Source organism: Herbiconiux dendrobii, assembly GCF_052048175.1.
In the GTDB taxonomy this organism is placed as follows: domain Bacteria; phylum Actinomycetota; class Actinomycetes; order Actinomycetales; family Microbacteriaceae; genus Herbiconiux.
This window is the reverse complement of record NZ_JBLZQV010000010.1, coordinates 1-53483: the sequence shown is the minus strand read 5'-3', so window position 1 is coordinate 53483 and position 53483 is coordinate 1. Positions and strand designations below refer to the sequence as shown.

General features: G+C 65.3%; 64 protein-coding genes and 2 pseudogenes (1 of these 66 running past the window's edge). 34 read left to right on the top strand and 32 right to left on the bottom strand.

Annotated elements, in window-relative coordinates:
- On the top strand, positions 1-926 hold the 3' portion of the coding sequence (lnt, locus tag ACN4JJ_RS20180) for an apolipoprotein N-acyltransferase (RefSeq protein WP_440711678.1). Its footprint begins 619 nt before the window's first position; 926 of the gene's 1545 nt are visible here — the last part of the coding sequence; its start codon lies off the left edge, out of view; it ends in the stop codon at positions 924-926.
- Here lnt and ACN4JJ_RS20175 read toward each other — a convergent pair.
- Positions 886-1206 (bottom strand): ArsR/SmtB family transcription factor, encoded by a 321-nt coding sequence (locus ACN4JJ_RS20175; protein ID WP_440711719.1) that lies wholly within the window; start codon positions 1204-1206, stop codon positions 886-888. The genes lnt and ACN4JJ_RS20175 overlap by 41 nt on opposite strands.
- A 72-nt stretch (positions 1207-1278) precedes the next feature.
- On the opposite strand from ACN4JJ_RS20175, the gene ACN4JJ_RS20170 reads away from it, so the two are divergent.
- Positions 1279-2202 (top strand): cation diffusion facilitator family transporter, encoded by a 924-nt coding sequence (locus ACN4JJ_RS20170; protein ID WP_440711677.1) that lies wholly within the window; start codon positions 1279-1281, stop codon positions 2200-2202.
- Between the two features lie 25 nt (positions 2203-2227).
- Here ACN4JJ_RS20170 and ACN4JJ_RS20165 read toward each other — a convergent pair whose 3' ends face one another.
- From ACN4JJ_RS20165 to ACN4JJ_RS20145, 5 genes are all read right to left on the bottom strand, one after another.
- Positions 2228-2956 (bottom strand): cytochrome c biogenesis CcdA family protein, encoded by a 729-nt coding sequence (locus ACN4JJ_RS20165; RefSeq protein ID WP_440711676.1) that lies wholly within the window; start codon positions 2954-2956, stop codon positions 2228-2230.
- Entirely contained in the window at positions 2953-3534 is a 582-nt protein-coding gene (locus tag ACN4JJ_RS20160; protein WP_440711675.1) for a TlpA family protein disulfide reductase, read from the bottom strand. The genes ACN4JJ_RS20165 and ACN4JJ_RS20160 overlap by 4 nt, the downstream gene beginning before the upstream one ends.
- Before the next feature lie 4 nt (positions 3535-3538).
- Entirely contained in the window at positions 3539-4270 is a 732-nt protein-coding gene (locus tag ACN4JJ_RS20155) for a DsbA family protein (protein WP_440711674.1), read from the bottom strand.
- Between the two features lie 18 nt (positions 4271-4288).
- On the bottom strand, positions 4289-5434 hold the full coding sequence (locus tag ACN4JJ_RS20150) for a M23 family metallopeptidase (RefSeq protein WP_440711673.1): 1146 nt from the start codon (positions 5432-5434) through the stop codon (positions 4289-4291).
- A gap of 156 nt (positions 5435-5590) precedes the next feature.
- Complete coding sequence (locus ACN4JJ_RS20145) at positions 5591-6031, bottom strand: hypothetical protein (RefSeq protein WP_440711672.1); 441 nt, start codon at positions 6029-6031, stop codon at positions 5591-5593.
- A 198-nt stretch (positions 6032-6229) separates the two neighbouring features.
- On the opposite strand from ACN4JJ_RS20145, the gene ACN4JJ_RS20140 reads away from it, so the two are divergent.
- Positions 6230-7039, top strand: a complete 810-nt coding sequence (locus ACN4JJ_RS20140; RefSeq protein ID WP_440711671.1) for a TerC family protein — start codon at positions 6230-6232, stop codon at positions 7037-7039.
- Positions 7040-7141: 102 nt separating this feature from the next.
- Here ACN4JJ_RS20140 and ACN4JJ_RS20135 read toward each other — a convergent pair whose 3' ends face one another.
- Positions 7142-8551: an amidase gene (locus ACN4JJ_RS20135; RefSeq protein ID WP_440711670.1), complete on the bottom strand. Its 1410-nt coding sequence runs from the start codon at positions 8549-8551 to the stop codon at positions 7142-7144.
- A 765-nt stretch (positions 8552-9316) separates the two neighbouring features.
- Here ACN4JJ_RS20135 and ACN4JJ_RS20130 point away from each other — a divergent pair.
- The 4 genes from ACN4JJ_RS20130 to ACN4JJ_RS20115 all read left to right on the top strand — a co-directional run bounded on the left by ACN4JJ_RS20130 (position 9317) and on the right by ACN4JJ_RS20115 (position 13483).
- Positions 9317-10258: a hypothetical protein gene (locus ACN4JJ_RS20130; protein WP_440711669.1), complete on the top strand. Its 942-nt coding sequence runs from the start codon at positions 9317-9319 to the stop codon at positions 10256-10258.
- Positions 10259-10591: 333 nt separating this feature from the next.
- Positions 10592-11710 carry a tyrosine-type recombinase/integrase gene (locus ACN4JJ_RS20125; RefSeq protein WP_233486705.1) on the top strand — a complete coding sequence of 373 codons (1119 nt, stop codon included), beginning with the start codon at positions 10592-10594 and terminating at the stop codon, positions 11708-11710.
- Positions 11700-12047 carry a helix-turn-helix domain-containing protein gene (locus ACN4JJ_RS20120; RefSeq protein ID WP_061015168.1) on the top strand — a complete coding sequence of 116 codons (348 nt, stop codon included), beginning with the start codon at positions 11700-11702 and terminating at the stop codon, positions 12045-12047. The genes ACN4JJ_RS20125 and ACN4JJ_RS20120 overlap by 11 nt, the downstream gene beginning before the upstream one ends.
- 170 nt (positions 12048-12217) lie before the next feature.
- Positions 12218-13483: a site-specific integrase gene (locus tag ACN4JJ_RS20115; protein ID WP_061015169.1), complete on the top strand. Its 1266-nt coding sequence runs from the start codon at positions 12218-12220 to the stop codon at positions 13481-13483.
- A gap of 3 nt (positions 13484-13486) precedes the next feature.
- On the opposite strand, the gene ACN4JJ_RS20110 is transcribed toward ACN4JJ_RS20115, so the two are convergent.
- Positions 13487-13846, bottom strand: a complete 360-nt coding sequence (locus ACN4JJ_RS20110; RefSeq protein ID WP_061015170.1) for an ArsR/SmtB family transcription factor — start codon at positions 13844-13846, stop codon at positions 13487-13489.
- Positions 13847-13929: 83 nt separating this feature from the next.
- On the opposite strand from ACN4JJ_RS20110, the gene ACN4JJ_RS20105 reads away from it, so the two are divergent.
- The 13 genes from ACN4JJ_RS20105 to ACN4JJ_RS20045 all read left to right on the top strand — a co-directional run bounded on the left by ACN4JJ_RS20105 (position 13930) and on the right by ACN4JJ_RS20045 (position 23707).
- Complete coding sequence (locus ACN4JJ_RS20105; RefSeq protein WP_101847476.1) at positions 13930-15231, top strand: NAD(P)-binding domain-containing protein; 1302 nt, start codon at positions 13930-13932, stop codon at positions 15229-15231.
- Positions 15232-15352: 121 nt separating this feature from the next.
- Positions 15353-16339, top strand: a complete 987-nt coding sequence (gene trxB, locus ACN4JJ_RS20100) for a thioredoxin-disulfide reductase (protein WP_016465422.1) — start codon at positions 15353-15355, stop codon at positions 16337-16339.
- Positions 16336-16662 carry a thioredoxin gene (trxA, locus tag ACN4JJ_RS20095; RefSeq protein ID WP_016465421.1) on the top strand — a complete coding sequence of 109 codons (327 nt, stop codon included), beginning with the start codon at positions 16336-16338 and terminating at the stop codon, positions 16660-16662. The genes trxB and trxA overlap by 4 nt, the downstream gene beginning before the upstream one ends.
- Entirely contained in the window at positions 16659-17756 is a 1098-nt protein-coding gene (arsB, locus tag ACN4JJ_RS20090; protein WP_016465420.1) for an ACR3 family arsenite efflux transporter, read from the top strand. The genes trxA and arsB overlap by 4 nt, the downstream gene beginning before the upstream one ends.
- Positions 17753-18751: a metalloregulator ArsR/SmtB family transcription factor gene (locus tag ACN4JJ_RS20085; RefSeq protein ID WP_016465419.1), complete on the top strand. Its 999-nt coding sequence runs from the start codon at positions 17753-17755 to the stop codon at positions 18749-18751. The genes arsB and ACN4JJ_RS20085 overlap by 4 nt, the downstream gene beginning before the upstream one ends.
- 22 nt (positions 18752-18773) lie before the next feature.
- Entirely contained in the window at positions 18774-19184 is a 411-nt protein-coding gene (locus ACN4JJ_RS20080) for an arsenate reductase ArsC (protein ID WP_016465418.1), read from the top strand.
- A gap of 95 nt (positions 19185-19279) precedes the next feature.
- Positions 19280-19639, top strand: coding sequence for a Cd(II)/Pb(II)-sensing metalloregulatory transcriptional regulator CmtR (gene cmtR, locus ACN4JJ_RS20075; protein ID WP_016465417.1), 360 nt, complete (start codon positions 19280-19282; stop codon positions 19637-19639).
- Positions 19636-21549, top strand: coding sequence for a heavy metal translocating P-type ATPase (locus tag ACN4JJ_RS20070; RefSeq protein ID WP_016465416.1), 1914 nt, complete (start codon positions 19636-19638; stop codon positions 21547-21549). The genes cmtR and ACN4JJ_RS20070 overlap by 4 nt, the downstream gene beginning before the upstream one ends.
- The gene (gene lspA / locus ACN4JJ_RS20065; RefSeq protein ID WP_016465415.1) at positions 21546-22106 is read left to right on the top strand and encodes a signal peptidase II; all 561 of its coding nucleotides are present in this window, start codon (positions 21546-21548) and stop codon (positions 22104-22106) included. The genes ACN4JJ_RS20070 and lspA overlap by 4 nt, the downstream gene beginning before the upstream one ends.
- The gene (locus ACN4JJ_RS20060) at positions 22103-22417 is read left to right on the top strand and encodes a hypothetical protein (RefSeq protein ID WP_016465414.1); all 315 of its coding nucleotides are present in this window, start codon (positions 22103-22105) and stop codon (positions 22415-22417) included. Before lspA ends, ACN4JJ_RS20060 begins: the two co-directional genes overlap by 4 nt.
- Before the next feature lie 91 nt (positions 22418-22508).
- Entirely contained in the window at positions 22509-23204 is a 696-nt protein-coding gene (locus ACN4JJ_RS20055) for an SOS response-associated peptidase (protein WP_440711668.1), read from the top strand.
- Positions 23205-23240: 36 nt separating this feature from the next.
- Positions 23241-23456, top strand: coding sequence for a hypothetical protein (locus ACN4JJ_RS20050; RefSeq protein WP_440711667.1), 216 nt, complete (start codon positions 23241-23243; stop codon positions 23454-23456).
- 71 nt (positions 23457-23527) lie between these two features.
- The gene (locus ACN4JJ_RS20045; RefSeq protein ID WP_440711666.1) at positions 23528-23707 is read left to right on the top strand and encodes a YegP family protein; all 180 of its coding nucleotides are present in this window, start codon (positions 23528-23530) and stop codon (positions 23705-23707) included.
- A 40-nt stretch (positions 23708-23747) separates the two neighbouring features.
- Here the strand turns inward: ACN4JJ_RS20045 and ACN4JJ_RS20040 are convergent, their stop codons facing one another.
- The 8 genes from ACN4JJ_RS20040 to ACN4JJ_RS20005 all read right to left on the bottom strand — a co-directional run bounded on the left by ACN4JJ_RS20040 (position 23748) and on the right by ACN4JJ_RS20005 (position 31703).
- Complete coding sequence (locus ACN4JJ_RS20040; RefSeq protein ID WP_440711665.1) at positions 23748-23948, bottom strand: hypothetical protein; 201 nt, start codon at positions 23946-23948, stop codon at positions 23748-23750.
- Positions 23949-23986: 38 nt separating this feature from the next.
- Positions 23987-25072, bottom strand: coding sequence for a hypothetical protein (locus ACN4JJ_RS20035; RefSeq protein WP_440711664.1), 1086 nt, complete (start codon positions 25070-25072; stop codon positions 23987-23989).
- A gap of 4 nt (positions 25073-25076) precedes the next feature.
- The gene (locus ACN4JJ_RS20030; protein ID WP_440711663.1) at positions 25077-26498 is read right to left on the bottom strand and encodes a putative type IV secretion/conjugal transfer ATPase; all 1422 of its coding nucleotides are present in this window, start codon (positions 26496-26498) and stop codon (positions 25077-25079) included.
- A gap of 56 nt (positions 26499-26554) precedes the next feature.
- The gene (locus tag ACN4JJ_RS20025) at positions 26555-28108 is read right to left on the bottom strand and encodes an SCO6880 family protein (protein ID WP_440711662.1); all 1554 of its coding nucleotides are present in this window, start codon (positions 28106-28108) and stop codon (positions 26555-26557) included.
- A 92-nt stretch (positions 28109-28200) separates the two neighbouring features.
- Positions 28201-29607, bottom strand: coding sequence for a hypothetical protein (locus ACN4JJ_RS20020; RefSeq protein ID WP_440711661.1), 1407 nt, complete (start codon positions 29605-29607; stop codon positions 28201-28203).
- Entirely contained in the window at positions 29607-30293 is a 687-nt protein-coding gene (locus ACN4JJ_RS20015; RefSeq protein WP_440711660.1) for a hypothetical protein, read from the bottom strand. The genes ACN4JJ_RS20020 and ACN4JJ_RS20015 overlap by 1 nt, the downstream gene beginning before the upstream one ends.
- Positions 30294-30296: 3 nt before the next feature.
- Positions 30297-30608 carry a hypothetical protein gene (locus ACN4JJ_RS20010; RefSeq protein ID WP_440711659.1) on the bottom strand — a complete coding sequence of 104 codons (312 nt, stop codon included), beginning with the start codon at positions 30606-30608 and terminating at the stop codon, positions 30297-30299.
- An 18-nt stretch (positions 30609-30626) separates the two neighbouring features.
- Positions 30627-31703 (bottom strand): MinD/ParA family ATP-binding protein, encoded by a 1077-nt coding sequence (locus ACN4JJ_RS20005; RefSeq protein WP_440711658.1) that lies wholly within the window; start codon positions 31701-31703, stop codon positions 30627-30629.
- Positions 31704-32182: 479 nt separating this feature from the next.
- Here ACN4JJ_RS20005 and ACN4JJ_RS20000 point away from each other — a divergent pair, with 479 nt between their 5' ends.
- From ACN4JJ_RS20000 to ACN4JJ_RS19975, 6 genes are all read left to right on the top strand, one after another.
- A complete protein-coding gene (locus ACN4JJ_RS20000) occupies positions 32183-32494 on the top strand; it encodes a winged helix-turn-helix domain-containing protein (RefSeq protein ID WP_368499899.1) in 312 nt (103 codons plus the stop codon).
- A gap of 239 nt (positions 32495-32733) precedes the next feature.
- Complete coding sequence (locus tag ACN4JJ_RS19995) at positions 32734-32967, top strand: glutaredoxin domain-containing protein (protein ID WP_440711657.1); 234 nt, start codon at positions 32734-32736, stop codon at positions 32965-32967.
- 117 nt (positions 32968-33084) lie between these two features.
- On the top strand, positions 33085-33963 hold the full coding sequence (locus ACN4JJ_RS19990; RefSeq protein ID WP_440711656.1) for a ParA family protein: 879 nt from the start codon (positions 33085-33087) through the stop codon (positions 33961-33963).
- Positions 33960-34394: a ParB family protein gene (locus tag ACN4JJ_RS19985; protein ID WP_440711655.1), complete on the top strand. Its 435-nt coding sequence runs from the start codon at positions 33960-33962 to the stop codon at positions 34392-34394. Before ACN4JJ_RS19990 ends, ACN4JJ_RS19985 begins: the two co-directional genes overlap by 4 nt.
- A 120-nt stretch (positions 34395-34514) precedes the next feature.
- Positions 34515-35603 (top strand): ImmA/IrrE family metallo-endopeptidase, encoded by a 1089-nt coding sequence (locus ACN4JJ_RS19980; protein ID WP_440711654.1) that lies wholly within the window; start codon positions 34515-34517, stop codon positions 35601-35603.
- Positions 35600-36085, top strand: a complete 486-nt coding sequence (locus tag ACN4JJ_RS19975; protein WP_440711653.1) for a DUF4411 family protein — start codon at positions 35600-35602, stop codon at positions 36083-36085. The genes ACN4JJ_RS19980 and ACN4JJ_RS19975 overlap by 4 nt, the downstream gene beginning before the upstream one ends.
- A gap of 35 nt (positions 36086-36120) precedes the next feature.
- Here ACN4JJ_RS19975 and ACN4JJ_RS19970 read toward each other — a convergent pair whose 3' ends face one another.
- The 7 genes from ACN4JJ_RS19970 to ACN4JJ_RS19940 all read right to left on the bottom strand — a co-directional run bounded on the left by ACN4JJ_RS19970 (position 36121) and on the right by ACN4JJ_RS19940 (position 38826).
- Complete coding sequence (locus ACN4JJ_RS19970; RefSeq protein WP_440711652.1) at positions 36121-36528, bottom strand: hypothetical protein; 408 nt, start codon at positions 36526-36528, stop codon at positions 36121-36123.
- Positions 36529-36544: 16 nt separating this feature from the next.
- A complete protein-coding gene (locus ACN4JJ_RS19965) occupies positions 36545-36754 on the bottom strand; it encodes a type II toxin-antitoxin system HicA family toxin (RefSeq protein ID WP_440711651.1) in 210 nt (69 codons plus the stop codon).
- Between the two features lie 52 nt (positions 36755-36806).
- On the bottom strand, positions 36807-37013 hold the full coding sequence (locus tag ACN4JJ_RS19960; protein WP_440711650.1) for a hypothetical protein: 207 nt from the start codon (positions 37011-37013) through the stop codon (positions 36807-36809).
- Positions 37014-37016: 3 nt separating this feature from the next.
- A complete protein-coding gene (locus tag ACN4JJ_RS19955) occupies positions 37017-37628 on the bottom strand; it encodes a hypothetical protein (protein WP_440711649.1) in 612 nt (203 codons plus the stop codon).
- On the bottom strand, positions 37625-38059 hold the full coding sequence (locus tag ACN4JJ_RS19950; RefSeq protein ID WP_440711648.1) for a hypothetical protein: 435 nt from the start codon (positions 38057-38059) through the stop codon (positions 37625-37627). The genes ACN4JJ_RS19955 and ACN4JJ_RS19950 overlap by 4 nt, the downstream gene beginning before the upstream one ends.
- Positions 38060-38072: 13 nt before the next feature.
- Positions 38073-38315, bottom strand: coding sequence for a glutaredoxin-like protein NrdH (gene nrdH / locus ACN4JJ_RS19945; RefSeq protein ID WP_440711647.1), 243 nt, complete (start codon positions 38313-38315; stop codon positions 38073-38075).
- A gap of 217 nt (positions 38316-38532) precedes the next feature.
- A complete protein-coding gene (locus ACN4JJ_RS19940; protein WP_440711646.1) occupies positions 38533-38826 on the bottom strand; it encodes a hypothetical protein in 294 nt (97 codons plus the stop codon).
- 126 nt (positions 38827-38952) lie between these two features.
- Here ACN4JJ_RS19940 and ACN4JJ_RS19935 point away from each other — a divergent pair, with 126 nt between their 5' ends.
- The 3 genes and pseudogenes from ACN4JJ_RS19935 to ACN4JJ_RS19925 all read left to right on the top strand — a co-directional run.
- A complete protein-coding gene (locus ACN4JJ_RS19935; protein ID WP_440711645.1) occupies positions 38953-39774 on the top strand; it encodes a hypothetical protein in 822 nt (273 codons plus the stop codon).
- A gap of 56 nt (positions 39775-39830) precedes the next feature.
- A pseudogene (locus ACN4JJ_RS19930) lies at positions 39831-40439 on the top strand (transposase); the annotation flags it as partial.
- Positions 40437-40892, top strand: a pseudogene (locus ACN4JJ_RS19925) (ATP-binding protein); the annotation flags it as partial. The pseudogenes ACN4JJ_RS19930 and ACN4JJ_RS19925, both read left to right, overlap by 3 nt.
- Positions 40893-40906: 14 nt before the next feature.
- Here ACN4JJ_RS19925 and ACN4JJ_RS19920 read toward each other — a convergent pair.
- Positions 40907-41296: a heavy metal-responsive transcriptional regulator gene (locus ACN4JJ_RS19920; protein WP_054682943.1), complete on the bottom strand. Its 390-nt coding sequence runs from the start codon at positions 41294-41296 to the stop codon at positions 40907-40909.
- A 99-nt stretch (positions 41297-41395) separates the two neighbouring features.
- Here ACN4JJ_RS19920 and merA point away from each other — a divergent pair, with 99 nt between their 5' ends.
- Positions 41396-42772, top strand: a complete 1377-nt coding sequence (gene merA / locus ACN4JJ_RS19915) for a mercury(II) reductase (protein ID WP_071044826.1) — start codon at positions 41396-41398, stop codon at positions 42770-42772.
- A gap of 133 nt (positions 42773-42905) precedes the next feature.
- On the opposite strand, the gene ACN4JJ_RS19910 is transcribed toward merA, so the two are convergent.
- From ACN4JJ_RS19910 to ACN4JJ_RS19895, 4 genes are all read right to left on the bottom strand, one after another.
- On the bottom strand, positions 42906-44783 hold the full coding sequence (locus tag ACN4JJ_RS19910) for a type IV secretory system conjugative DNA transfer family protein (RefSeq protein WP_440711644.1): 1878 nt from the start codon (positions 44781-44783) through the stop codon (positions 42906-42908).
- A gap of 53 nt (positions 44784-44836) precedes the next feature.
- Positions 44837-45541, bottom strand: a complete 705-nt coding sequence (locus tag ACN4JJ_RS19905) for a hypothetical protein (protein ID WP_440711643.1) — start codon at positions 45539-45541, stop codon at positions 44837-44839.
- Positions 45542-46208: 667 nt separating this feature from the next.
- Positions 46209-47354, bottom strand: a complete 1146-nt coding sequence (locus ACN4JJ_RS19900; RefSeq protein WP_440711642.1) for a hypothetical protein — start codon at positions 47352-47354, stop codon at positions 46209-46211.
- A gap of 178 nt (positions 47355-47532) precedes the next feature.
- Complete coding sequence (locus tag ACN4JJ_RS19895; protein WP_440711641.1) at positions 47533-47766, bottom strand: hypothetical protein; 234 nt, start codon at positions 47764-47766, stop codon at positions 47533-47535.
- Between the two features lie 148 nt (positions 47767-47914).
- Here ACN4JJ_RS19895 and ACN4JJ_RS19890 point away from each other — a divergent pair, with 148 nt between their 5' ends.
- Both ACN4JJ_RS19890 and ACN4JJ_RS19885 read left to right on the top strand, forming a co-directional pair.
- Positions 47915-48556, top strand: a complete 642-nt coding sequence (locus ACN4JJ_RS19890) for a hypothetical protein (RefSeq protein WP_440711640.1) — start codon at positions 47915-47917, stop codon at positions 48554-48556.
- 101 nt (positions 48557-48657) lie between these two features.
- Complete coding sequence (locus ACN4JJ_RS19885) at positions 48658-49131, top strand: hypothetical protein (RefSeq protein ID WP_440711639.1); 474 nt, start codon at positions 48658-48660, stop codon at positions 49129-49131.
- Between the two features lie 93 nt (positions 49132-49224).
- Here ACN4JJ_RS19885 and ACN4JJ_RS19880 read toward each other — a convergent pair whose 3' ends face one another.
- A complete protein-coding gene (locus tag ACN4JJ_RS19880; protein WP_440711638.1) occupies positions 49225-49431 on the bottom strand; it encodes a hypothetical protein in 207 nt (68 codons plus the stop codon).
- A 158-nt stretch (positions 49432-49589) separates the two neighbouring features.
- Here ACN4JJ_RS19880 and ACN4JJ_RS19875 point away from each other — a divergent pair, with 158 nt between their 5' ends.
- Positions 49590-49742 carry a hypothetical protein gene (locus ACN4JJ_RS19875; protein WP_440711637.1) on the top strand — a complete coding sequence of 51 codons (153 nt, stop codon included), beginning with the start codon at positions 49590-49592 and terminating at the stop codon, positions 49740-49742.
- A gap of 49 nt (positions 49743-49791) precedes the next feature.
- Here the strand turns inward: ACN4JJ_RS19875 and ACN4JJ_RS19870 are convergent, their stop codons facing one another.
- The 3 genes from ACN4JJ_RS19870 to ACN4JJ_RS19860 are packed head-to-tail and all read right to left on the bottom strand — an operon-like array spanning position 49792 to position 51533.
- The gene (locus ACN4JJ_RS19870; RefSeq protein WP_440711636.1) at positions 49792-50124 is read right to left on the bottom strand and encodes a hypothetical protein; all 333 of its coding nucleotides are present in this window, start codon (positions 50122-50124) and stop codon (positions 49792-49794) included.
- A 30-nt stretch (positions 50125-50154) separates the two neighbouring features.
- Entirely contained in the window at positions 50155-51171 is a 1017-nt protein-coding gene (locus ACN4JJ_RS19865; RefSeq protein WP_440711635.1) for a cation diffusion facilitator family transporter, read from the bottom strand.
- Entirely contained in the window at positions 51168-51533 is a 366-nt protein-coding gene (locus ACN4JJ_RS19860; protein ID WP_440711634.1) for an ArsR/SmtB family transcription factor, read from the bottom strand. Before ACN4JJ_RS19860 ends, ACN4JJ_RS19865 begins: the two co-directional genes overlap by 4 nt.
- Positions 51534-51937: 404 nt before the next feature.
- On the opposite strand from ACN4JJ_RS19860, the gene ACN4JJ_RS19855 reads away from it, so the two are divergent.
- Positions 51938-53483: polysaccharide deacetylase family protein (locus ACN4JJ_RS19855; protein WP_440711633.1), on the top strand; the 1546-nt coding region annotated here is incomplete at its 3' end.

The following is a 53483-nucleotide window of genomic DNA, read 5'->3' as shown; positions in this document are numbered from 1 at the left end:
TGCTGCTCGTTCCGGTGTTCCCGACCGAAAGCGCAGGGACGTTTCGTATCGGTGCAGTGCAGGGCAATGGGCCGGCCGGGTATTTTTCCGAGCGGTCCCGTGGCGACCTCCTCGCGGCTCAGCTGGAGGCGAGTGCGCCTCTGCGTGACGCGAAGGTTGATGCGGTGATCTGGCCGGAAAACGCGAGCGAGTTCGATCCGCTCTCCTCCGCCGAGGAAGCAGACCGCCTCACGGCCATTGCCGGCCGGTTCAACGCGCCACTCACCCTGGGTGTGATCACCGAACGGGACGGGTTGTTCTACAACTCGACGATCGCCGTAGACCCGGCTGGTGGGGTTGTCGACGTCTACGACAAGAAGCATCCCGTGCCGTTTGGAGAGTACGTGCCGGATCGGCCGTTCTGGGAGATGCTTGCCCCCGATCTGATCGGTCTGATCCAGCGAGAGTACGTGCCCGGGCAGCGTGACGGTGTGCTCCAACTGGGGGCGATGGTCGCCGGCTCCGCGATCTGCTTCGACATCACCGATGATCGCGTGATGCGATCACTCGTCGCCGACGGGGCAGAGATCATCTTGGCGCAATCGAACAACGCCGATTTCGGAGCGACCGACGAGAGCGTGCAGCAGTTGGCGATCGCTCGGCTGCGAGCGATCGAACTCGGCCGCACAGTGGTCAACATCTCGACCGTCGGCACCAGCGCCATCATCGCTCCGAATGGTGCGACGGTCGCTCAGCTCGAACCGTTCGCGCCAGGTGTGATGGTTGCGGACGTCGCCACATCACGGGGCGTCACACCGGCCACTCGGTGGGGAGATTCGGTCGCCCTGGCGGTCAGCGTATGGCCGTTGATGGTGTTGGTCGCTGCTGCCGCGGCGGGCGCAAATGTCAGGCGCTCTCGGGGCCTATCTCGTGCTCTGGGTCGGTGACCAGCACTACACCGAGGAGATCGCTGAGCGCGTGCGCCATTCGCTTGTCGGCGAGCTCATACCGCACCCGCCGGCCTTCGTGAGCGACGACGACAAGGCCGCAACCGCGCAGGCACGCGAGGTGGTTCGACATCCGTTGGCGGGTCACGTCCAGCATCTCGGAGAGCTCGGCGGGATACGCCGGACCCGAGGAGAGCTCCACCAGGATTCGTGAGCGGATCGGGTCGGAAAGGGCGTGACCGAAACGCGCGAGCGCGTCGACCGCGGTCAGAGTTTCCATACGGGAATGATATCCGTTCTCAATTGCTTGCAGGTCCATCCACAGTTCATCCAAATGTGTACCATTCAGGGTATGGGAACGAATCACTCGCATGGGCCGGCGACGCCCTCGAGAAGTCACGTCAAGCGGTTGGCGATTGCCTTGTCGATCACTGCGACAATTTTCGTCGCGGAGGTCTTTGGGTCGATCATTACCGGCAGCCTCGCCCTCCTCATCGATGCTGCACACATGCTCACCGACGTCCTGGGGCTCAGCGTTGCCCTGGTCGCCGCCCATCTGATGACCAGGCCGACCTCGGCCAAGCGCACCTGGGGCTTCGCGCGGGCCGAGGTTCTCGCCGCGTTGGGGCAGGCCGTCGTGCTGCTGGGTGTGGGCGTTTTCGTGTTCGTCGAAGGCATTCAACGGCTCTTCGCTCCTCCCGAGATCGCCTCCGGCGAACTCATCATCTTCGGCGTGATCGGTCTGGTCGCCAACATCGCCTCGATCATTGTTCTGCTCGGCGATCGTTCCGCGAACTTCAACCTGCGCGCCGCGTTCCTCGAGGTCGTGAACGACGCCCTCGGTTCGGTGGCGGTCATCGTGAGCGCGATCGTCATCGGTTTGACCGGCTTCTATCAGGCCGACGCCATCGTGGCGATGTTGATCGGCGTGCTGATCATTCCCCGCACCCTCAAGCTTCTTCGGGAGACGGTCAGCGTCTTGCTGGAAACCACTCCGGCCGGCCTGAATCTCGACGAGGTCCGGGCGCACATCCTTGAGCTGCCCCGGGTGATCGATGTGCACGACCTCCACGCCAGCCGGGTCGCCTCGGACCTGCCGGTGATCACCGCCCATGTCGTCGTCGAGGAGAGCTGCTTCCGTGATGGGAGCGCCCCGAAACTGCTCGACGATCTGCAGAGCTGTGTGGCAAGCCATTTCTCGGTGTCGATCGAGCACTCGACGTTCCAGCTCGAGCCCGCCGCTCATTCCGAGCACGAGGACGCGGTTCACCGGTGACTCTTCCGCGGAGCTGCCCGTTCCATCAGATCGGGGTCACAAATCCGCCGATCAGCCCTTGGAGCTGATAGATGATGGCGGTCCAGATGCCGCTGACCATGAGAGTACCCAGGATGATCAGCAGGATTCCACCGGCAATGTTCAGCGGCCGAATGAACCGGCGTAGGACCATGGTGGCTCGCATCGCGAAGGCGAAACCCCACGCCAGGAGCAGGAAGGGGATGCCGAGTCCGATGCAATAGGCGAATCCGAGCAGGGCGCCACGGCCGGCGGAGCCGCTTCCCAGACTCAGTGCCGAAATGGCCACCAGCGTGGGCCCGAAGCATGGCGTCCAGCCGAGCCCGAACACGATGCCCAGTAATGGCGCTCCGCCGAGCCCGACGGCGGGCTTAACGGACAATCTCGCCGTGCGCTGCAGCCCGGGGATGAAGCCGATGAATACGACACCCATCACGATCACGGCGACACCCAGGACGCGGGTGATGACGTCTTGCCACTGCACCAGCCACATCCCGAGGGCCCCGAACAGCACGCCGTAGGCGATGAAGACGATGGCGAATCCGAGCACGAAGAGCGCGGCGCCGAGGAGTACCCGGCTGCGTGATCGGGCGGTGTCGGCCGATCCGCCGACGTATGCAAGGTACCCGGGAACGAGCGGCAGCACGCACGGGGAGGCGAACGAGACAAGTCCGGCGAGCAGCGCGAACGGGACGGCGATCAGGAGTTGTCCGTTGAAGACGATCTCCGGGATCATGCCGGCTCCTCGAGCACCCGATCGATGAGCGCTTCGAGGATGGAGACCTCGGTGACTCGGCCCAGGATACGAGCGGCCACCCGACCTTGCCGGTCGAGTACCAGTGTGGTGGGGACGGCGTTCGGCGCGACCTGTCCGGCGAAGCTCAGCTGCACCCCAGCGTCCGTGTCGATGATCGACGGGTAGGTGACCCCGAAAGTTGCAGCGAACTCCTGCGCGGTCGCCGCCTGATCTCGAACGTTGACCCCGAGGAATCCCACGTTCTGCGGCAGGTATTGCTGGTAGGTCGCTTCCAGGTCGGGGGCTTCGAGGCGGCACGGGGCGCAGCCGGCGTACCAGAAGTTCACCACGAGCACCTCTCCGGCGTAGTCGGCTGAGGTGATCTGCTCACCGTTCTCACCGGCGCCGGCAAAGGCGACAGATGCTGCACGCTGGGCTGGGGATATCTCCAGCACCGATCCGTCGCCGGCAACGTAACCGCTATCCGTCACGCGGTCGGCCAGATCGTCGGACCCACCGGCGGCGCAGCCGGAGAGGACGAGAAGAAGGATGGCAGCGGTACCTGACACCGCTGCCATCCGGCTATTGGGCAATTGCCGCATCGAGTTGCGCCCGGAAGCTGTCCAGGCTGTCGATGGTCATCTTCTTGCCGTTCAGGAAGAAGGTCGGGGTGGAATCGACGCCGAGCGCGATGCCTTCGTTGTAGTCCTGCAGGACACGCTCGAGAGTAGCCGGGTCGGCAACCGCTGTGTCATAGGCGGCCATATCCAAACCGAGCTTTTCCGCATAGGTGCGGAACAGGGGTGATAGATCCTCTTGCCCCTCGCCCCACGTGCTCTGGGTCTCGAACATCATCTGGTACATCTCTTCGAACGCGCCCTGCTGCGATGCGGCTTCGACGGCGACGGCCGCGTTGCGGGAATTGAAATGCGAGGGAATCGGGAAATAGCGGGTGACAAAGGTGATGTCTCCCCTGTACTCCTCGCGGAATTGCTCTACGTAGGGGTAGAAGGCCCCGCAGGCCTCGCATTCGAAGTCGAGGAATTCGACCAGGGTGACCTTCCCATCCGGGGCGGTGTCGAGCACGTGGCTGTTCTCGCGCACGACCGACGCTCCGTCAGCGGCCTCCGCGGTGCGGTTCATGCTCTCGGTGATGCTGACAGCGATGATCGAGATTCCGATGACGATGACCGCGAACACCGCGATCAGGATGACGACGAGGAGAGTGCGTTTGGGCTTTCGTTGGGCGACTAGTTGCTCCGCGGTGTTGCGGGCGGCTTGAGTACGGGCGGATGGCGTCTTCTTCTGATTCATGGGTCAGGTTCCGTTTCGTCAGTTGCGTGCGGAGATCCAGGCGTATGGATCGACGGGGGTGTCTTCGACGTGGATTTCAAGGTGCGTATGTGCACCCGTTGAGACTCCGGTGTTGCCGACGTTGCCGAGTTGCTGGCCGGCCACAACGACCTGACCTTCTGTCACGACGGGCGAGCCGGTGAGCATGTGGCCGTACCAGCTGCTGACGTTCACTCCGTCGATGACATGGTCGACGACGACGTAGACTCCCAGGCCGCCTTGATCGGTTTGCTGAACCAGTCGGACGACTCCGGCAGCGACGGCGTTGACGGGAGTCCCTTCGCCGGGGGTGAAGTCCACGCCCTTATGGTTGGTGCTTCCGATTCCGCCAGGCGATTCGCGGGGGCCGAAGCCGTCACTGATGGGCACGCCGACGGGGAACGGCCACTGCACAGCGCTGGTCGGGTTGTTCGTGAAGGTGTTGGCCGTGCGGTATCCGGCAACCTCAGCCTTCTTTTCTGCAATCACTTCCGCTTCGGTGACGGAGTATCCATCTCGTGTGATCGGCTGACCCGGAGCAGCGGCGACGGTGAGGAGCTCCTGCGGTCGGAGATCCGTGGTCGCCGGGGTCGAGGCGAAGGACAGCGACGAGTTCGTGGCCGACAGCGATGTGGTCGCGACCAGAAGCGCGGCGAACGACAATGCGACGAGAGCGCGCATGCGCGAAGATCGGCGTTTCGGGGTCGGCGCAGCTGTCGCCGACGTCGGCGGCGGGACGCGCGGCGGGGTCGCCTCACGACTGCTCGCCACCGAGACCGGTGTAATGTCAGCGAGCCATTCCGTGGGGAGGACCGGGGAGGTGACCAAAAGGGGGTCGGGAGCAGAGATCGCCTCGATCTCTGCCGCCGGCTCAGGGTCTGACCCGCCTGCGATCGGCTCATCCTGGGGTGGCGAAGGTCGAACCGGCGAGTGCCCGCCGTTGGAGCGGGACTGCTGTTCTTCCTCTGCGACCCGCTCGAGTTGCCTCAGTTCGCGGCGGGTGAGGACGATCGGGCGCGCTGGTTCGAGCGCGTGGCGGCCGCGCATCTCACGAGATGCGGCCGAGCGAGCGGCTACCGCGCGCTCGTGTTCACGCTGAGTTCGACGGCTGGGAAGAGTGTCGTCGTGGTCGGGTTTTTGCGTCACAAATTGAGCTTTCGTACTGCGCCGGCAGTTCAAGAACAGACATGTCCGTTTCGTGAGCGCGGGGACATGCCCGTGCGCGACGACGCATCCGTTCTCGGAACCGCAAGCGGCGGATCTGGTCGGTCAGTAGGACGCGCGTGCGCGTCCGGATCTCGATTAGGTACGAAGAACAGTGAGTGCGAAAAGCGATGGCGTTGCGCGCGGGATGGCGCGTGCAACAACCAGGCGAGGCCGCTCCGATGGGGCTGAGCTCGACTCTCCCACGGATGGTTCGCGCGCTCGCACCGCTCGCTTCACGAGGGCGAGAACGCCGAGTGCGCAAAGCACTCCTGCAGCGGCGCATCCGATCAGTCCACCGGCCGCCATCGTCACGTCGGACGACGTCGTGGCGGGAGCGATGGAATCGACGTGATCAAGGTTTTCGACGAACACATCGGCGATCAGGACGGTTGGCTGGCCGGAGTGGCCGACTGTGGCGTCGAGCGCGTGCATCGACAGCAGGCCCATGACGACGGCGAGTAGCGCAACCAATCCCACAATGACCTTGGTCAATGTCGTCGGCGCCGGTGGCGAGGAGGGCTGCGAATCTGTTCGCATCTCCTCCTCCTTACCGATTGATTCTCGTCACGCTTTCATTGCCGACACCTGCAGAGACCTGGTGTTCGGGCCGCTACAGACGGACTAATGATACAGAAGCCGCTTAATACAGGAAAACCTGAACTATTGCCGGTAGGTTACACGAGCGAACGGCGGCACAAGCTGGGAGCCTCAACCGACAGGAGAAAGAACAACACAGTGGAACTCTCGTTCGCTTTCACACCGGATCTGATCGTCGCGTTCCTGACCCTCTTCGTCCTCGAAATCGTGCTCGGGGTCGATAACGTCATCTTCATCTCCATACTCGCGAGCAAACTTCCCGCCGCGCAACAGCCCAGAGCCCGTGTACTCGGCTTGATCCTGGCGATGCTGGTCCGAATAGCTCTGCTCTTCGGAGCATCCTGGATCATCACCCTCACAGCCGATCTCTTCAGCGTTTTCGGCAAAGGCTTCTCCGGGCGCGACCTGATCCTCATTGCCGGCGGCCTGTTCTTGGTTTACAAAGCGGTCCGAGAGATCCACGACAAGCTCGAAGGCAAAGGTGAGGCAGCGATTGCCGCCGGCAAAGTCGTCTCGTTTCGGGCGGTGATCGTACAGATCGTCCTACTAGACATCGTCTTCTCGTTCGACTCGGTCATCACTGCGGTGGGTATGGTCGATAACCTCGTCGTCATCATCGCTGCGGTCGTGTTGTCTTTCGGCGTGATGATTCTGAGTTCGAAATACATCTTCGCGTTCGTGAACCGGCATCCGACCGTCAAGATGCTGGCGTTGGCCTTCCTGGTGCTGATCGGCGCCTTCCTAATCGCCGATGGGTTCGAAGTGAAAATCGACAAGGCGCTCATCTACGGCCCGATCGCGTTCGCCATCGTGGTGGAAGCTCTCAACCTGACCTACAAAATGTCCGCCGTGCGAGTCAGATGGATCTCCCGTGGCCCGCTACACGCGCGATCGTGGGCACACCACACACTCATCCCAGAGCGGCGGTCTCCCACACGCAATCCGTAGACTTCTAATGGCCTTACCGAGTACAGGCGGCCCGAGCCGCTTGCGGAAAGACATGGCAAGCTCGGGCATCGCGTGACGGCTGCGGCGGAGCCGATCGTCGGTCTAACCAGCGTTGATGAACGGCGAGACGGGGCGGGTTGCTCCCACAGCGGCCTCGATGACCTCAGCGACTTGCATCGCTTGATCGTCGTGGAAGGCCGCAGCGATGCATTGGACACCAACAGGCATACCCTTTGCGAGGCCCCCGAAGGTCACAGCCGCCGGAAGACCTAGAACGTTGGCAGGCACGATCGGCCCACAGTTATCCACAGTGTCCGCAACCGACTTCAAGTCCCAGTCGTGCTCGAACGCGACATCAAGCCACGTGGGCGCGATAATCACCGGGTACTCTTGGAAAAAGTCGTTCCAGACCCTGCTCATCCGACGACGCCGCACAAACAGGTCGATGTACCCGGGAAGGTCAAGCGGGCCCGCGAGGTCGACAAAGTCGCTCAGGAACTGGCGTCCCGCAGGGCCCATCGGTTCGGTTATGAGATCCTGAAGAACATTGACTTCGGTCATCAGGAAGTCGAGCCAAATCTGCCTCGTCTCTAAATACTCGGGAGCATCGATCTCGTCGACTTCGTAGCCAGCCGCGGCCACCGCCTCCCCTGCCTTGCGAACCACAGAGGACACCTCTGGGTCTGTTGGTGCTCCAGGAGGCGCCGCCATGACGGCGACTTTGAACGGCTGGTTGGAATCGGCGCGGTACAGCGGAACGTCAACCGAGTAGGGGTCGCGTGGGTGAGCACCGCTCATGATCTCCATGCCCAGCCGAACGTCCGCCACCTGACGCGCCATGGGGCCGTGCACCAACATCATTTGGAAGGAGAGCGGGCCGTCAGGCGGCAGGATTGAGTCCGCCCACGGAATACGGCCGGGGGTGGGCTTCAGAGTCGAGATGCCGCAGCAATGCGCAGGATTCCGCAGAGAACCAACGAGATCATTCCCGACTCCCAGCGCCGACATGCCAGATGCGAGGGCGGCGCCCTCGCCGCCTGACGATCCGCCAGCCGTGCGCCCCGGATGCCATGGGTTTCTCGTGAGTCCATGCAGCGTGCTGTCGGTCGTCATGCGCATGCCCATGTCCGACATGTTCGTTCGACCGACAACTATGGCGCCTTCCCCCAAGAGTCGATCCACTAGAGGCGTGTTCATAGGCGGGTAGAAGTCTTTGAAAGCGGGTACGGCGTCCGAGGTCGCCGAACCGACGAGGTCAATATTCACCTTGAGGGTGATCGGGACGCCATGAAGTCTGCCCAGCTGGTCTGGCTCCGTTCGAGTCTTCTCATCAGCGATGCGGGCAGACTGCCGGGCATCATCCGCCAGCACGACGGCAATGGCGTTGAGCTCCGGATTCACGTCCTCGATCCGCTGAAGATGTGCTTCTACGACCTCGGTCGCTGAGACGACTTTGGAGCGAACCAATCCGGCAAGCTCGGTAGCACTCTTTGACCACAACTGATCTGACATGACTTCCCCTTGGGTGGCGTTACGACTCAACTGACGATCGTCCGTCGATGGCTCTACGCTAGGTCTCCGCAGCTTCCTCGTCTGTGGTTTCAACGCACATGATCTCCACCACCACAGTGCACGGTGCACTCTCTGCAGGCTCCCCGGCGCCGCTCCTCGTCGTCGACCCCAAGGGCGACTGGTACGGCGTCCGCACGTCGGTAGACGGGGATCGGCCAGGATTGCCGATCCCGGTGCTCGGCGGGCGTCACGGTGACGTCCCGCTCGACTCCACCGCCGGCGAGCTCGTCGCGGACCTGCTCGTCGACCAGAAGCTCTCCGCCATCCTCGACGTCAGCGAGTTCACCAAAGCCGAGCTGCGGCGCTTCCTCAAAGCGTTCGGCGACCGCTTCTACCGCCGTGCTGATCGCACCCCCACACATTTCTTCCTCGAGGAGTGCCACGAGTACCTGCCACAGCAGGTCCGCGGTGAGAACGCTGCGCTCGTCGAGACCTGGCAGCGCATCGTCAAGCAGGGCCGATTCAAGGGCCTCGGGATCACGATGGCCTCCCAGCGCAGCGCAGCGGTCAACAAGGACGTCCTCACCCAGATCGACAACCTGTTCGTGCTGCGCACCACCGCACCGCAGGACCGCGACGCGATCAAGGCGTGGATCGACGTGCACGCCGACTCCAAGAGCATTCGCCGACCTGCCCACGCTGCAGACCGGCGAATGCTGGCTCTGGCAGCCCGAGCGCGGCGAGCCTCTCAAGTTCCGCTTCCGCATGCGGCACACCTTCGACGCCGGCACCACACCGCGTATCGGCGAGATCGCGGCAGCGCCCACCCGAACCACGCTCGCCGACGTCGACCTCGACGCGATCGCCGCGGCGATCACCCCACAGCGAGAGACCAGCAGCGACGACGCCGCGCAGCTGCGCGCCGAGAACAGCAGACTGCGCCGTGAGCTCGCAGCCGCGACGTCGGCGCCACCGCGCGAGAGGATCGTCGAGATCCCCGTCCCCGCCCCCGTCGACGCCGCCACGATCGACGCCCTCCGCCGCGCGATCGCCGACCTCTCGGCCGCGGTCGACCAGCTCGCCGCCGATCCTCCCGCCGGCCCCACGCCGCGCGCTGTGCGCGCGGTTCCCCCCACCACGAAGCCAAAGACATCTCCGACCGAAGAACCGGCCTCGACGAACGGCACCAAGGCAGACGCGCCAGCGCTGCGCAGCGGCGCGCAGCGGATGATCCTCGCCCTCGGCCGCATGGCACCGCTACGCCTCACCAAGAGCCAGTGGGGGACCGTCGCCCGCCTCAAGACCACCGGCGGAACCTGGTCTACCTACCTCTCCGACATCCGCCGCGCCGGCTTCCTCGACGAGAACACCGCCGGCTACACCCTCACCGACGCCGGCTTCGACTACCTCGGCGGCCGCCCCGACCCCCTCACCCCACGCGAGCTCCAAGACCACTACCGCTCCGTCCTCCGCCGCGGCGCAGCCGCGATGCTCGACGCGCTGATCCACGCCTACCCCGACAGCCTCAGCAGGGAAGACCTCGGCGCCGCGGCCGACATCGCCACGACCGGCGGCACCTTCTCCACCTACCTCTCCGACCTCACCCGCAACGGTCTCGCCCGCAAGACCGACACCGGCCTGGTCGCCACCGACATCCTCATGAACGGTGCCGAGCTCGAGCACGCGACATCCTCGCCAGGTGTCTGAGACCGGAGATACGCTGCAACGATGTGCGGGCGCTTCGCGATGGACTCACGACCAAGCAGTATCGACATCAGATGCATCACTTGCTTGCGATTGCATGGTTGATCTGGAGTTTCTCGGTCGCGGCAGGAGGCTCGGCGGGAGCTGGCCGCCGAGCCCAGGAGTGGATCACGGGCGGCGTGGCTGTCGCGTATGGTGCCGACAAGGGTGATTCGGCTACCAAGTCACCTTCTTGCCTGCTGGGGTGGTGCTTCACGAACGTGTCCAACAGCCTCTGCGGGTGAAGATCATGGAGAGTGGTTGCAACAATGATGCAACTGCTGCAACCATGGAGGGGTGCGTTCTGGTTCAGATGTTGATGGTCGCTCTTCGCTGCGGCTGACAGGAAATGTCGTCGCCCTCGATGAGGGGAAGTACGTCTTCGAGTCGATGCTGGATGGCTGGGCGAACCAGCAGACAAGTCGCGGTTTGCAGGCGACCACCATCGATTCGCGCCGGCGGTTCATCGAGGATTTCGCCGAGTTCTGCGCGGCGTACCCGTGGCAGTGGCAGCCGCGGGATCTCGAGGACTATTCAGTGCGCGTGCGACCCGGCAAGGGTCCCTTGAAGCGGTCAACGATTCGGGGGTATCAGACGAGGATCCGTCTGTTCTGCGACTTCCTCACTGACCCGCGGTACGGCTGGCAGGCGGAGTGTCTGGCTCGGTTCGGGGATGCGCCGCAGCAGATCTGCCATGACTGGAACACGATCTCGCACCTGCTCGACCATGAGGGGGATCCCGGGCGACGTGCCCTCACTTTCGATGAGCTGGAGCGGTTCTTCGATGCTGCGGATGCTCGGGTCGAGGCGATCGTACGTGCCAGGAGGAAGGGTGCGCTTGCTGCGCTCCGGAACGCGCAGATGTTCAAGACCATCTACGCCTTTGGGCTGCGGCGTTCCGAGTGCATTGGGCTCGACGTTGCCGATCTGCGGTCGAACCCGGTGGCCCCGGGGTTCGGGAGTTTCGGAGCGGTGTATGTCCGGCACGGGAAGGGCAGTCGGGGCACCGGTCCGAAGCGACGGACCGTGCTGACTCTGCCCGAGTTCGACTGGGTCGTTGACGGCCTCACCCATTGGGTGGACCAGGGCCGGCCGCGGGTGGTCGGTGATTGGGAGACGGACATCCTCTGGCCGACGGAGCGCAGGACCAGAATCGGTGGCCGCTACCTGAACGACCGTTTCGCCGAGCTGCGCGACGAAGCCGGACTTCCGGAAGAGCTGGTTCTGCACTCGCTGCGGCACACCTATGTGACGAACCTCATCGAGTGGGGCTACAGCGAGAAGTTCGTGCAGGATCAGGTGGGCCACACGTTCGCTTCGACGACGGCGATCTACACGTCTGTCGGGGACGACTATAAGAACCGGGTGCTCGCTGATGCGCTCAAGAGGAACACGGAGGACCGTGATGGGGACTGACTCGAAGGGGCCGATCGACTGGCACCTGCGTGCTCTGATGGCCGAGGCTGGGATGTTCCAGACCACGGAGCTGCTCGCGCCGCTGCGCGAGCAGGGCATCGTCTTGTCCCGCGAGCAGGTGTATCGACTGGTCACCAAAGCACCGGAGCGGTTGAACGTCGAAGTTCTTGCGGCGCTGTGCCGCATCTTCGGATGCCAGCCGAACGACCTCATCACTGTCGTGGCGCGACCGGCAGCGGCGAAGAAGACGGGCACTGGGCGGGGGCGTGACACGGCGATCGGGGACCTTCGTCCTGTGCGTGCGCGACTTCATCGTCCCGCCGATCCAGGCCGATGACGGCTACGCCGTCACAGACGTGTGACCGTTGCGGGCGTTCGAGCGCGGGCCGTTACTCGCTGCTCGGCGAGAAGATCTGCAACGTCTGCTACAGCGCGCTCCGCAGGAACCCGTCAGAGTGTCCGTTGTGCGGGAACATCCGAGTCCTCGCATTTCGCACCGATGAAGGCGTGATCACCTGTGCGATCTGCGCCGGACACCCGCCACGGTTCGCGTGCCGCACGTGCGGCAGTGAGGAGTTCCTGACCGGAACGCACTGCGGGCGATGCCGGCTGCAGGCACGACTGGACGAGCTCATCGGACCCAAGGGATCGGCTCCGATCGAGCTGACCAGGCTTCGCGTGTACCTTGCGAACGCGCCGATGGACCCGCGTTCGGTGGTGCGCTGGCTGCGGCGGCCGCACGTCACAGAGACCCTGCGCGGCATGGCCACGGGCGCGCTGCCCGTTGATCACTCGTCTCTTGATCAACTCCAGCAAAGGCCAGCAACGCGGTATTTCCGGCGTCTGCTCATCGAAGCCCAGGTGCTGCCGAACATCCACGTGCTGCAGCACGAGCTCACGCTGCACGTTGCCGCGGTGGCTGCGACTCTCGAGCGCCCGACCGGGAACAAGCTCCGCCGCTTCTACAGATGGGACGTGTTGCCCAAGCTTCACAGGCGCTATCGAGACCGCGATCGAGACCTGTCCAACGAGGCCTTCATCGGCCAGCGCGGGAAACTGGCCGCGGTCGTCCGGTTCCTGACCTGGATGGATGCTCGCGGGCTCGCCGTCAGTGACCTTGATCAACGCACGCTCGATCACTACATCGCCCGCGTCAAGACGCGAGAGCCCGTGGAGCACTTCGTGCGGTGGGCGACCAAGACGCGGCTGACGGGCGACCTCGCCACCAACGTCCGGGCTGCACGAAACACGATGTCGAACGTGACCGAGGAGGAGCTGTGGCGCGATATCGACCTTCTGCTCAACGGAGAAGATGTGGAACTGGAAGTGCGCGTGGCAGGGCTGTTCATGCTCCTCTATGCGCAGATCCTCGGACGCGCCGTCAGTATGACTCGCGACCGAGTAGACGCCACCGGGGCGCAGGTGACCGTGCGGTTCGGGGTCACGCCCGTCGTGCTCGATGACCGGGTCGGGGACATCGTCAGACGGCACCTCTCCGCCGCGCCGCGACGGGGATACGCCGCGGGGGAATCGAGCTGGCTGTTCGAGGGACTCTCGCCCGGCGCTCACATGACTGCGGCCTACATCAGGCTGCGCCTCACGGAACTCGGGATCCGTCCACGCGTGTCACGCGAGACCCGGATGAACCTGCTGAGCATGCGGATGCCCTCGGCCGTGGTTGCCGACGTCATCGGAATCGGCAACCACACGGCGGACCGGCGTAAGAGCAAAGCCGGCGGGATCTGGTCGAACTACCCAGCCGTGCGTCGATGACTACTAGTTCGCACTGCCCAGCGCGGCAGGTCGCAGCGCATCCGCGGCCGCCTCGAGCGCCCCGTCGTTGAGCGCGAAGTACGCCCACTTCCCGCGCTGTTCGCGGGTGACAAGCCCGGCGTCGGTGAGGAGCTTCATGTGGTGCGAGACCGTCCCCTGTGACAATCCGACCGGCTCGATGAGGTCGCAGATGCAGGCCTCGCCGCCTTCGGTGCCGGCGATAAGGGAGAGCAGCATCACGCGGGTCGGATCACCGATGGCCTTGAACACCCGAGCGGAACGCTCGGCCTCCTCGGGGGTGATCGATGCGGTGATGCGCGGCACGCAGCACGTGCTCTGCTCGATGGTCACGGGAAGGCTCATGCGGATAGTCTGACACGTATTGACAAACTTCGATAGGTAAGCGAGTGTTCTCGTATTGAAGTTTTTCGATCTGAGGAGATGTGATGTCTGAGCTTCCTGTCGTCGTCATCGGTGCCGGTCCGCAGGGCCTGGCTGCAGCCGCCCACCTGACCGAACGCGGCGTTGACGCCGTGGTCGTCGAGCGGGGCGGCTCGGCCGGTGCTGCCGTGTCCGAGTGGGGACACGTGCGACTGTTCTCCGGGTGGCCGGAGCTCACCGATGCCGCAGCGCGACGCCTTCTCGAGCCGACCGGCTGGACGGCGCCAGCAAGCGGCTACCCGACCGGGGCTGAGTGGGTCAGCGAGTACCTTTCCCCGCTCGCCGACGCTCTGGGCGACCGGGTGCTCTACGGCACGACCGTCACCGGTGTCGCTCGTCAGGGTCGAGATAAGGTCGTCGCGAGCGGCCGGAAGGCGCAGCCGTTCGTCGTGCACACGGTCGACCAGGACGGCCGTGATGGCCGCATCCTCGCCAGCTCTGTAATCGACGCGACCGGCACGTGGTCACTTCCGAACCCCGCGGGCGCTGACGGATACCCCGCGGTCGGCGAGACGGCTGCCTCGGAGCGCATCTCATACCGGATCCCAGACGACGTGTTCGAGCTGGCCGGCTCGCACGTGGTCGTCGTCGGCGCCGGCCACTCCGCGACGCACGCAGTGCTGCGCCTGAGTGAGTTGGCGCGTCGCGAGCCGGGCACCAAGGTGACCTGGCTGCTGCGCCGCGGGAGTGCAACGAACGTGTTCGGCGGCGGAACGGGAGATGAGCTGCCCGAGCGGGCCGCACTCGGCTCCCGCGCACGCAAGGTCATCGAAGCCGGCGTCGTCGAGGTCGTCACCGGGTTCCGCGTCGCGGAGTTCCAGCAGGACGGCGACACGCTCACGATCCTCGCCGAGAACGGCCAGGAGATCTCGGGTGTCACGCGCGTCTTCGCCCTCACCGGGTTCCGCCCCGACACCAGCATCCTGCGGGAGGTGCGCATCGAGCTCGACGGATCGCTGGACGCCGTGGCCGGGATCGCCTCGGAGATCGACCCCAACATCCACTCCTGCGGCTCGGTGGGAGCGACCGGCGCACGCCAGCTCGCACAGCCGGAGAAGGACCTGTTCATCGTCGGTGCGAAGTCCTACGGCCGCGCCCCCACCTTCCTCGCGCTCACCGGCTACGAGCAGGTGCGCAGCGTCGCAGCCCACCTTGCCGGCGACCATGAGGCCGCGGACCGCAACGAGCTTGTCCTGCCCGACACCGGAGTGTGCGGCGGCGCCGGCGGCTTCGACGCCGAAGGCAGCAGCTGCTGCGCCACGCCGTCCGTGCTGCAGATCGGCTCGCGCCCCGTCACCGTCGGCTGACGGTCTCGGAAAGAGGGCGGCTTCCCGTGGGAGGCCGCCCTCTTCGCGTGTCCAGGTGAAGAGTCGGTGAACGACGCCAGCGCCGATTGCGCCTTGCATAGATTGATGTCAATATAGAAGCATGTCGATTCAAGAGGTTGAGCTGGTCATCGTCGGGTCCGGCCCTGCGGGGTTCACCGCTGCGATCTACGCGGCCCGTGCGAACCTGGCGCCCGTGGTGATCGCCGGCTCCGTGACGACCGGTGGCGCACTGATGACCACGACCGAGGTGGAGAACTTCCCCGGCTTCGTCGACCCGGTCAACGGCCCGGAACTGATGGAGTCGATGCGTCAGCAGGCCGAGCGCTTCGGTGCCCGCATCCTCCTCGATGACGCGATCCGCGTCGACCTCGAGGGACCGATCAAGGTCATCGAGACGGGTGCAGGGGAGGCCTTCCACGCCCGCGCGGTGATCCTCGCGATGGGGTCGGCGTACCGCAAGCTCGGCCTCGCGGACGAGGAGCGCCTCACGGGCCGCGGAGTGTCCTGGTGCGCCACCTGCGATGGGTTCTTCTTCCGCGAGCAGGAGATCCTCGTCGTCGGCGGAGGCGACTCCGCGATGGAGGAGGCCCTGTTCCTCACCCGCTTCGCCTCCAAGGTGACGATCGTGCACCGCCGCGACGAGTTCCGGGCATCGAAGATCATGGCGCAGCGCGTTCTCGACCACCCGAAGATCGAGGTCGCCTGGAACAGCGAAGTCGCACGCCTCAACGGCGCCGAGAAGCTCGAGTCCGTCACGCTTCGCGACACCGTCACCGGCGCCGAGCGCGACCTGCCCGCGACGGGGCTCTTCGTGGCCATCGGCCACGACCCCCGCTCCGAGCTCGTCACCGGAACGGTCGACACCGACGCCGCCGGCTTCGTACTCGTCGATCACCCCTCGACCCGCACGAACCTCTCCGGCGTCTTCGCCGCCGGCGACCTCGTCGACCACACCTACCGGCAGGCGATCACCGCCGCCGGCACAGGTTGCGCCGCAGCGCAGGACGCCCAGCACTTCCTCGCCGCCTTCGAGAACGCGACCGCGCCTCTGGACGCCCTGACCGAGACCGAGGAGGTCTTCGCATGAGCACGCTCACCGCCGTCACCGACGCGACGTTCCAGGACGAGGTCCTCGGCTCCGACCTCCCCGTCGTGGTGGATATCTGGGCCACCTGGTGCGGGCCGTGCCGGCAGGTCGCCCCGCTGCTCGAGCAGCTCGCTGCCGAGTACGAGGGGCGCGTGAAGATCGTCAAGGTCGACGCCGACCAGAACCCCGAGACAGTGATCGCCGCCGGCGTCACCTCCATCCCCACTCTCGGCTTCTACCGCGACGGCACACGCACGGACATCCTCATCGGCGCGCACCCGAAGCCTGTCATCGCCGAGAAGATCGAAGGACTGCTCGCATGACCACCGCAACCACCACCCCTGCCCGGGCCGCAACCCGGCGGCTCTCCACACTGGACAGATGGCTGCCGCTGTGGATCGGGCTCGCCATGGTCGCGGGTCTGCTTCTGGGGCGGTTCGTGCCGGCGCTGTCGGATCTGCTCGGCCGGATGGAGGTCGGCGGCATCTCGGTGCCGATCGGGCTCGGACTGCTGGTGATGATGTACCCGGTGCTGGCGAAGGTCCGCTACGACCGGATCGCCGCCGTCACGGGAGACAAGAAGCTCCTGATCTCCTCGCTGGTGCTGAACTGGCTGGTCGGCCCGGCCGTGATGTTCGCATTGGCCTGGATCTTCCTGCCCGACCTGCCCGAGTACCGCACCGGACTGATCATCGTCGGGCTCGCCCGCTGCATCGCGATGGTCGTGATCTGGAACGACCTCGCCTGCGGCGACCGTGAGGCGACCGCCGTACTGGTCGCGATCAACTCGGTGTTCCAGGTGGTCGCGTTCTCGCTGCTGGGCTGGTTCTACCTGACCGTGCTGCCCGGGTGGCTCGGGCTGGACACCCAGGGGCTGGAGATCTCGGTCTGGCAGATCGCGCTGAACGTGCTCGTCTTCCTCGGCGTGCCGCTGGTCGCCGGCTTCGCGTCCCGGTGGATCGGCGAGCGGCGCCGCGGCCGCGACTGGTACGAGGAGAAGTTCCTGCCCGTGATCGGACCGTGGGCGCTGTACGGGCTGCTGTTCACCATCGTGCTGCTGTTCGCTCTGCAAGGAAAGCAGGTGACGTCCCATCCCCTGGATGTCGCGCGCATCGCCATCCCGCTGCTGGCGTACTTCGCGATCATGTGGTTCACCGGCATCCTCACCGGCAAGGCACTCGGGCTGAACTATGCCCGCTCCACCTCGCTGGCCTTCACTGCAGCGGGCAACAACTTCGAACTCGCGATCGCCGTCGCCATCGGCACCTTCGGCGCCGCCTCCGGCCAGGCCCTCGCCGGCGTGGTCGGCCCGCTCATCGAAGTGCCCGTCCTGGTCGGGCTCGTCTACGTCTCACTCTGGGCGGCCCGAGCCTGGTTCCACACCGATCCGTACACCGGCGAAAGGATCACCTCATGAACCTCACCCTCACCGGCACGGCCGACGCCTGCAGCCCGGTCGCCACGCACGCCATCGGCCAGGAGGCCGCCGGCACGGTGGCCGCGACCCTGAAGGCACTCGCCGACCCGCTGCGACTGCGGATGCTCTCTGCGATCGCCTCGGACCCGCGCGGCGAGTCCTGCGTCTGCGACCTCGCCGAGCTCGCAGACGTGTCACAGCCGACCGTGTCGCACCACCTGAAGGTGCTCAAGGACGTCGACGTGCTCACCTCGGAACGCCGCGGGACATGGGTCTGGTATCGCATCAACCCGAGCCGCCGCAGCGCCGTCACCGCCCTGCTGGACTCCTTCGCCCCGGCGACCATGACGGCGCCCAGCGAGGACGGGAACAGCGAAGATCGCGACATCCGCCCAGACTTCGACATCCGGATCACCCACCTCGCCGACGAACTCGCCGCCGAGATCCCCGAGCTCGCCCCGGAGACTGTGCTGAGCATCGTGCGTGAGTCCTACACGTCGCTGGCCCGTACCGCGAAAGTCACCGGCGCGCTCGTCCCTCTCACCGAACGCTTCGCCAGGCAACGACTCGCAGACATCACCAGAGACCGCAACCACTCCGTCCCGCAAGTGCTCTTCGTCTGCGTCGCCAACGCCGGCCGCTCCCAGCTCGCCGCGGCCCTGGTCAACCAGATCGCCGGCGGCAAAGTCATCGCCCGCTCCGCCGGATCCAGCCCCGCCGAGATCATCCACCCCCACGTGCGCTCGATCCTCGCCGAGATCGAAGGCGATGCCGCGGCCGCGCGCTTCCCGAAGCCCCTCACCGATGACGCCGTCCGCGCCGCCGACGTCGTCATCACCATGGGCTGCGGCGACGTCTGCCCCATCATCCCCGGGGTTCGCTACGACGACTGGGCGGTCGGGGACCCCGCCCTCGCCTCGCGCGAAGGCGTCGAAGCCATCCGTGACGACATCGAAGGCCGCGTCCGTGCCCTCGTCAACGAACTCACCCACTGACCCATCCCTCACAGGAGCCACCATGATCGACACCACCGCACCCAAGCCCTCCGTCCTCTTCGTCTGCGTACACAACGCCGGCCGCTCGCAGATGGCCGCCGGATTCCTGCGCGACCGCGCAGGCGATCGCATCGAAGTGCGTTCCGCCGGGTCCATGCCAGCCGACCAGATCAACCCCGTCGCCGTCGAGGCCATGGGCGAGCTCGGGATCGACATCACCGCCGAGCAGCCCAAGGTCCTCACCACCGAAGCGGTGCAGGCCTCCGACGTCGTCATCACCATGGGCTGCGGCGATGCGTGCCCGTTCTTCCCCGGCAAGCGCTACGAGGACTGGAAGCTCGACGACCCGGCCGGGCAGGGCATCGACGCCGTCCGTCCGATCCGCGACGAGATCCGCACCCGCATCGAACAGTTGGTCAGCGAACTCGTCTGAGCGACTCCGATTGCCGTGCACTGTCCCCGGGACCTCGTCTCTCCGTCGACAGCCTCCTTGCCTCGTAAGTTCAGCAAGCACTGTATAATCAGTGCATGCTGACTATTGCTTCTCGCCTCGACGTCATGAACCGGCTCGGCCGGGCCATGGCGGACCCGACGCGTTCCCGGATCCTGATGACCTTGCTCGGCGGCCCGAGCTATCCGGCCGTGCTGTCGCGCGAGTTGGAGCTGACCCGCTCGAACGTCTCGAACCACCTGACCTGTCTGCGCGACTGCGGCATCGTGGTCGCCGAGCCTGAGGGGCGGCAGACGCGCTACGAGATCGCCGACCCGCACCTCGCGGCGGCGCTCACCGCACTGGTGGACGTGACGCTTGCTGTCGACGAGCACGCTCCCTGCGTGGACTCTTCGTGCACCGTGCCGGGCTGCTGCGGGACGGGAGCAGGCGAGTGAGCGCGGCGTGCGGCTGCGAGCACGACGAGCCCGAGACTGTCATAGGCGATGAAGCCGAGGAGGCGGAGCGCCCCTGGTGGCGGGACCGCGGGATCATGGTCCCGGTCTTCTCCGGCGTCGCCTTCCTCACCGGCCTGGCGCTGGAGTGGTCCGGGATGGAGATCCCGGCACTGGTGGCGTTCTGGATCGGTCTGCTGCTGGGCGCGTCGACGTTCACCCCGGGCGCGATCCGGAAGCTGTTCAAGGGCAAGCTCGGCATCGGCCTGCTGATGACCATCAGCGCCGTCGGCGCGGTGATCCTCGGCTACGTCGAGGAGGCCGCCGCCCTGGCGTTCCTGTACTCGATCGCCGAGGCGCTGGAGGACAAGGCGATGGACCGTGCTCGCGGCGGGCTCCGGGCGCTGCTCAAGCTCGTCCCGGAGACCGCGACCGTCCGCCGCGACGGCGTCTCGGTGGAGGTCGCCGCGAAGGACCTGGCTGTCGGTCAGTTGATGCTGGTGCGGCCGGGCGAGCGGATCGCGACCGACGGCGTCGTCCGCACGGGACGTTCCAGCCTGGATACGTCCGCGATCACGGGGGAGTCGATCCCGGTCGAGGTCGAGCCCGGCGATGCCGTGTCGGCGGGTGCGATCAACACCGCGGGGGCGCTGGAGGTCGAGACGACCGCGGCCGGCACGGACAACTCGCTGACCACGATCGTCGACCTGGTGGAGAAGGCGCAGGCGGAGAAGGGAGACCGCGCCCGTCTCGCCGACCGCATTGCCCGCCCGCTCGTGCCCGGCGTGCTGATCCTCGCCGCTCTCGTCGCGATCATCGGGTCGCTGCTCGGCGACCCGGAGCTGTGGATCACCCGCGCACTCGTCGTGCTGGTCGCGGCATCGCCCTGCGCGCTGGCGATCTCGGTCCCGCTGACCGTGGTGGCCGCCATCGGGTCGGCGAGCAAGTTCGGCGTGATCATCAAGTCCGGGGCCGTGTTCGAGCGGTTCGGCGTGATCCGCCACGTCGCGGTCGACAAGACCGGCACCCTGACCCGCAACGAGCCCGCCGTCACCGCGGTGCTCACCGCCGACGGCGTGACCGAGGCGCAGGCGCTGGCGTGGGCGGCGTCGTTGGAGCAGCACAGCACCCACCCCCTCGCGGCCGCGATCACCGCTGCAGCGCCTGAGGCCCCTGCAGCCGAGGGCGTGACCGAGCAGGCAGGTCACGGCATCGAAGGCGAGCTCGACGGCGCGCGGATCACGGTCGGCAGCCCGCGTTGGCTCGACGCCGGATTCCTCGGCGACCAGGTCGCGGGGCTGGAGGAGCAGGGCATGACGGTCGTGATCGTCCACCGCGACGGCGAGCCGGTCGCCGCGATCGGCGTCCGCGACGAGCTGCGCCCGGAGGTCCCCGAGGTCGTCCGTACCCTCGCCGCGCAGGGCATCGGGGTCACGATGCTCACCGGCGACAACGCTCGCACCGCCCGCGCCCTCGCCGCCCAAGCGGGGATCGAGGACGTCCGCGCCGAACTGCGCCCGGAGGACAAGGCCGCTGCGATCGCAGAGCTCGGTGCGAAGGGCTCGGTCGCGATGATCGGCGACGGCATCAACGACGCCCCCGCCCTGGCCGCTGCCGATATCGGCATCGCGATGGGCGCGACCGGCTCCGATGCCGCGATCGAGTCCGCCGACGTGGCCTTCACCGGCCACGACCTGCGGCTGCTGCCGCGCGCGTTCGACCACGCCCGCCGCGGACGGCACATCATCAACCAGAACATCATCCTGTCGCTGCTGATCATCAGCGCCCTGCTCCCGCTCGCCCTCTTCGGCGTCCTCGGCCTCGCCGCCGTGGTGCTCGTGCACGAGATCGCCGAGGTCGTCGTGATCCTCAACGGTCTGCGCGCCGCCCGGACCCGGAAGACCATCGCGTGACCGTGCAGGACGTCGCCGCGACAGTCGGCGAAGACCGTACGGGCCCACGGCCGCAGGCGAGGAGAGCCCTTGGCTTCACCTTGGTCGTGGCCGTGCTCGCTGTGGTGCTCGACCAGGCCTCGAAGGCCCTCGCCGTGGCACAGCTGGCCCCGGGGGAACGGATCCCGCTGGTCGGGGACCTGTTCGGCCTGTCCCTGGTCTACAACCCCGGAGCCGCGTTCTCGCTCGGCTCCGGGGCCACCTGGATCATCACCCTCATCGGCGTACTCGCCTCCGCCGCGGTGGTCATCTTCGCCATTCGGCTGCGCGGTGCCCGCTGGGGCCTCGCGCTGGGGCTGGTCCTCGGCGGCGCGGTCGGCAACCTCATCGACCGAATCATGAACCCGCCCGCGTTCGGCCGCGGCCACGTCACCGACTTCCTCGCCTACGGCGACCTCTTCGTCGGGAACGTCGCCGACGTCTTCGTCGTGATTGGGGTCGGACTCGTCTGCCTGAACCTCCTCCTGCCGAACGCTCGCACGATGACCAACAGCGAGAGAACGGAAAGCGCCTCGTGAAAGTGGAATTGCTGCACATCGTCGACTGCCCCAACACGGACATCGCCGAAGCCAACGCACGCGCGGCGCTCGACGCTCTCGGGCTCGGGGGCGTCGCCGTCGAGCTGGTGACGATCCACACCGAGGCCGAAGCGGCAAGCCTCGGGTTCGGAGGATCGCCCACGCTCCTGGCCGACGGCGTCGACCTATTCCCGACATCTCCTGTACAGGCACTTGCGTGCCGCGTCTACACAACGGAGAACGGGTTCGCTGGGGCACCAACCACGTCCCAGATCGAACGGGCGATCCGAGCATTGCCCGAGCAGGCGTAACCGGCGGACACGATCATCACCTGGTCAACATGGAGCCCACCAAGCCGTGGTGCGAATACTGCCTCCCGAAATACTGCTCTCCACCGACAAGGTGAACGAGGCGATCACCGCCTACGTGCACGCCGGCGGGAAGCCTCAGGATTGGCGCCCGTCTGATTGGGCTGCGAACTACAACGTCGCCCCCACCAATCCGTCGGTGATCGTTCGGGACCGGGTCGACGACGAATCCGGCGAGGTGCGCCGAGAGGTCGATTGGGATGCGGTCTGGGACTTCCGCCCGCCGTGGTTGAAGACTCCCGCCCCGCAGATCAACGCCCGGATCGAGAACCTGACCAGCTCAAATCTGTGGAAGAAGGCGTTCATCGGCCGACGCGCGATCGTGCCGATGCTGGGGTACTACGAGTGGAAGACAATCGCAGGCAAGAAGCAGCCGTACTTCATCCACTCCGACGCCGATTTCCTCTCGGCCGCTGGCATCTACGTGCCCGTGAAAGAGGGCGACGACTGGGTGGTGCGGTTCGCGATCATCGCCCGCGAAGCCCGCGATGCGTCCGGAGAGATTCACGACCGGATGCCGGCGTTTCTGACCCCGGATACCTGGGATGCGTGGCTCTCCCCCGGCGACCTCGACGACCCGGCCGAAACGCTCGACATGCTCATGGCGACGTCCGAAACGATCGCCTCCACAATCACCACCTTCCCGGTGAGCAAAGCGATCAACAACGTGCGCGCCCGCCCCGTCTGGGACGACCCCGAACTGCTGGAACCCGTCGACATCGACGGGTAAGTGCGCGACGTCGGCGGATGGGCCGATAATCGCCGCATGCTCTTCATCGCCCGCGGGATCGAAGACGACCATTTCTGGGTTGTTCAGGAACTCGATGGCGCCCTCGTGGAGACGCCCTGGCGGGTCGAACACGAGTCGGACGGCTACCGTCTCAGTAACGCCGATGACAGCCACGAAACAGCTCGCGGTTATGCGCTGGGGGCGTTCTTGACGCCGGAATCAGCGGTGGAGGCGCTGCGCGACATCCTCTAGCCCTGGTGCTGCGTACGGCGATATCGTGACGCCGGGGGCTCACGCCGATGTGGGCCAGCAGGGAGCAGATCATGGCCGGCAAGTTTGAGCTGTACCAGTCCTCGAACGGTGAATACCGTTTCCGTCTAAAAGCCGGCAACGGCGAAATCATCGCCACCTCCGAGGGGTACACCTCGAAGGCGTCCGCGAAGAACGGCATCGAGTCCGTGAAGAACAACGCGCCGGATGCCGAGGTCGTCGACCAGACGTAGGCTGCCGCGCGCGGGGCGCTTGCCCTCGATGGGTTCGTGCTCAGTTGTGCGGGATGTTACCGATTGCTCCGGTGGGTCCGGGCGGGATGTTCTTCTGCGCGTCGAGCCAGAGCTGGTGGCGGCGCAGCGCGCTCTGCACGGCGGATCGGATGACCCAGTGGAGGGCGAAGAGCAGGATAGCTGCGAAGACGAGGTAGATGAGCAGGCTGCTGAGAATGCCGGGCCAGAAGCTAGAGACCATGAGGGGTTCCTTTGCTCGAGCGGGTTGACGCCTAGGTGTCAATGCGCGGTGAGGGTGCCGTCGGTGAATCCGACGTCGATGTGGAGGTGGTTGCAGGTGTCGTCGAACTGGGTGAAGTGGTTGGTGGCGATCGTGGTGCCAGCTTCGGCGCGGCACAGGATTTGGCCGACTCGGGCGCCGTCGGGCATGACGGGGTCGAGGGCACTGATGAGGCGCAACGAGTTCCCATCGGCGCCGGTGAGGGATTGCCCGTTGAGTCGGTAGAAGTCGACAGCGAGGCCGCCGCCGTTGAAGTAGTGCGATGACGCGGTGCCGGCGCCTTCGATCTGGCCGGTGCATTTGCGGTTGATGTCGGAGACGCCGACCTGATCGAAGACCTGGAGGGCGAGCACGAGCACTTGGAGGATGCGAACGTCGACGCCGCAATCCGGGACGGCCTGACCCTGCGCGATCCACCGAATCTCTTTGATGTGGTCCGGGGTGGAGCCGATGAGCCGGCCCTGGTCGGCGGCGTCGACGAGCTGCTGCGCGAGCTGCACCGCATCCCCGCCGATCGCACACGCTCCCGCTCCCCCGGTCGACACCAGCCCCTGCACGATGGCCGTGGCCGGGGCGTAGAAGGGGGTGTAGTAGTTCGGGTCGGCGTTGATCTGCACCGCGTGCGCGGCAAGGGTCGGAGCCATCGTCTGCCAACCGTCCACGCCCATGAGGCGGGTGAAAAATGCTGTCGCAGCTTTGAACGGGTCCATCCTGTTAGCGAGCGGCCCGTAGCCGCGTTCCTGCTGCTGGAACAGGCCGACGGAATCGGCCACGGTCCCGTCGGGGTTGATGGCGTTGTCGCCGTGGTCGAGGTTCCGGAGCGTCGATTCCCCGATCGCGGTCATCACACCGATCGTCTGCGCCGCGGTCGGGAGTTTCAGCTCCGCGGCCGCGTTCATGATCTGCGCCGCGTTCTCCAGCTGCTCTCCCGAGAATCCGGCGATCGATTGGCTACCGGCAGCACCCGCGTCAACGACGCCGCTTCCGCATCCGGCGCGCGCGTCCGGGGCCATGCCGAACAGCACCGCGGTCGCCGTGAAGGCGACGACGGTGACGGCGGCGACCGCGGGGAGCTTCCAGCCCATGAGGTCAGCCCTGGATGCCGGCGGCGGCCTTGAATGCTTCGTCGGTGTCGGTGATCTGGGTTTCCCACGGCGACCGGATGTGCTGCACCAGCGTCTCCGGCCGCGAGGAGTATTTGAAGATGTGGTGCCCGTCGGCCAGCCGCTCGATCTGCTGCGCGGTGTCGGTCCCGAACGCGAACGTGCGCGCCGCCCACAGCGCATCCTCGCGGAGGGTCTGACGGTGCACGTGCACGGTCTGGGCTTCCTGGATCATCGCCATTCCCGGCGACCCGGGCGGGATGTCGGTGCCTTTGTGGAACACGAACACGTTCGACAGGCCCAGTCCGCGGGAAAGTTTCTGGTTCGCGCGCGCGAGCTGCGCCGACGGGCCGGCAGCGATGTGCCAACCCTCCTCGTAGACACAGTTCGTCGCCCACCCACGGTCCTCGCGGAGCCGGCCGAGGAGCCACATGTGCCCGATGGCCATGACCGCCGGCACCGCCGGGCCCTGGTCGGGGAGCTGCGAGATATCGAACGCGGTCAGCTTGCCCCGGAGGTCGACGTTCTTCGACGTCTCGCCGTCGAGGAGCCCGCCGTAGTCCTGAAGCAGCGTGTTGAGGGTGAACCGCACGGAGAGGCCGGCCTGGTGCAGCGCGTCGATCGCCTGAGGCGAGAGGCCGGCGTAGTCGTCCATATCGGCCACCCGCGACAGGTTCGGCAACACATCCGCCAACGTTGGCGTGCGGCCGTCCTGGTACGCCGAGACGGTGCGGCGGAGAGCCGCGCGGAGGGCTTCTTCTTCCCACTCGTTCAAGGCTTCATCTTCGCGGGCGAGCCGGGCGACGACGTTGAGGAGCTGCATCTGCCCGACCATGCCGGTGCCGCGGCTGATCATCGGATCGAGGAGATTCAGGCGGGTACCGGTCCCGTCGACGGCGAACTTGATCGGCTCATGCCCATACGCCCGCGCCAGCTCGGCATACTCGCCCTCTCCCCCGCGATCCTTCTTGTCGAACACCACCGCCCGCCGCTTGTTCAGCAGCAACGGCCGGATCACGTAGACCGTCTTCGTCAGCGACGACTTGCCGGAGCCGACGTCACCGATCACGACCACGTTGGGGCTTGATACGAGCCGGGGTGAGGCGTTGTAGGCGGTCACGGGGTCGTGGGCGATCATCGTGCGCGAGAGCACGTCTCGGCCGATCACGACACCGTTGGTTCCGGTTGGTGCGCCGATGATCGCGGTGTTGAGGATTTCGGCCTGTCTCGTCGACGTCGGAGCACCCGGGAGAGCGGGCGCGTAGAAGCCGCGGCGGGCGGCGCCGAGCTTCGTGCGGAGCCGTGACCCGGGCATCGTCCACGGCACGATCTCCCGCGCCTCACCGGTGGCTTCGTCGACCTGAGCTGCCGTCTCGACGGGCGGCGCGAACGCGCGCAGCACCGGCATCGTGTGCCACGCCTTCGCGGCCGTCTTGGGTTCGGTCTTGTCTGCGGCGTGTGCGCTCACAGCGCCTCCCTCTCGCTCTTGCCCGCGAGGGCGTTGATGAACTTCGACCCGAACGACGACCGGCCCGGGGTGAGCCCGCGGCCGATTGGCCAGGTCGTGCCGGATGCTGCCGCCTGGTAGGAGTCCTGCCACTCCAGCCGCTCGATCCCGAGCCCGGTCGCGCACGTCTCCTCGAGCGCGCGGGAGGCGCGCATGAGCGCGTCCCGGTCCCGTTCGGAGATCGTCACGTAGCCCACCCAGGCGCCGCCGTGGTGAGGCGACCCGTGGGCGAGATCGAGTGCCCGTCGACGTGCGGCGGAGAGGTTGGCGCCAGTTTCGTCGTTCTCGACGCGGCCCTTCTGCGCGTCGTCGAGCCGGTCGGCGCGATCGCGCGTGACGTCCTTCGCGGTCGCGGCTTTCGCCTCACCCTTGGGCACCAGGTGGAGGTGGAACGACAGGGTGCGGATGAACCGAATGTCCGAGCCAGTGAGGAGATCGAGCGCCCACAGCTGGCCGCGGGCGCCCATCGCCATGTTCTCCGACCGGATCGCCGCCGTGCGATGCCACCACTGCACCGGGCTGCCCATGATCGGGTCGACGTCCTCGACGATCTGCGCCGAGAACTCATCGTGCGACGCAACCCCGAGCCGGGCAGGATCGACACCCTTGACGAGGTCGATTGGCCGGGAGGGGTTCTGCTGGTGCAGTATCACTGCGGCCAGTCGGCGCGCGGTGAGCACGTCGACGTGCCCGACCCGCGCCTCGGTGAGGCCACGGAGCGTTGACGCGATCTCCTGCCGCATCAGGCCCCGCCATCCGTCACGGCCCTCGCCGTACTTCGCGGCCGCGTCGTGGAACGCGCCCGTGATCGGCCAGGAGACCGTGAAGAAGTGGCGTTGCACCATCGCGTCTTCGCTGTTCAGGCGCAACACATTCTCGTAGGACCGCACGGCTTCGGCGGGCGCGTCGGGGTCGAGGGAGCTGAGCACCCAGAACTCCTGCATCGCCGAGTCCGCCGGCAGCACCCGGGTGGTCATCTGCACGTCGCTAACCAGATTCATGGGCGTTGCCCTCGACGCGAGAAACAGTCCGAACGCCTCAGCAGCACGGCGGAGCTTCGCGGACGACTCCGACCCCGACACCTGCCCGGTGGCAGTGAACGTAACCGACAGGTAGGGCTGCTCTCCGAGCGGGGCGTGCCAGGCGATCCCGGGTTCGTTGTGGCCGCATTGCAACCACCCCATCCCGTCCGCGCCGTCCGGGTGACTCCGCATGATCGTGAGCCGCCGGGCCGCCTCCCACTTCTCGGTGCGGCCGCGAGCCTGCGCTGCGGCTTGCTCGCGCTGATCCCACTCCGCGACGTCGAATGGTTCGAACGCATCGGTTCCGGTCTTTACCCGTGCTCGCCACCGTGCCCGGCGGGTGCGCCGGTCGAGGATCGATCCGCGGTGCGTGCGCTGGGTCAGGAAGAACACGACCAGGCCTACGCCGAGCCCGAGCGCGAGTCCCCACACTCCGAAGATCGGGGTGAACACGAGCATCGCGAGGAATGCGCCCAGCAGGCCCACCATGCGGGTCTTGGAGACAGCGCCGCCGAAGAACGAGCGGTGCCCGCTCTCGCCGCCGATGTGCCGGGCGGCGTCGCTGTGCAATTGCTCCGTGGTCACAGGTCGGCTCCTTCGTCATCCATCGTGTCCAGCGACTGCTGCGCAGCAGCGTCGGTGTACTCGACCGCCTTCTCCCCGACCTTCGCCCCCACAGCCATCGCGCCGGCCGCCACCAGCGTGGGAACGCCGATCACCGCACCGACTCCGGTTGCGGACTCCCCCGCACCGGCCGCGGCCGTTCCCGCAGCGACGCCCTCTCCAGCGCCAGCAACGCCGGCTGCTGCACCGGATGCCCCGGCGCTAGCTCCCGCGGCCGCGCCAGCTCCACCGGCCGCACCCGTGCCGGCCCCTGCGGCTCCAACGCTCGCCCGCTGCGCGGCGGCAGCTCCGAGCCCTCCGCCGCCTGCACTCGAGACGGGTAGCTCGTCCGTGGCCGCGGGGGCTGCCTGAGACTCACTCGTCGGAGCCGACTGTTGCGTGGCCTCGGGATGCTGCCTCTCCGTGACGGAGGAGAGCTTGTCTGAACCCCACGAGCCGGGGTCTTTGCCGGCCCCGTTACTTCCGCCCGTGCCCAGCGGAATGACGGGCGCGAAGCTCTTCAGCAGCAATGGTGAGAACGCGGCGATGAACAACGCGATCACGGCGACGATGAGGCCAACGAGAGACTGGAGGGAGGCGTTGTTGCCGAAGGTGTTCACGCTCGAACCCATCATCTGGAACGCCACCCCGAGCAGCAAGAACAGCAGCGGGTGAGCGGCGAGAATGCCGACCCAGAGCCCGATGACGCGGAGCCCGAATCGGCGGTGGTTCTCGTCGATGATCCACACGATGCCCAACGGCACGATCACGCCCATGAAGTACAGAGCGACGAGCTGCACGATCAGGATGCACAGCACCAACAGCAAGCCGATGAGCATCAGGATCATCAAGATCGCGGCGACGGGCACTCCCCCGGCCATGCCGACGGGGTCGGCCTCGTCGAGCATCGTCTGGAACCCGTTGATCGTGTCGTCGATGCTGCCGGTGATGCCCCAACTCATGAACACGCTCGACAGAGAGTGAAAGAAGTTCACCAGCAGCAGACCGATCAGCGGCCCGAACATCGCCCCGCCGAGAAACAGCGGCGTGTAAAGGCCCAAGGACTCGGCCAACGCTCGACCCGACTGGTGACCGCGTGCCGTCCGCACGAGCTGCATGAGGAGGATGACGACCATCACGAGGATCGCGGTCGCGAACGAGATCGCGTAGGCACTGAGGAACCAGTCGACCGATAAATCGGGCAATGTTGCCGACGTCAGCGCGGGCAGGAGGTCGTTGGCGAGGCTTTTCGACGCATCCCGCATCGCCTCGAACGTCTTGCCCCACGGGTCTTGGAAGAACCCGAGCACCTGACCGCCGTTGTTGATTGCATCACCGATACCGCCTGCTGTGCAGTCGATCCAGTTCTGGCACTCGTTGTCCATCAGCAACCTCCGGTGAAGGTCGTTCCGATCGCGTAGAGGTCTTGGGTAGTCCGCGAGAGCGAGCCGCTTTCGAGCTTCCAAGCGTCGTCTTCCCAGACCAGCGTTAGCGTCGATGACGACCGCAGCTGCGGGCTCAGTTCACCGTCGATAACGTATGCGGCGCCAACCGACACCTCGACTCGGTCAGGCTCCGCCGACTCGACGTGCCACACGCCGGGCACCGTGGAGAGGTAGAACGGAGTTCCGTTCGGGACTACACCGGACGAGTTGTTCTGACCTTTCGGCAGTGCGCTCGTAAGATCGCGGAACTGGGGCGTCGCCGTAGATGCGAAAAGCACCCCCTCAACCTGCGCTGCTTCGTCCGCTGTTACCGCGGGATCGCGGAATGTCCAACGCACCATCGCAGCAGCCACTTCTACCGCCCCGTTAGTGGTGTGAGGGGCTGCCGCCTGCGCCGCGAGCAGCATCGCCGCGTCGCGCTCCGGCCCGCCAAGACAGCCTGTCGGTTCCTGGTCAGTCACAACCGTCGTGCTCGGTGTGGGGGTTGGGACGGGCGCGCCGTCGACCTGGTTGGGTGATGCGGGCCGGAGGGCGATGACGAGCACGACGACGGCGGCCGCGATCACGGCGGCCCCGGCGAGGAACCAGGGCCAGATGCGGCGTGGTGGTCGTGCTTCGGCTCGCATGCGTCAGCTCCCGAAGACAGCCAGGATCGCCCCCACGATGACCGCGAGTGCGGCGAGGATGCCCAGGGAGATTCCGGACACGAGCGCGCGGGTGCGGCTGGTCTTGTACTCCATCGGGTTGTTGCCTGCGGAGGCTGTCGCCATCGACGCAACGTTGACGATCAGGAATACGATCGCGGCGACGATCGCGAGGCCCCAGAGGCCGGCGAGGAGCTTCTGCCAGAGAGCGGTGAACTCAGCGCCGAAGATGGAGAAGTCGGGGATGATGCCGTCGATCGGGTTGTCGATCGCCAGCACGCGAGTGGTGAGGCTCATGAGTTGTCTCCTTCTGGCTTACTTGGTGTTCTTCTGGATGGTGTGGACGACGGCGGCCGCGGCCGCCGTGAAGGCCGACCGGGTGGCCGGCGACACCTTGCCGAGGGTGATCTGGCCGCGTTCGGCGATGTGGGGGTCGTAAGGGATGGTGAACACTCCCCCGACGCTGGCGCGGTCGATGATGTTGTCAAGGCGAGCGACGAGCTGGGGGTTCTCGGGGCGGCCGTCGACGAGTCGCACGATGATCGCCGTGTTCGCGAGCTGCGCGCCCTTCGGACTCTCTGACCGGAGACGGTCAAGCATGGCCACGGCCTCCAGAACGACGTCGGCCGAGTTCAACACCGGGACCACAAGCGCATCCGCTGTCTCGATTGCCCCCGCAAACGCCGAGCTGGTGGGCTGGTTGCCGGAGTCCATCACCCGGATGGCGTAGAACTCATCGATGACCCGTGCGGCTGACACGACGTCGTCGTGGGTCAGGGGTGCGCGGTTCCCGACCGAGCCGATGATCGAGGCGTAACTGGTCTGCGGGGCGGTGTAGCCGGCGAGCTGACCGGCGCTGCGGATGCCGGCCGCGTCCCTCACCAGTTCGGCCACACCCCGGGCGGGGTTGCCCTCGGCGCGGAACGAGAGCGTACCGCGATCGTCGGACACTTCGAGGACCGCGACCGATCCTCCACGGATCGTGGCGAGAAGGCCGCCGAGCACAATCGACGTCGGCGTCTTTCCACTCGACCCCTTCGGGTTCGCGACGAGCACGCCCACGGCCTCGGTGCCGACGAATTGCCGGATCACCGTCTCCCATCCGGCAAGCTGCGCCGCCGCCTGGAGCTGCTGCTTCTCCGACTCCCCCGGCTCCATCTTCAACCCGAGCCGGCTCATTAGTCCCCGCCACCCCTGGGTCGCTGTTGGAGCTTTCTCGATCGTGCTGATGACTGCCAGATCATCGAGCGGTTCCGGCGCGAGCTCCGCTTGGAACTCGGCATCTGTGATCGGCGCTGCATGGGCGCCGATGGACCGCTCAGGCTCCTCGTTCTGCTCGACCGCGATCACAACGTCAGCGGGCAACGGGGTCGGCGCGACCTCCGTGGCCACTCCCCCGCCTACGGCCCGGAGGCTGGCTGGTGGGGCCGCGTCCTCGACGTAACCGGCCGCTTGATAGGCCCCCGAGAAGTGGGATGTGCGCGACTCACCGACAGGTTCTGAACTCATCTTTGGGACTCCAAGTCTCTTTCGTGTGCATGAAAGTTGTAGCCAACCGACAAGGCTGGCCCGCAGCGTCGCAAATCTTGCGACTCACAGCGCGTTGCCCGACCATCAGCTAGACGCTTCCTGACTCCCGCCTGCACGCCACCAAAGCGCGGAATTGAGACGATGTGACCCATATCGCTCATACGCTCATACCCCCCGAAGTGGTGACTTCTCACTAGGTTATGCCTAACTTGGGACATTAGACCTGAATTCCTTATCTTGCAATTGGATTACAAGGTAGGAGACAGAATCGTATGAGCACCGAAACACCCAACCTCTCAGGCCACACGGCGACGCTTCGAGCGCGGGGGCACAATGGAGCCATGCCGAGCCGTCGCGACCCGACCGACATGCCCGAGCGAGCCGAGGTGGCCTACCGCTCGATTTCAGGCAGCTCCCGAATGATGACGCTGCGCTTCTTGCTCGATCACCCCAAGTCGACAGTGGCCGCGATCGCGGATGCCACGGGCGTCAGCCCCGCATCTGCACGTGTCTCGCTCACCGACCTCGAAGAGGCGGGCTACGTCACCGCTGACGTCGAGGGCCAGCGCAATGGGCGCACCGTGCGCTACTCCGCCGATCGTGGAAAGTTCGTCGACGACCTGAGCCTGCTCTGGTCCTGGATGGTTCGCTGACGCCGTCAGCTCGAGCTGATTGACACCTAGGTGTCAACGCCCCTCCCCCGCTGCGCGGGCGTTACAGCGCCAAGACCGGCCGCCACATCGTAGTTCGCTCCCGGCGCTCCGTTCCGGAGTTCCCGAACGCGCCCCTCGCGGGGCTTATTTCGCCCGAGAACTCCGGCACTACGCGCCTCCCGCTCACCATCGATGCTCTTGCCGGTTTTGGCACTTCAAAACGTCTGGGAGGAATCATCATGGTCACCGTCTACGGCCGAAGCAACTGCGCGCAGTGCACCGCCACCAAGCGAACTCTCGAAATCAAGGAGGTCGAGCACGTGTACGTCGACGTTGAGCAGCACCCCAAAGCCTGCGACTTTCTGCGATCGCTCCGGCACCAGCAGCTCCCCGTCGTGATCGCCGGTCCCGCCCACTGGTCAGGCTTCCGCCCCGACCTCATCGTGGCTCTGGCGCTACGTAGTCGTTCGTAATGCAATAGTTTATGCGCTTCGCATAGTTCCAATAAACTATTGGAATAAAAGCCTTTAAAGTATTGTGTTGCTGTTGTTTATTGCGTTACCATAAACGCAATATTTTGAGGAGGCGTCATGCCGCACATCACGACGATCGCGAACAACAAGGGCGGAGTGGGAAAGTCGCACCTGACGGTGCAGCTCGCCGCCGCCCTCGCGCGACGAGGATTGCGGGTCTTAGTGGTCGATCTCGACCCACAGGCGAATACGACTCGACGGCTCGGAATCGAGATCGATCCGCAAAATGCGATCGTCACTATGTCCGAAGTCATCAAGTCCGGCGAGGACGGCGCGGGGGAGTCCGCCGTGCTTGCGTGCGGCTGGGTCGATAGCGAAGGCCAGCCCACCCCGGAGTCGGAGCTGATCGATGTCCTGCCATCACGATATGACCTCATCAATCGCGAATCAGAGGCCGCCGTTCTGGGTGCAGTGCGTCGACTTCGGAGAGCGCTCACTGGGTGGATCGATGACTACGACGTCGTGCTCATCGACACCAGGCCAGACCTCGGCCACCTGGTGCAGATGGCGTTTGCTGCTGCCGACACCATCCTCATCCCGACTGACCCGGCTTACGACTCGATCGAAGCGGCGATCCGCGTGCGTGACTTCGTCGAGCGCCACGCTGTCGACCTAGTTAACCCGGATCTTCACGTCGCCGGCGTCGTCGTCACTCGTCGCAAGCCGACAGCCGAACATGACTTCCAGATTCAAGGCATCGAGGAGCAGTTCGGCGACCTGGTGTGGAGCCTCAAAGGCCCCGTGCACTGGCCAGACGGGGGAGTAACGGTCAATCCGGCGTACATCCCCGAATGGTCGCGCTTCACGGAAGCAGATGCCGCGGCGGCATCTTTGAGCTCCTACAACGATCGAAACTCACGCAAGACCGTTGCCCTGTATGACGCACTCGCGTCACGATTCATCAACGAACTCATCCCGACGGGAGCACGAGCATGAGCCAGCCCCAGCGGCGTCGCCCCGGAAGCGCGAGTCCGATCAAGCTCATGCCCTCAGTCGAGCCGGTACAGACGCCGACCGTGACAGTACCCGAAGTGCCGGTGGAAGCGTCCGCAGTTGCGCCTCGGGCCGCCAAGCCGGCAGGGGGAAGACCTGTCAAGTCATCACCCGCGACCGTTCCGACTTCCACGAAAGACGCCGCCGACGTCAAGACACCGGTGACAGTGACCATCCACCGATCGGTCAAGAAGACCGCCGAAACCGCCGTGCTGCGCACGGCGGGACTTCCAAACGGTTATCCCTCGTTCTCCGCACTTGTCGAAGGCGCCATCCAGCGCGAGCTGCAACGTCTTGCAGACGAATACAACGGGGGAGAGGCGTTTACGCCTAATGGAGGAAGCTTCCGCCAGGGTCGACCGTTCAGTTCGTAGGAGCGATCGGCCCACATGCACTTGTATATTCGGTTCAACGCGTAAAGGGGGAGTCACACCGTGGCTGTGCGTGTTCCGGTAAGCCCAACGATGTTGACGTGGGCGCTCCAACGGTCCGGCATGCCCACGAACAGCGCGCGTTATGAACAATTCTCCAAATGGGCGGCCGGCGACGGGCAGCCAACTTTCAAACAGTTGGAGGGATTCGCCCATGCCACACATACCCCCCTTGGCTACCTGTTCCTGCCGGAGCCACCTGAGGAGCCCGTACCAATCCCGGACTTTCGGACGCTCGGCAATAACGCCATCAGTGCGCCGAGCCCCGATCTGCTCGACACAATCTACGAAGCACAGCGACGCCAAGACTGGTTCCGCTCGTATGCAGCCGATCAGGGCCACGAGCCGTTCTCCTTTGTGGGCTCGGCCACGATCGACGACTCTCCAGCCATTGTGGCTGACGAGATTCGTCGCATGCTCGATTTCGGATTAGATCGGCGTGCGCGGTTCTCGTCCTGGGAAGAGGCTCTACGGCAGCTAATCGACTCTGTAGAGCAGCTTGGCGTACTAGTCATGGTGTCCGGCATCGTTGGGAGCAATACACACCGGATACTCGATCCCAGTGAGTTCCGGGGATTTGCGCTCACCGACCCCCTGTCATCGCTGGTCTTTGTGAACGGTGCGGATACGAAGTCTGCCCAGATATTCACTCTCATCCACGAGCTGGCCCACATCTGGCTGGGCGAGACGGCGCTGTCGGACGCGCAGATGGCGAACCAGACTCAGAACGATCACGAGTTATGGGCGAACAACGTCGCCGCCGAGGTTCTAGTGCCGTCTAGCTCGATCAAGATCGACTATCGGCAAGACAGTGATCTCGGCGAGCTGCAGCGTCTAGCACGGCTCTATAAGGTCAGCACTCTCGTCGTGCTGAAACGCATTTTCGATAGCGGATTCCTCACTTGGGACGACTACCGCGCTCGCTATCAGATCGAGCTGGAACGACTGCAAGAGATCATCGCCTCACGAAAGGGAAGTGGCGGCGGTGACTACTACAACACTCAGCCTCTTCGGATCAGTCAGTCGTTCGCGCGAGCCGTGATTGTGGACGCCCTAGAAGGTCGCACGCTGTATCGGGACGCTTTTAGTCTCCTGGGTGCCGCAAAGCGATCCACCTTCGAGGGCATGGCCAATAAGTTGGGGGTGGCGTGACGTATCTGCTCGACGCCAATATTTTCATTCAGTCGAATCAAGCGCATTACGGGCTGGACTTCGTGCCGGCCTTCTGGGATTGGCTCGACCGCTCCTTCAATGCTGGTCTGCTGAAAAGCATTCAACCCATTGGCACTGAGATCGCCGCCGGCCAGGACGATCTCACGACCTGGGCGGCCGCTCGCTCGTCAATGTTCGTGCCGATGGATGCAGCGTGTGCTCCCAGCCTGCAAGCCCTTGCCACGTGGGCGAATGCCGGGCATTTCACCGCTGCCGCTGTCACCGAGTTTCTGGGAGCGGCGGACTACGAGCTGGTTGCGTATGCGCACGCGCACAGTCTCACCGTCGTCACAATGGAGAAGTCGGAACCGCAACGACGCAATAAGGTCAAAATTCCGGATGCATGCATCGCACACGGCGTCGCCTGGAGGACTCCGTTCGAGATGCTGCGGCTCGAAAAAGCGTCCTTCGTCCTGCCGTAACTCGAGCCGGTTGACACCTAGGTGTCAACCGGAGATCAGTGTGAGAGCTGGCTGATTCGTTGAGCGGAGAGGCCGAGCGCTCGGGCGACGTCGGCTTGTGTGAGTCCGCTCCTTTTGAGCGTTTGCACGGCCTCGCGCCGAAGGCGCGCGGCCGCTGCGGCCGCTTCGCGGGAGTGCTCTTCGTTCTCGTTAGCTTCGGCCCACATCGTGGCTGCGGCCTCGGGGAGCTCGACGGTCACCTCGACCGTGATCTCGTCGTCGTCGACGTCGAGCCAGACGGCGGCCAGGTCGTGGGCGGCCTGGTCGACGTCCTTCAAGGCGACGGCACCGCCGATCGCGATGATGGTGGAGCCGTTGGGGCCGGTGGAGGTGAGTTCGGGAATCTCGATCGTCCACCACTTGCCGGCGTCGCGGTAGGCGCGTGCGTGGAGCGTGCGGGGCATCTGGCTGGTCTTCACATCAATTCCATTCACGAGGCGCATCCGGGAAAATTTGCTGAATCTGTCGAACCACTCCGACCGAAACTTCGCCCTTGTGAGCGACGAGTGAGAAGATCATGCCGGAGTCGGACGGCCCCCAGATTTCGTGGCTGCCCTTCTGGCGTTTGAACTCCCAGCCCTTCGATCGCAGGAACTTGGTAACGTCCCGGTACTTCTGTGGCTTGGTCATAAGACTAGTCTAGTCCCCCTAGATAGTAAACATCAAGGGGGACTAGATGTTTTCAGCTATTCCGGTACAGAATCGCGTGTCCGATGATGCCGACGATGAGCGGGCCGATGATGAGTAGCAGTCCGAGCGCGAACGCGGCGAGGGCCGCGCGGTTGAAGCCGCGGCGGCCGCGGCCGCGGATCGGGAGCACGCGGGGGAGTACGAGGAGGACGGCGCCACAGGCGAAGACGGCGAAGCCTGCCGTCTGTAGCGCCTGCATGGTTCACCCCTCGTCGTCCTCTGCTTCGAACTCAGCGTTGCACACACCGCAGACGATGGGGCCGACCTCGAACGTGGAGCGGCTGACGCGGAGCTTCCCCCCGCACTCGCAGACGGCCACCACGCCGTTGTTGGTCTTCTTGCTCACGGCTCCGATATCGGTCAGGCGGTAGGCGTCAATTTCGGTGCGGTAGCGGGTGGCGGTGTCGTCGGGAACGTCGGTGATTGACCAGCCGATCGAGGGGTCCTTGGTGAGGGTAAGCCCGAACTCTTCTCCGATGGCCTTGAAGCGGGTGTTGTGGAATCGGCCTTGGCGGCTGGTGTCTTTGATGCCGCGGGCTTCGGCGGCGGCGTGGGCGGCTTCGTGGATGAGGGTGCCGAGCACGGCGCGGCCGCCGCGCTGGAGGCCTTCTCCGCCGACCAGCAGCTCGTGCACGAGGGAGTCGCCGCGTGCCCAGCGTGAGGCGGCGAAGTGGCCGTAGGCCATGCCCCCGCGGCCGTTGCCGGAAGCGAGGGTGACGACGACCTCGGGGACGTCTTCGTGGCGTTCCTGGATCGCGGCCCAGGCTCCTTCGATCGCGGCGACGAGGGGCGCGGTGATGGTTGTGGTGGTCATCGTCCTGCCTCCTGGTCGGTGCCGAGATAGTGGGCGTCGCCTTCTTCGTCACCCTCGGCGTGGCGCTCGATCCAGAGGGTTGCCCGGTCGGTGGCTCCAGCGGCGCGGAGAAGATCGGCTAGAGCGTCGACCTCGCCGCAGTTGAGGGTCGCGGCGACGTCGCCCGCAGTGTCCCAGGTGAAGGCGTCGACGAATCGGGCGAGCGTGGCCGTGTCGATGGGGGTGCTCTCGGTGACGGTGTAGCCGGAGAGGCTGCCGTCGCGCATGAGGGCGATTTCTTCGATGGTGGAGTGGATGACGTCGTGCTGGTCGAAGGGGATGACGCCCGTGTCCCAGTCGGTGCCGTGCTGGTGGTCGAGCCATTTGGAGGCGAGTTCGACGTCGGTGTCGGCGCTGATCGTGGTTCCGTCGGGGGTGGTGAGTGTGAGCATGGCCGTCGTCCTTTCAGAGTGCGTCGATGCAGTCGGGTCGGAATCCGGACCAGCCGTCCCAGGTGCCGGTGACGATCACGACGGGGAGCTGCTGATAGCCGAGTTCGCGCAGCAGCTCGTCGGCGCCGGGGGTCTGGTCGACGTTCACCGGCGTGTAGTCGATGCCCTTCCGATCGAGCGCCCGGTACGTCGCGGTGCACTGCACACAGCCGGGGCGGCTGTAGACGGTGACGGTCTTCGTGGTGGTGATGGTCATGGTGTTCTCCAAACTTTTTCTCGGGCCGAACCCTCACTTGCATGGCAGTGAGCGGGAGGCGCGTAGTGCCGGGGTTCTCGGGCGAAATAAGCCCCTCCAGGGGCGCGTTCGAGGACTCCGGAACGGAGCGCCGGGAGCGAACTACCGTGTGAGCGAGGGTTTGGCCAGAGAGGGGCCGAGCGCAGCGGGAAAGCATCAGTGGCCGTTCACGGCCGGCCTATTTGCCCTGCCGGCGCGGCTTCGGGATCGTCACCGCGGAGCGCCAGACCCACGCCTGATGGATGGCGCCGCCTTGGGTTTCCCACTCGACGAGCACCATCCGGTCGTTGTAGGCAAGCACCGTCCCGGTGACCTGCACCGTCCACTCGGGGTAGCGCACCCACGCGCGCACCCGTGGCGCTTCCTCGGCCGCCGGCTGCTCGACGGCGTCGCCGGTGGACTTCTTCTCTTCCTCCGAGAGCGAGAGCGGGGCGGGGCGCACCAGGAACGCGTTGATCGCCTTGTCGGTCATGTCTGACCCGTACCGGCGATTGCTTCCCATGCCGCCAGATTAGAACATATGTTCGAGTGATTGAAGGCGTCGATTCAGGACGGCACCGCCGCAGCTACGATCGGCAGGAGGCAAGGGGGGCGCACAATGGGGCCGGAGCTGGAGATCATCGGATGGATCGTTGGCGTCGGCGCGCCGATTGTCACTCTCATCACCTGGTTGCGACGTCGCTCGCGTTTTCCGAAGAACGAGCTTTGGTACGAACTGGCCAGCACACCGATCGTTACGTCGAATCGTCCAAAATCAGTCGTCGTATCAATCGACGGAAACGTGGTCGATGACCCCTATCAGGCGGTGCTCTACCTGTGGTCAACGGGCCGGAACGATATCGCGTCAGCGACATTCGACGCCGGAACACCGATTCGCTTTCAGTTCGACCGCGACATCCTCGGCGACGTCGACGAGGCAGTTACCCGAGGTTCAACGGTTTCGGGAGCGGTCGAGTCAGACGCGATTCTGATCAAGCCAGGCCTGATGAAGAAGGACTTTCGCGGCCAGTGGACGTTTCTGAGTGATGGCGTCATGAAGGTAACCGCGAGTCACGCCCTGGTGGACATGAAGCTTCACTCCGCGGCGGCGGCCGAGCAACGGGAAGACCGACGATCGAGTCTCACAAGCCGCATCGGCGGCGGGATTGCAGCGTTGGCCGGAATAGCTCTATTTGCATCGATCATCACCGCGGGCATCGCGAACTCCGATGAAGTGCGGCAGTTTGTCGGTAGCTACGTGGCAGCGCTTTTCCTGCTCATGATCTCCGGATTTGGGCTCGTCATGGCGGTAGTCGCATATCCGAGCCGCTGGTCACGAGCGATGCGAAAGCGCGGCACTAACCGATATGCGAAGTACGAAGTGGCTCTGTCAGTCTGTTTTGGCCCCGGAGTGACGGCTAGGAGTGGCCCCACTTTCTGACTTGCCGGGGCGGTTCTGACGGTTTGATCTGGCCCCACCTGAGCGTGTGTTTCGTGTTGCTTCAGGATGAGCGGGCCCGGCAGGGGTCGAAAGTGGAATTGTTCGCGGATATCCGCCGTGCCTCGCGCGTCGACGGGCTATCGGTGCGCGCGTTGGCAGACAGGTTCGGGGTCCACCGTCGCACGGTGCGGCAGGCCTTGGCGTCGCCAATTCCGCCGCCGCGGAAGATACCGTCACGGATGTCTCCACGGCTGGGGCCGTACAAGGCGGTGATCGACGCGATGCTCACTCAGGATCTGGACGCGCCTCGTAAGCAGCGGCACACGGCGACAAGGGTTCTCGCGCGGCTGGTCGACGAGCACGAAGCGGCGGGACTGTCGTACTCGACGGTCCGCGACTACGTGCGCGTACGTCGTGCCCAGATCGATGCCGCAGCCGGGCGCCGCGTCGAGGTGTTCGTCCCACAGGAACACGCACCTGGTGAGGAAGCCGAAGTCGATTTCGGCGAGGTCTGGGTGATCCTTGGCGGGGTGAAAACGAAGTGCCACATGTTCACGTTCCGGCTCTCGCACTCGGGGAAGGCGGTGCACCGGGTGTACTCGACGCAATCGCAGGAAGCGTTCCTGGAAGGACATATCGACGCGTTCGACGAGATAGGTGGGATCCGCCGCGGCGATCCGCTGTGTCTGATCGGGGACTCCGGCACCGGGAAGTCGCATCTCCTCATCGGCCTCGGCACCGCCGCTGCAGAGAAGGGCTTCCGCGTCCGGTACACCCTGGCGACGAAGCTCGTGAACGAGCTCGTTGAAGCCGCCGACGAGAAACAACTCACCCGCACCATCAACCGGTACGGACGCGTTGACCTGCTCCTGATCGACGAGCTCGGCTACATGGAACTCGACCGACGCGGCGCCGAACTCCTGTTCCAGGTCCTCACAGAGCGGGAAGAGAAGAACTCCGTCGCGATCGCATCCAACGAGTCGTTCAGCGGGTGGACGAAGACCTTCACTGACCCGCGCCTGTGTGCGGCAATCGTCGACCGGCTCACGTTCAACGGCACCATCATCGAAACCGGCACCACCTCGTACCGCCTCAACCACACCCGTCAGCGGCAGTAGCGATCCGAAAGTCATCAGAGGTAGCGGCAGATGGACTCCGGCGTGCAGGCTTCGGACGCCGTTGCCGTCGCGTGCGCCCGAAGCTCGACGATGCTCCCTCGTAGGGCGCGCAGCTGCTCGAGCTGCTCATCAATCTCCACGAGCCGGCGGTCAAGGAGATCCAGCACGTGAGCGCACGGCGAACCACCCGTGTCGCGAACATCGAGGATCTCCGCGGTCTGCGCAAGGGTGAGCCCCGCCGCGCGAGCCCGATCGATGAACTCGAGCCGCTGCACCGTCTCGTCACCATAGCTGCGGTACCCGGCCGGGGTGCGCTCCGGCGGTTGCAGCAGCCCGCGCTCCTCGTAGTACCGCAGCGTCGACGGTCTCGTCCTCGCCTTCTCCGCGAGTTCTCCGATCCGCATCGTGACACCTCCACCGTCAGTTTGACCTTCAAGCATGCTTGAAGGTCCATTCTGTCGCATAGGGCCGCACGTGCGGCCCGGTCCACCCGAGGAGGCATCATGACTCAGCACAACGAGTTCGATCTTGCGGTGGTCGGGACGGGCGGCGCGGCGATGTCCGCGGCGATCCACGCCCGACTCGAGGGGGCGAGCGTGGTCGCCATCGAATCGGGCACGCTCGGTGGCACCTGCGTGAACGTGGGTTGCGTGCCCTCCAAGACACTCCTCGCGGCCGCGCACACCCGCCACGCCGCGCTCACGAACCCGTTCCCCGGCGCCGCCACCTCCGCTGGGGCCGTCGACCTCGGCGCGCTCGTGCAGCAGAAGGATGAGCTGGTCGGCATGCTCCGCCAGACCAAGTACGCCGACATCGCCGCCGCCTACGGGTTCGACATCCTCCCCGGCACCGCAACATTCACCGATCCCTCAACACTGCTCGTCGATGGACGACCGGTTCGCGCCAAGTCGTATCTCATCGCCACCGGCGCCGAACCGACCATCCCAACGATCCCCGGCCTCGAGCAGATCGATTACCTCACGTCGACCACGGCGATGGAACTCACCGAGCTGCCCGCTTCGCTCGTGGTGATCGGCGGCGGATTCGTCGGCCTCGAACAGGCCCAGCTGTTCGCCCGGCTCGGGGTCGAGGTCACCATCATCGGCCGGCTCGCCCCGCACGCCGAACCAGAACTCTCCTCCGAGCTCCGCAAAGCCTTCCTGACCGACGGAATCACCGTCATAGGCGACCGCGCCGCAACGATCACCCCACACGACGACCTGGTCCGAGTCCTCACCCGCACCGGGAAAGTAGCTACCGGTGAACGCGTCCTCGTCGCCACCGGCCGCACCCCCCGCACCGACGGGCTCGGCCTCGCCACTGCGGGCATCGCGACCGACACCCGCGGCTTCATCATTGTCGACGAACAACAGCGGACCACGAACCCGGCGGTGTTCGCCGCCGGCGACGTCACCGACGTGCCCCAGTACGTGTACGTCGCCGCGAGGACCGGGAAGATCGCCGCACACAACGCCCTCGGTCACTCTGAGCAGGTCGACTACACCGGGTTGCCCTCCGTCCTGTTCACCTCACCCCAACTCGCCTCGGCCGGGATCACCGAAGCCGAAGCCATCGCCGCCGGATACAGATGCGCCTGCCGATACCTGCGACTGGCCGACGTGCCCAGAGCCATCGCCAACCACAACACCCGCGGCGGCATCAAGATCGTCGCCGACGCCGACACCGGCAAAGTCCTCGGAGTCCACGCCCTCGCCGACACCGCCGGCGAGATGATGCTCGCCGCGACCTACGCCATCAAAGCCGGATTCACCGTCACCCAACTCGCCGACACCTGGGCCCCGTACCTCACCATGGCCGAAGGCATCCGCCTCACTGCGAACCTCTTCCGCAACGAACTCCCCACTTCCTGCTGCGCCTGACAACAGACAGCCACCCACATCGACCCGCCGCCACGACGGGGCCACTTCAAACCGTCACCCCGGGGCCAAATCAGGTTGACAAAGTCAACGAAGATAGCAACCCCTTCAATCCAAAGCCCTCTCACCATTCAAGCTAGGAGCTTCTGACCTCCGACTCTTCGGTCGCCTGGGGGTCGTCAAGGTTGTCGGGTTCGATGGCCGGGGGAGTGGCCGCAGCTCGCCGGGTGGGGAGCGCGCGGAAAGGGGCGATCCCGCCGGCCTGGATAATCCAGAACGCCCCGTCGGCGGCTTCGCGGACGTCTTGGGGCGGGACGAGGAAAGTGTGTTGGGCGCGGCCGGAGCGCAGCTCCTCGCCGGTGGCGGCGCCGGAGGCTTCCATCTGCATGATGGTGCCGGCGTATTGCACGACGTCTTCGGGGTCTTTGGAGCGCCCGAAGATGAGTGCGGCGCCGCTGGAGAGGGCGCGGCGGCGGGAGATTTCGTCGCGGGAGAGGCCGGCGACGGACTGGGCGGCGAGGATGAGGCCCATGCCGGCGCTGCGGGCCGTCTCGAACAGGCTCGTGGCGGTGTCGCCGGGGTCGGTGGTTCCGGTGACGAGCTGGGGGAACTCGTCGACGACCACGAGCGTGGGCGTTTTGTCGCGGCGTTCGAGCCGGGTGGAGAGGTAGTTGCGGAGGTCGAGCAGAAGCAGGTCACCGAGCCGCGCCTGGGTGTCGTTGATGGGGGAGAGCGGCACGATTCTCAGGTCGGCTTGGGGATCGCCGTAGGACCAGCCGTCGGGGCCGATCCACTGCTGCAAGGGGCGCAGCTCCACGAGCAGGCTGGAGAGGGCGCGCTCGCCCGCGGTGGTGCCGTCGCGGTCGACCTTGTGAAGCACGATGCCGAGGTCGACGCGATCGTCGATGAAGTTCTCCGGCCGGGTGAGGCGTTCCCGGAGATCCTCCACACTCGTCAACGGGGACGCCGCCTGCACGACCTGGAGCACGCCCCGGATTTCGTTGAGGTAATACTGGTTCGCACCATCCGGGGGCGGCATGAGCCGCATGAGCTTCGACGTCACCTGGTCGGCGGTGCCGGTGAACAGGTTCCACGGGCCGCCGACCTCGGCGGTGCGCCCAAAGGATCGGGCGATCGCCTGGAGCTTTTCGGCGTCGGCGGGGTCGCCCTTCGCGTCGATGAACACCACCGGCCATCCGTACATCAGGGCGCACAGCATCAGGTCGGACAGCAGCACCGTTTTGCCGGTGCCTGACTCTGCGATCAGCAGCGCTCGGACGGATGCGGCGTCGGGGGGGAGCATCATCAGCTTGCCCTCCTCGTCGGTCCAGTCGCGCACGCGGCGCACGTCGTAGAACCGTTCCGCGAGGTTCTTCACGGTCGCCCGCGACACGAACCCGAACCCCTGCCGGCCGTGGGGGCCGGCCAGGGGAGCGGTGAGAGCTTTCTCGGAGGTGTGGGCGATGGCGCCGGTTTCGGCGTCGAGCTGCACGCCGACCCGGCGGGCCGCGGTCGCATCCGCGGCCCGCTTCCGCGCTTGCTCGATCTGGGTCTGCCGCAGCACGTCAGAAATCCGCCGCGTGCGCACGCGGCGCGCGATCCGGCGCCGGTGCGCCGAGAGGGCGACGGGGATCAGGAGCACACCGGATGCGAGGTTGGCGATCGCCCACGGCAGGAACGTCGGGAGAATCTGGTCGCCCCAGTCGGGGGAGGTGCGGAATGCCTCGGCTTGGCCGGAGCTGACCCAGCCGACGAGCATCAGCACCTCGACCGTGAGGAGTGCGACGACGGCGAGCACGCCGGCGGTGTTGAGCACCCATCGCCAGGGCGAGACGATCCAGAACCGGGTCTTGGTCGCCACGATCTCGCCCGATACCGCGACGACGACGACCGGGATCAGCAGCGGCAGCAGCACGAGCGCGAGCACCACTTTGAAAGCGAGCGCGACGACCGCCGTGAGCGCGTCACCCCCGGGGTCGCCCGGGGTCTGGTCGGGTTGTTGCGGGTTGCTCATCCTCGTATCCCCTTCACTGCCTCATCGGTGCGCCGGGCGTTGACACCTAGGTGTCAACGGCTCGAGCGGGCACCTTCCAGCTCGACGGCCACGGCCTGATCCGCGATCGCCTGCCAGGCCGCGTCGTCGTCCTTCGGCCACTGCCCTCGGGCATCCAGAATCGGCTGCCACACGAACCGGGTGCGCAGCGATCCGAGCGCTCTCGTGTGCTCGTCGGCGCCGGCCGCGCGCAGCGCCGCCGGGGTGCCGAAATAGATCACCCGCGCGAAGCCCTCGCGCTCCAGCCGGCGGGCGTGATCGTCGATGATCTTCCCGTACCGGGCACCCGTCTTCGGCGTCAGCTCCACCTCGACCAGCTCGCGCACCTCGCCGCGCACGGCGACACCATCGGCCTGGTGATCGTTCCGGTTCGCCGGCTTCCGGTCACGCTCCCATGCGTACCCGCGACACAAGAACCGGGCCGAGGCCGACGCCACCACGATCTCGTGCCGCGTCGTCTGCCGGTAGAGGTTCGGCGCCGCTTTGCCGGTCGCCTGATGCGTCGCCCACACGATCGACCCATCCCGGAACGTGAGCCGCTGCCGGTCGACCAGACCGACCTCCGCGAGCCGCGCGACCCACTGCTGCGCCTTCCGCAGACTCACCGGCTCACCCGCCCCCGAGAGCCCACCGAGCGCGAACCTGATCGCGTCCATATCGCACAGCCGAACGACGTCCAGCCAGGCCAACATCTGCTCGTCCCGCTCGGTCAACCGCATGCGCACCCCCTAGAGCCTTTCAATTCGACCCTACGTTGCACCCACGACAACCGCTAGACCAAACACCCCCTTAAATGAGTCACATCCCGAAATCACAACCGCGCCTCACTCTCGTTCCAGCATCAGCTCACGGCCCTCATCGGTCCACCTTCACCGCACCAAGAATCGACTACTCCACCATCCCCACCACTACCTATTCACCATCACTTTCTCTTCTCTCTTTCTCTCTGTTTTCCCCCACCACTCCACCACCCCTTTACTTCCCAACCTCCATCAAATCTGAATCGCTGAGTTGGGGGAGGTTGGGAGGCGGGCGTAGCCCGGGGGTGGTGGAGTGGTGGGGGAAAACAGGGTCTAACCGTTCGCCAACCTATTCGCGCTCGGTGAATAGGTTTACGAACCGCCCTGCTGGGGGTGTGTGGCCGGCGTGGTCAGGCGCGGACTCGGCATTCAGAAGCCGTTCCCTGCACGATAGGCGCTACGACGCCGGATGCAAACCCCTCACCGCACCGCTCGCTTCGGCATCGACGTAGCGCCGGCACTGGCGTTACGGCCTCACCTCGACGTCGACGCATCGGGTCACCACCCCTGGCATCCGGCCGCGGCATCGGCGCCCGGTGCAGCTCGCCTGCTGGCAACCTTGTAACTGAGATGAAAGCTTGGGTGGTCATTGGGCTGCTCCTCTCGACTGCCGGCGGGCGCGTTCCCACGTTCGCTGCTGCTCGTGCATCGCTGCGATCGCCTCGTCGATCGCGGCCTGGTCGCGGCTCGCCCATCGGGCCTCCTCGGCCTCCCGCTCACGCCGGCGGGCCTCCAGCTCGGCCCGAGCCTGGAGTGCGCGGAGCTGAGCTTCCTCGGCCGGCGTCGGCTCGGCCGGGTCGATCGCGTTCCGGATTTGCCAGCCCAGATACGCCACCGGATCACGCTGACCACCAGGCTCTGCCACCGTCAGGCCGGCCCGTTTGTTGCCGCGGGCGAGGGCATCCATGAACGCGTCGATCGTCCACCTGTCGGGGTCGACGTCGCAGCGCTCCAGCATCGCGCACACCTGGCCGATGTGCCGGCCATCGGCCAACCACCGCATCCTCGCCACGAGCCCCGCCGCAAAGCGCTGCACCCCGATCGACCTCGGCTGTCCAGACTTCGGGGCGCCCTGGCGGTGTGTTCTCTTCTTCGCTGCTGGAGGTCGCGGAGCGGCCGACTCGCGCGCGCTTGCGCGCGTTGGTTTAACTTCTAGATCAGGAGCTTTAACACCAAGGTCACCCCTACGGGGTAGATGGACATTTTCAACAGCCCACCGTTTTGGCATCGTGAGCGCACGCACGGATGCGGCCTTGATCTGCCGGCCACCGTGGGCGCTCTCAGCGGCCTCCCGCTCGGCCACGGTGAGGTAGCGGCCCTCCACGATCGACACCGCCAGCCCGAGCGCTTCCAGCAGCCCACGGGCACGCTGCACGGTCTTCTTGCACACCCCCGTCACCTCGGCCACCGTCTCGTGCGCGGTGCTCACACCGCGGCCGGTATCGGCGTCGGCCGCGAGCATGTCGGCGTGCGCGATCCTCAGCAGCGTGTCCGGCGCGATCGACACCGCCCGGCGTAGCTCCTCACCTTCTGGGGTCCGCAGAGCATCCATCACCGCATCGAACCAGGCGGCGGCGCTCGTCCAGGCCGGCACGGCCGCATAGGCCCCCGGGGGAGCTTCCAGGCTCCAAGAGCCCGACCGCTTCGAGATCGTCGATCCTGGGGCATCCTGTGGCCCCGAAATCGGGTCGTTGAAGCGATCCGACACGCCGATGGGCGTGTTCGCGCGCAAAGAAGGGACTCCAAGTCCCACGTGAGGTACGATCGACTCGTCTCCTTGAAGACGCGGAAGAGCCTCCCGGCTCTACCGGGTTTTTGAACTGGGATTGCTCCTCACCTCGATCTGTCGCCAAACAAGTAGCGAGGTAGGGAGCCAGAGCTTCGGGCCCGCCTCTGGCGGGCCTCTCTCGTTAAGCCGAGTCGATAGGCAACTCCCCATCGCGCGGCAGTTCTTCGGGCCACCAGATCGGCAGACCCTGGTCTGTGAGTTCCAGATGGTCGACCATGCGCTCGAACAGCACGGCCGAGGAGACACCGGCACGCTCAGCCACGGCATCGAACCTCGCCTTGGACGCGCGCTCAACTTCGTAGCCCATGCTGACGGGATCGATCAGTGTCCCGCGGGGGCGTCGTCTGGGAGCCATGAGAAAGACTTAACCCTGCCCCAAGGGTTAAAGCGGGGATTGTCCGGGGCGTGTCGAGCGGCCACCACGATTAACCCTTGCCCAAGGGCTAATCTGGCATCTCACTCACACGCGAAGTAAGAGCTACGACGGATTCGGGGGGATCTACGTGGAGGGCGACAATCTGCTCACGGCCATCGTGGTTGGTGGCCTCTCCGGCATCGTGGGAAGCATCATCGGCCCGATCGTGCTGCGCCTCATCAATCGTGGCGATCGCGCACTAGAAGCGCGCCGCCGATGGGTCCAGGACAAGCTGCAATCCGTATTCGGGATCGGAGACGCGCCTTATCCCACGGATGGGCCAGAGCCTGGCTTCATGCGCCTCGTCCCTCCGACCGCGTACCGAAAGCACGAGTTCAACATGCACACCATCAACCCCGCCCTGGCGGAATCCGTTGAGCTGATGCTGTTGCAGCCCGGCCGAAGTGCGATCGCCCAACGATGGCTTGAAAACTGGATGTGGAACCTGCTGGGGGAGTACCAAGCGCTCAATCAGTGGTGGAAATCCTCGTCCGACGATCCCTCCCTCTTCGGATTACCGAAGGGCTTCGAGAAGGCCGAACGTCGCTATCGTCGCCGTCTGCGTCGGGTTCAAACCACCGCATCCCTGTGGGCGATCGGGCAATGGACTCGGCCTACGATTTGGCTCTGGTTCTCCTCCCGCGCCTGGGTGAAGAGCATCCGCCAGCAACGCGTTATGACACTCGGGAACAGACTCGATCGACTACCGCCACCCACCAAGATCACCTAGCGATGTGGCCGGCCCGCCGGATCAACTACGCCGGATTGACGCTTAGGTGTCAACTCGAGTTCCTGAACAGGGACCGCCACCCGCCTCACGAAGGGTTTGAAATGACCGCAGGGGAACTAGTCAGCAGCATCATCGGGGTGCTCGGTCTGCTGGGCGGCGCGATTGGATTCTTCGTGGCAAGAACCGCCAGCAAGAATGCAGACATCGCAAAGCGAGACGCAGCAGCAGCGCTCACGCGGTCGGCCGACGCCGACGAACGTGTGGCCGTCGTCCTCGAAAGACTCGCAGCTCCACCCGAGCCCGCCGCCTTTTTTGAGGTGGGTCGTTCCGCCGATCGCACCACCGGCTGGATCAAAAACCTAGGCACGGTCGCGGCACGATCGCTTACCGTCGCCGGCTATCCCGAGCCGGTGAAGAACCTAGTGAGCACCGGCGTGCCTGTCGAACTGCCACCAGGCCAAACGCTCACATTTGGGATCAGCGAACGCCTCACCCTCCCCGTGAACCAGGTGCACGTGGTCTGGGTCGATGACCGTGACGAGATGCCCACCTCGGCCACATACTGGTTGCCGTAACCGCCCAACTAGGCCAAGTCACGAGTCATTCAAAGTGTTTGTTACACATGCTTTTGAACCGCGGATAACGTGCGTTATGTCAATAGCGGCGGATTAGCTCTCCGCAGGCTCCTGGTTGTCGAGGTCGCGCAGGAACTCCCCCCAGCGCGCATCGGCATCCGTCCCGGAGTCGAATTGCCCCAGCCAGGCGTCGAAGGCCGGCATGCCCACGAGCTTGATTTCTACCCGCAGGATGTGATGGGTGCCGTCCCGGTGGACTTTCGGAACGAGCGACACGATGTGCTCGGGATTGATCCACATCCGCGCACTGCCGGCAGGACCGTCCCTGTCTGGCAGAGGGACGAAGCGCGGCATAGGGCCAACTGTGCCGGTGCTGGCGGCATCGTCGCAATACTCACGCCGTCAACGTCCACATCGTAAAAGTAGAGCTGAGCTCTAGCTGTGAGTAAACTGGATGCATGCTGAAAACCACTACGTCGCCCTCAACCGTTCCCGAACGCCTGCTGGCGACGCCTTTCTGGATCTCCACGCCCCTGGTGCGCTTCGCAGGCCCAGCTTGGCTTGCTATCCCCCTCGTTGCAACGATCTGCGTCTTCTGGACGCTCGACTAACCGGCGCGACCGCCATTACCGACCGACCGGCGCTTGAGCCAGCGTTCGGTCAGTTGAGGGCGTGGAGGTGACTGGCAGGCGGGGCCGTCTCCTGTACGGCGCGGTGTCGTGCGATCGCCGATTCCGCCTGCTCTCGATGGATTGCCTCTCGCTCCTCCGGAGTAGGGTTCCAATCCGGGTCGTACACCCACACGGCGTCGTCTTCGTAGACGCGGGTGTGGACACGCATGCCCGCTGCTTTCGCTGCGTCGCGGAGCTGGGAACGCAACTCGGGCAGGTCGCTTTCATCCCCGTGGAACTCGTCGTATGCGATATAGAACTCGTGGTCGGTGCGGAGGTAGCCGATTTGTTCTTCGATGAACTCCGGCGTAATCGTGGCCATACGGAAACCGTAGCGAACGCAATGACGTAATCAGCCGCCACGGGCCACTGTCGTTGTGATGGCGATGTGATCCAGGTTTGGAAGCGCGTGCGAGAGCTCGTGCTTCACCTCGTGTGCGATCGTCTCGGCGGCTGAGACTGGCATGTCGGCCACGGCCACCGTGACTGCGCCTTGCAACCGGTGACCGACCCAGCGCAGCTGCAGCGATGGTACGGCGAGAACCCCGGTGGTGTGTTCGATCGTGTGTCGTGCCCGGTCGACGAGTTCGGGTTCGATGCCGTCCATGAGCCGCCGGCCGATGCTGCGGACAGTGCCTCCGAGCAAAACAATGATCGCCACGGAGATGACCAGGCCCACAATCGGATCGGCAAGAGGGAAACCGAGTATGACACCGAACCCGCCGATAACCACGGCCAGGGAGGTGAATCCGTCGATTCGGGCGTGCACGCCGTCTGCGACCAGCGCGGCGGAGCCGATTTTCTGCCCCACACGAATGCGGTAGACCGCGACGATCTCGTTGCCGGCGAACCCGATGAATCCGGCGGCGATGACCCACCACAGGTTGTGCAGCGGTTGGGGGTTGAAGAAGCGCTCGATCGACTGGTACGCGGCGACGATCGCGGAAAGAGCAACCACGGCGATGATGAAAAGGCCCGCGAGGTCCTCCGCTCTGCCGAACCCGTAGGTGTAGTGCTTGGTGGCTACGCGTCGGCCGAGAACGAACGCGATCCAGAGCGGCACAGCGGTGAGGGCGTCGGAGAAGTTGTGGATCGTGTCGGCCAACAGAGCGACCGATCCGCTGATCACGACAACGACGAGCTGCAGAATTGTAGTGGCGAGCAGCACGAACAGGCTGATCTTCAGCGCACGGACGCCCTGGTTGCTCGCCTCGAGCGCGTCGTCGATCGAGTCGGCTGCGTCGTGGCTGTGCGGCACGAACAGGCCGTAGAGGATGCCCTTGACACCCGTCGGATGCGAATGCGGATGCCCGTCGTGGTCGTGGGGCTCTCGTTCATCGTGGTCGTGGTGGGCGTGGGGCGCACTCACTCGGCCGCCCCGCCTTGCACGTGGTGGTGGCGGGGAGCGCAGCCAAGAGAGTGCTCAGCTTGGAAGATGGCATCCGATACCAGCCGACTGGCGTGCTCGTTCTCCAGCCGGTAGAACACCCGCGTTCCTTCTTGCCGAGTGGCCACGAACCTCGCCAGACGAAGTTTGGCAAGGTGTTGGGAAACGGCCGCAGGAGACTTGTCGACAATCTCTGCCAGCTCGTTGACGGAACGCTCCCCCTCCCGGAGGGCGAGAATCAGTCGCACGCGGGTCGCATCCGCGAGCATCGTGAAGACTTCCACCGCGAGTTCGACGAACTGACTATCCGGGTCACGCCCGCACATCTGCTTATCCGCATGCATATGCAGATTATTGCATAACCCTTTCTGTTGACCGGTTTGCCGACAACTGACATCGCATGAACTCGCAACAGACAGTCTGGAATCGTGCTCGTAGCAGCGGATGAGCGTTGTGGGGCAAGGGCGCGTGCGGTTTACCGCACCACGAATCGTGCGGGTAATACAGTCGGCCGGATCGGGGGGTCGATGCTAACTTTCGCGGAAAGAGGGGCGGATAGAACTCCCCGTGCGAGCCATACCGAATTCATAGTGGGGACCCGATGCCAACTACATTTCTGCACGACACAGGGACAATCTGGCTTCGCCGAGCAGTCCTGCCCGTTCTGATCGGGCTCTTAGGCTCATTCATCATCGTGGTGGGGGGAACTGCCGCGCCCACCCAGGCAGCTGGACACACTGTGGTGTCGTTGACCTTTGACGATGGCAACGCCGACCAGCTAGCGGCGGCGGCCACCCTTGACGCAAAGGGGCTCAAAGGCACCTTTTACGTGCCATCGGGCTACATCGGACAGCCGAACTATATGACTTTGGCGAACTTGAACACGATCGCGGCCGCGGGACATGAAATCGGTGGACACACTGTGCACCATCAAAACTTGCCGACGCTATCCAGCGACGACGTGAAACGGGAAATCTGTAACGACCGGGTCAACCTGGTGAACTGGGGCTTTGCCGTGACCAGCTTCGCATATCCGTTTGCCGCCGTGAATGCTTCCGTTGAAGCAGCGGCTGGCGAATGCGGTTACAACAGCGCTCGAGGACTCGGCGATCTGAGGACAGGTCCAACAGGCGGATGCCCAGATTGTGACTTCGCCGAAACTATTCCGCCCGCGGACTCGCTTCTCACACGCGCAGCCGACCAGGTAGAACGAAGTTCAACGCTAGCCGACTTGCAGGCCCGCGTGACCGACGCTCAGAATAACGGTGGCGGCTGGGTGCAACTTACCTTTCATCACGTCTGTGACGGCTGCGAGAACGGTCCTGACGATCCGACCATGTCGCCAGCACTATTCGATGAATTCACGACCTGGCTCGCGGCGTGGCAAGCCGGCGGAAACGGCACCGTTCAAACGGTGAACGCCGTAATCGGTGGGCCAATGAAGCCCGTCGTCCCTGGCCCCGCTCTCGCACCCCCACCCGGGCCAGGAGAAAATGGCACCCAAAACCCTGGGCTCGAGACCCCCGGGGCGGCTGCGAATATCCCGCAGTGCTGGTGGGGCTCGAGCTTTGGTACCAACACGGCCACCTTCACAACGGTCACGCCGGGCCATACAGGGGCTGCAGCGGCCAAGGTCACAGTGACGAACTATGTCAATGGTGACGCCAAGCTCCTCGCCCTTTTCGATGAATCGGGCTGCGCACCGTCCGTGACGCCCGGGGCGACGTATTCTCTCCGCGCGTTCTACACGTCCACCGCAAACACCCAGTTCGCTATCTACACGCGAAATACCCTCGGTGTATGGACGTACTGGACGTCCGGACCGCTCTATCTCCCGGCATCGACCTACACGCAGGTTGAGTACACGACTCCGCCTATTCCTGCCGACGTCACGGGCATCAGCTTCGGGCTCAACCTCGCGGCAAACGGCGAGCTTGTGACCGACGACTACGCCATCTACAACAGCAACGGCGCCCCCCTGCTCGCGCTGAGTCCGGCTGCGCCCACTGTCGCCGGAAGTGCACAGGTCGGCCAAACTCTTACAGCGACAATTGCACCGTGGGCGCCGCAACCAGTCTCCATGACGTATCAGTGGAAGGCCGATGGCGTCGCTATCACCGGAGCCAACAATCTCACCTACTCGCCGCTCCCCGCCGACGTCGGGAAGACGCTGACGTTCACCGCCACAGGTACGAAGCCGGGATACGAGACGCTCAGCGTTGTTTCGGCACCCACGGGCGCTGTCGCCGCCGCTAGCATCACAACAACCCGAATCGGTGGCGCCGATCGATTCG

Bases quoted from the DNA above. Each gene is read 5' to 3' on its own strand.
- ACN4JJ_RS20015 (WP_440711660.1), bottom strand. From the start codon at position 30,293: ATGCGAGCCGAAGCACGACCACCACGCCGCATCTGGCCCTGGTTCCTC.
- ACN4JJ_RS19860 (WP_440711634.1), bottom strand. From the start codon at position 51,533: ATGCATGCGGATAAGCAGATGTGCGGGCGTGACCCGGATAGTCAGTTC.
- ACN4JJ_RS20025 (WP_440711662.1), bottom strand. From the start codon at position 28,108: ATGGTGGGCCTGCTGGGCGCATTCCTCGCGATGCTCGTGTTCACCCCG.
- ACN4JJ_RS19960 (WP_440711650.1), bottom strand. From the start codon at position 37,013: ATGCAGGCGCTACAGACGGCAGGCTTCGCCGTCTTCGCCTGTGGCGCC.
- ACN4JJ_RS20040 (WP_440711665.1), bottom strand. From the start codon at position 23,948: ATGGTCTCTAGCTTCTGGCCCGGCATTCTCAGCAGCCTGCTCATCTAC.
- ACN4JJ_RS19955 (WP_440711649.1), bottom strand. From the start codon at position 37,628: ATGACCACCACAACCATCACCGCGCCCCTCGTCGCCGCGATCGAAGGA.
- ACN4JJ_RS19940 (WP_440711646.1), bottom strand. From the start codon at position 38,826: ATGACCGACAAGGCGATCAACGCGTTCCTGGTGCGCCCCGCCCCGCTC.
- merA (WP_071044826.1), top strand. From the start codon at position 41,396: ATGACTCAGCACAACGAGTTCGATCTTGCGGTGGTCGGGACGGGCGGC.
- ACN4JJ_RS19875 (WP_440711637.1), top strand. From the start codon at position 49,590: ATGCTGAAAACCACTACGTCGCCCTCAACCGTTCCCGAACGCCTGCTG.
- ACN4JJ_RS19995 (WP_440711657.1), top strand. From the start codon at position 32,734: ATGGTCACCGTCTACGGCCGAAGCAACTGCGCGCAGTGCACCGCCACC.
- ACN4JJ_RS20020 (WP_440711661.1), bottom strand. From the start codon at position 29,607: ATGGACAACGAGTGCCAGAACTGGATCGACTGCACAGCAGGCGGTATC.
- ACN4JJ_RS20145 (WP_440711672.1), bottom strand. From the start codon at position 6,031: ATGCGAACAGATTCGCAGCCCTCCTCGCCACCGGCGCCGACGACATTG.
- ACN4JJ_RS19870 (WP_440711636.1), bottom strand. From the start codon at position 50,124: ATGGCCACGATTACGCCGGAGTTCATCGAAGAACAAATCGGCTACCTC.
- ACN4JJ_RS20000 (WP_368499899.1), top strand. From the start codon at position 32,183: ATGCCGAGCCGTCGCGACCCGACCGACATGCCCGAGCGAGCCGAGGTG.
- ACN4JJ_RS19895 (WP_440711641.1), bottom strand. From the start codon at position 47,766: ATGGCTCCCAGACGACGCCCCCGCGGGACACTGATCGATCCCGTCAGC.
- ACN4JJ_RS19880 (WP_440711638.1), bottom strand. From the start codon at position 49,431: ATGTGGATCAATCCCGAGCACATCGTGTCGCTCGTTCCGAAAGTCCAC.
- ACN4JJ_RS19985 (WP_440711655.1), top strand. From the start codon at position 33,960: ATGAGCCAGCCCCAGCGGCGTCGCCCCGGAAGCGCGAGTCCGATCAAG.
- ACN4JJ_RS19950 (WP_440711648.1), bottom strand. From the start codon at position 38,059: ATGCTCACACTCACCACCCCCGACGGAACCACGATCAGCGCCGACACC.
- ACN4JJ_RS20130 (WP_440711669.1), top strand. From the start codon at position 9,317: ATGCGGCACACCTTCGACGCCGGCACCACACCGCGTATCGGCGAGATC.
- ACN4JJ_RS19990 (WP_440711656.1), top strand. From the start codon at position 33,085: ATGCCGCACATCACGACGATCGCGAACAACAAGGGCGGAGTGGGAAAG.
- ACN4JJ_RS20105 (WP_101847476.1), top strand. From the start codon at position 13,930: ATGTCTGAGCTTCCTGTCGTCGTCATCGGTGCCGGTCCGCAGGGCCTG.
- ACN4JJ_RS20175 (WP_440711719.1), bottom strand. From the start codon at position 1,206: ATGGAAACTCTGACCGCGGTCGACGCGCTCGCGCGTTTCGGTCACGCC.
- ACN4JJ_RS20120 (WP_061015168.1), top strand. From the start codon at position 11,700: ATGGGGACTGACTCGAAGGGGCCGATCGACTGGCACCTGCGTGCTCTG.
- ACN4JJ_RS19905 (WP_440711643.1), bottom strand. From the start codon at position 45,541: ATGCGGTTGACCGAGCGGGACGAGCAGATGTTGGCCTGGCTGGACGTC.
- ACN4JJ_RS20035 (WP_440711664.1), bottom strand. From the start codon at position 25,072: ATGGGCTGGAAGCTCCCCGCGGTCGCCGCCGTCACCGTCGTCGCCTTC.
- ACN4JJ_RS20155 (WP_440711674.1), bottom strand. From the start codon at position 4,270: ATGAATCAGAAGAAGACGCCATCCGCCCGTACTCAAGCCGCCCGCAAC.
- nrdH (WP_440711647.1), bottom strand. From the start codon at position 38,315: ATGACCATCACCACCACGAAGACCGTCACCGTCTACAGCCGCCCCGGC.
- trxA (WP_016465421.1), top strand. From the start codon at position 16,336: ATGAGCACGCTCACCGCCGTCACCGACGCGACGTTCCAGGACGAGGTC.
- ACN4JJ_RS20050 (WP_440711667.1), top strand. From the start codon at position 23,241: ATGCTCTTCATCGCCCGCGGGATCGAAGACGACCATTTCTGGGTTGTT.
- ACN4JJ_RS20045 (WP_440711666.1), top strand. From the start codon at position 23,528: ATGGCCGGCAAGTTTGAGCTGTACCAGTCCTCGAACGGTGAATACCGT.
- trxB (WP_016465422.1), top strand. From the start codon at position 15,353: ATGTCGATTCAAGAGGTTGAGCTGGTCATCGTCGGGTCCGGCCCTGCG.
- ACN4JJ_RS20010 (WP_440711659.1), bottom strand. From the start codon at position 30,608: ATGAGCCTCACCACTCGCGTGCTGGCGATCGACAACCCGATCGACGGC.
- ACN4JJ_RS19970 (WP_440711652.1), bottom strand. From the start codon at position 36,528: ATGCCCCGCACGCTCCACGCACGCGCCTACCGCGACGCCGGCAAGTGG.
- ACN4JJ_RS20165 (WP_440711676.1), bottom strand. From the start codon at position 2,956: ATGATCCCGGAGATCGTCTTCAACGGACAACTCCTGATCGCCGTCCCG.
- ACN4JJ_RS20085 (WP_016465419.1), top strand. From the start codon at position 17,753: ATGAACCTCACCCTCACCGGCACGGCCGACGCCTGCAGCCCGGTCGCC.
- arsB (WP_016465420.1), top strand. From the start codon at position 16,659: ATGACCACCGCAACCACCACCCCTGCCCGGGCCGCAACCCGGCGGCTC.
- cmtR (WP_016465417.1), top strand. From the start codon at position 19,280: ATGCTGACTATTGCTTCTCGCCTCGACGTCATGAACCGGCTCGGCCGG.
- ACN4JJ_RS20135 (WP_440711670.1), bottom strand. From the start codon at position 8,551: ATGTCAGATCAGTTGTGGTCAAAGAGTGCTACCGAGCTTGCCGGATTG.
- ACN4JJ_RS19885 (WP_440711639.1), top strand. From the start codon at position 48,658: ATGACCGCAGGGGAACTAGTCAGCAGCATCATCGGGGTGCTCGGTCTG.
- ACN4JJ_RS19920 (WP_054682943.1), bottom strand. From the start codon at position 41,296: ATGCGGATCGGAGAACTCGCGGAGAAGGCGAGGACGAGACCGTCGACG.
- ACN4JJ_RS20080 (WP_016465418.1), top strand. From the start codon at position 18,774: ATGATCGACACCACCGCACCCAAGCCCTCCGTCCTCTTCGTCTGCGTA.
- ACN4JJ_RS19935 (WP_440711645.1), top strand. From the start codon at position 38,953: ATGGGGCCGGAGCTGGAGATCATCGGATGGATCGTTGGCGTCGGCGCG.
- ACN4JJ_RS20160 (WP_440711675.1), bottom strand. From the start codon at position 3,534: ATGGCAGCGGTGTCAGGTACCGCTGCCATCCTTCTTCTCGTCCTCTCC.
- ACN4JJ_RS19910 (WP_440711644.1), bottom strand. From the start codon at position 44,783: ATGAGCAACCCGCAACAACCCGACCAGACCCCGGGCGACCCCGGGGGT.
- ACN4JJ_RS20110 (WP_061015170.1), bottom strand. From the start codon at position 13,846: ATGAGCCTTCCCGTGACCATCGAGCAGAGCACGTGCTGCGTGCCGCGC.
- ACN4JJ_RS19965 (WP_440711651.1), bottom strand. From the start codon at position 36,754: ATGACCAAGCCACAGAAGTACCGGGACGTTACCAAGTTCCTGCGATCG.
- ACN4JJ_RS20030 (WP_440711663.1), bottom strand. From the start codon at position 26,498: ATGCCGGTGCTGCGCGCGTTCGCGCCGCCCGTCGAGACGGCAGCTCAG.
- ACN4JJ_RS19980 (WP_440711654.1), top strand. From the start codon at position 34,515: ATGCCCACGAACAGCGCGCGTTATGAACAATTCTCCAAATGGGCGGCC.
- ACN4JJ_RS20170 (WP_440711677.1), top strand. From the start codon at position 1,279: ATGGGAACGAATCACTCGCATGGGCCGGCGACGCCCTCGAGAAGTCAC.